The sequence below is a fragment of the Paraburkholderia sp. BR10872 genome (genome assembly GCF_040965835.1).
Classification (GTDB): domain Bacteria; phylum Pseudomonadota; class Gammaproteobacteria; order Burkholderiales; family Burkholderiaceae; genus Paraburkholderia; species Paraburkholderia nodosa_A.
Window position 1 is genome coordinate 1 of the sequence record NZ_JBFRCN010000015.1, and the last position, 57671, is coordinate 57671.

46 protein-coding genes and 6 pseudogenes (1 of these 52 running past the window's edge) are annotated in these 57671 nt (G+C 59.0%); 22 read left to right on the forward strand and 30 right to left on the reverse strand.

The features are described 5' to 3' along the window. Positions 1-127: pseudogene (locus tag AB4Y43_RS14155) on the forward strand (IS630 family transposase); the annotation flags it as partial. 185 nt (positions 128-312) lie between these two features. Here AB4Y43_RS14155 and AB4Y43_RS14160 read toward each other — a convergent pair. After that, positions 313-1181, reverse strand: a pseudogene (locus tag AB4Y43_RS14160) (IS3 family transposase); the annotation flags it as partial. Between the two features lie 140 nt (positions 1182-1321). Here AB4Y43_RS14160 and AB4Y43_RS14165 point away from each other — a divergent pair. From AB4Y43_RS14165 to AB4Y43_RS14180, 4 genes and pseudogenes are all read left to right on the forward strand, one after another. After that, complete coding sequence (locus tag AB4Y43_RS14165) at positions 1322-2704, forward strand: saccharopine dehydrogenase C-terminal domain-containing protein (RefSeq protein WP_368618934.1); 1383 nt, start codon at positions 1322-1324, stop codon at positions 2702-2704. Positions 2705-2721: 17 nt separating this feature from the next. Further along, a complete protein-coding gene (locus tag AB4Y43_RS14170; protein ID WP_368618935.1) occupies positions 2722-3453 on the forward strand; it encodes a hypothetical protein in 732 nt (243 codons plus the stop codon). Next, entirely contained in the window at positions 3450-4361 is a 912-nt protein-coding gene (locus AB4Y43_RS14175) for an EamA family transporter (RefSeq protein WP_368618936.1), read from the forward strand. The genes AB4Y43_RS14170 and AB4Y43_RS14175 overlap by 4 nt, the downstream gene beginning before the upstream one ends. Positions 4362-4396: 35 nt before the next feature. Then, a pseudogene (locus AB4Y43_RS14180) lies at positions 4397-4669 on the forward strand (diguanylate cyclase); the annotation flags it as partial. 61 nt (positions 4670-4730) lie between these two features. Here AB4Y43_RS14180 and AB4Y43_RS14185 read toward each other — a convergent pair. From AB4Y43_RS14185 to AB4Y43_RS14210, 6 genes and pseudogenes are all read right to left on the reverse strand, one after another. Continuing rightward, entirely contained in the window at positions 4731-5261 is a 531-nt protein-coding gene (locus AB4Y43_RS14185; protein ID WP_368728049.1) for a TniQ family protein, read from the reverse strand. Continuing rightward, complete coding sequence (locus AB4Y43_RS14190) at positions 5239-6108, reverse strand: TniB family NTP-binding protein (protein WP_368728050.1); 870 nt, start codon at positions 6106-6108, stop codon at positions 5239-5241. The genes AB4Y43_RS14185 and AB4Y43_RS14190 overlap by 23 nt, the downstream gene beginning before the upstream one ends. A gap of 8 nt (positions 6109-6116) precedes the next feature. Next, a pseudogene (locus AB4Y43_RS14195) lies at positions 6117-6581 on the reverse strand (Mu transposase C-terminal domain-containing protein); the annotation flags it as partial. A 33-nt stretch (positions 6582-6614) separates the two neighbouring features. Further along, the gene (istB, locus tag AB4Y43_RS14200) at positions 6615-7400 is read right to left on the reverse strand and encodes an IS21-like element helper ATPase IstB (protein ID WP_368728051.1); all 786 of its coding nucleotides are present in this window, start codon (positions 7398-7400) and stop codon (positions 6615-6617) included. Next, a pseudogene (gene istA, locus AB4Y43_RS14205) lies at positions 7397-8413 on the reverse strand (IS21 family transposase). Before istA ends, istB begins: the two are co-directional and overlap by 4 nt. Before the next feature lie 63 nt (positions 8414-8476). Next, positions 8477-9745, reverse strand: coding sequence for a DDE-type integrase/transposase/recombinase (locus AB4Y43_RS14210; RefSeq protein WP_368728084.1), 1269 nt, complete (start codon positions 9743-9745; stop codon positions 8477-8479). A 143-nt stretch (positions 9746-9888) separates the two neighbouring features. On the opposite strand from AB4Y43_RS14210, the gene AB4Y43_RS14215 reads away from it, so the two are divergent. The 4 genes from AB4Y43_RS14215 (at position 9889) to AB4Y43_RS14230 (ending at position 11557) form a co-directional block, all read left to right on the forward strand. Further along, positions 9889-10326 (forward strand): hypothetical protein, encoded by a 438-nt coding sequence (locus AB4Y43_RS14215; protein WP_368728052.1) that lies wholly within the window; start codon positions 9889-9891, stop codon positions 10324-10326. 11 nt (positions 10327-10337) lie between these two features. Further along, positions 10338-10763 (forward strand): hypothetical protein, encoded by a 426-nt coding sequence (locus AB4Y43_RS14220; RefSeq protein ID WP_368619427.1) that lies wholly within the window; start codon positions 10338-10340, stop codon positions 10761-10763. Continuing rightward, positions 10760-10975 carry a hypothetical protein gene (locus AB4Y43_RS14225; RefSeq protein WP_368619426.1) on the forward strand — a complete coding sequence of 72 codons (216 nt, stop codon included), beginning with the start codon at positions 10760-10762 and terminating at the stop codon, positions 10973-10975. The genes AB4Y43_RS14220 and AB4Y43_RS14225 overlap by 4 nt, the downstream gene beginning before the upstream one ends. Before the next feature lie 102 nt (positions 10976-11077). After that, entirely contained in the window at positions 11078-11557 is a 480-nt protein-coding gene (locus AB4Y43_RS14230; RefSeq protein ID WP_368619425.1) for an ASCH domain-containing protein, read from the forward strand. Positions 11558-11734: 177 nt separating this feature from the next. Here the strand turns inward: AB4Y43_RS14230 and AB4Y43_RS14235 are convergent, their stop codons facing one another. Further along, positions 11735-12031, reverse strand: a complete 297-nt coding sequence (locus AB4Y43_RS14235) for an H-NS family nucleoid-associated regulatory protein (protein ID WP_368619424.1) — start codon at positions 12029-12031, stop codon at positions 11735-11737. Between the two features lie 552 nt (positions 12032-12583). Here AB4Y43_RS14235 and AB4Y43_RS14240 point away from each other — a divergent pair. The 3 genes from AB4Y43_RS14240 to AB4Y43_RS14250 are packed head-to-tail and all read left to right on the forward strand — an operon-like array spanning position 12584 to position 16421. After that, on the forward strand, positions 12584-13786 hold the full coding sequence (locus tag AB4Y43_RS14240) for a hypothetical protein (RefSeq protein WP_368618937.1): 1203 nt from the start codon (positions 12584-12586) through the stop codon (positions 13784-13786). Continuing rightward, complete coding sequence (locus AB4Y43_RS14245) at positions 13783-14916, forward strand: hypothetical protein (RefSeq protein ID WP_368618938.1); 1134 nt, start codon at positions 13783-13785, stop codon at positions 14914-14916. The genes AB4Y43_RS14240 and AB4Y43_RS14245 overlap by 4 nt, the downstream gene beginning before the upstream one ends. Then, a complete protein-coding gene (locus tag AB4Y43_RS14250) occupies positions 14913-16421 on the forward strand; it encodes a hypothetical protein (protein ID WP_368728053.1) in 1509 nt (502 codons plus the stop codon). Before AB4Y43_RS14245 ends, AB4Y43_RS14250 begins: the two co-directional genes overlap by 4 nt. Positions 16422-16431: 10 nt before the next feature. Here the strand turns inward: AB4Y43_RS14250 and AB4Y43_RS14255 are convergent, their stop codons facing one another. From AB4Y43_RS14255 to AB4Y43_RS14285, 7 genes are all read right to left on the reverse strand, one after another. Continuing rightward, positions 16432-17337 carry a hypothetical protein gene (locus AB4Y43_RS14255; protein WP_368728054.1) on the reverse strand — a complete coding sequence of 302 codons (906 nt, stop codon included), beginning with the start codon at positions 17335-17337 and terminating at the stop codon, positions 16432-16434. An 87-nt stretch (positions 17338-17424) separates the two neighbouring features. Then, on the reverse strand, positions 17425-20220 hold the full coding sequence (locus tag AB4Y43_RS14260; protein WP_368728055.1) for a CHAT domain-containing protein: 2796 nt from the start codon (positions 20218-20220) through the stop codon (positions 17425-17427). A 91-nt stretch (positions 20221-20311) separates the two neighbouring features. Then, positions 20312-20494 carry a DUF3820 family protein gene (locus tag AB4Y43_RS14265; protein ID WP_368619012.1) on the reverse strand — a complete coding sequence of 61 codons (183 nt, stop codon included), beginning with the start codon at positions 20492-20494 and terminating at the stop codon, positions 20312-20314. 302 nt (positions 20495-20796) lie between these two features. Then, positions 20797-21033 carry a hypothetical protein gene (locus AB4Y43_RS14270; protein WP_368618942.1) on the reverse strand — a complete coding sequence of 79 codons (237 nt, stop codon included), beginning with the start codon at positions 21031-21033 and terminating at the stop codon, positions 20797-20799. A 511-nt stretch (positions 21034-21544) separates the two neighbouring features. After that, complete coding sequence (locus tag AB4Y43_RS14275; protein ID WP_368618943.1) at positions 21545-22675, reverse strand: uracil-DNA glycosylase family protein; 1131 nt, start codon at positions 22673-22675, stop codon at positions 21545-21547. Then, entirely contained in the window at positions 22672-23379 is a 708-nt protein-coding gene (locus AB4Y43_RS14280; protein ID WP_368728056.1) for a hypothetical protein, read from the reverse strand. The genes AB4Y43_RS14275 and AB4Y43_RS14280 overlap by 4 nt, the downstream gene beginning before the upstream one ends. After that, complete coding sequence (locus AB4Y43_RS14285) at positions 23376-24332, reverse strand: nucleoside triphosphate pyrophosphohydrolase family protein (protein ID WP_368618945.1); 957 nt, start codon at positions 24330-24332, stop codon at positions 23376-23378. Before AB4Y43_RS14285 ends, AB4Y43_RS14280 begins: the two co-directional genes overlap by 4 nt. 871 nt (positions 24333-25203) lie before the next feature. Between AB4Y43_RS14285 and AB4Y43_RS14290 the strand changes: the two genes are divergently transcribed. From AB4Y43_RS14290 to AB4Y43_RS14310, 5 genes are all read left to right on the forward strand, one after another. Then, the gene (locus AB4Y43_RS14290; RefSeq protein ID WP_368728057.1) at positions 25204-25344 is read left to right on the forward strand and encodes a hypothetical protein; all 141 of its coding nucleotides are present in this window, start codon (positions 25204-25206) and stop codon (positions 25342-25344) included. Between the two features lie 172 nt (positions 25345-25516). Beyond that, a complete protein-coding gene (locus tag AB4Y43_RS14295) occupies positions 25517-25819 on the forward strand; it encodes a DUF3761 domain-containing protein (protein WP_368618946.1) in 303 nt (100 codons plus the stop codon). Positions 25820-25839: 20 nt separating this feature from the next. Continuing rightward, on the forward strand, positions 25840-26136 hold the full coding sequence (locus AB4Y43_RS14300) for a hypothetical protein (RefSeq protein WP_368728058.1): 297 nt from the start codon (positions 25840-25842) through the stop codon (positions 26134-26136). 899 nt (positions 26137-27035) lie between these two features. Beyond that, the gene (locus AB4Y43_RS14305) at positions 27036-34055 is read left to right on the forward strand and encodes an amino acid adenylation domain-containing protein (RefSeq protein WP_368728059.1); all 7020 of its coding nucleotides are present in this window, start codon (positions 27036-27038) and stop codon (positions 34053-34055) included. Between the two features lie 47 nt (positions 34056-34102). Beyond that, positions 34103-35359: an MFS transporter gene (locus AB4Y43_RS14310; RefSeq protein ID WP_368618949.1), complete on the forward strand. Its 1257-nt coding sequence runs from the start codon at positions 34103-34105 to the stop codon at positions 35357-35359. A 130-nt stretch (positions 35360-35489) separates the two neighbouring features. Here AB4Y43_RS14310 and AB4Y43_RS14315 read toward each other — a convergent pair whose 3' ends face one another. Next, entirely contained in the window at positions 35490-36167 is a 678-nt protein-coding gene (locus AB4Y43_RS14315) for a hypothetical protein (protein ID WP_368728060.1), read from the reverse strand. Positions 36168-37705: 1538 nt separating this feature from the next. On the opposite strand from AB4Y43_RS14315, the gene galE reads away from it, so the two are divergent. Both galE and AB4Y43_RS14325 read left to right on the forward strand, forming a co-directional pair. Continuing rightward, the gene (galE, locus tag AB4Y43_RS14320) at positions 37706-38755 is read left to right on the forward strand and encodes a UDP-glucose 4-epimerase GalE (protein ID WP_368728061.1); all 1050 of its coding nucleotides are present in this window, start codon (positions 37706-37708) and stop codon (positions 38753-38755) included. A gap of 772 nt (positions 38756-39527) precedes the next feature. Further along, a complete protein-coding gene (locus AB4Y43_RS14325) occupies positions 39528-40115 on the forward strand; it encodes a hypothetical protein (RefSeq protein ID WP_368728062.1) in 588 nt (195 codons plus the stop codon). 166 nt (positions 40116-40281) lie between these two features. On the opposite strand, the pseudogene AB4Y43_RS14330 reads toward AB4Y43_RS14325, so the two are convergent. From AB4Y43_RS14330 to galU, 3 genes and pseudogenes are all read right to left on the reverse strand, one after another. After that, positions 40282-40536, reverse strand: a pseudogene (locus AB4Y43_RS14330) (H-NS family nucleoid-associated regulatory protein); the annotation flags it as partial. Between the two features lie 162 nt (positions 40537-40698). Then, the gene (locus tag AB4Y43_RS14335) at positions 40699-41037 is read right to left on the reverse strand and encodes an H-NS histone family protein (RefSeq protein WP_368728063.1); all 339 of its coding nucleotides are present in this window, start codon (positions 41035-41037) and stop codon (positions 40699-40701) included. Positions 41038-41143: 106 nt separating this feature from the next. Further along, positions 41144-42070 (reverse strand): UTP--glucose-1-phosphate uridylyltransferase GalU, encoded by a 927-nt coding sequence (gene galU / locus AB4Y43_RS14340; RefSeq protein WP_368618954.1) that lies wholly within the window; start codon positions 42068-42070, stop codon positions 41144-41146. A gap of 419 nt (positions 42071-42489) precedes the next feature. On the opposite strand from galU, the gene AB4Y43_RS14345 reads away from it, so the two are divergent. The 3 genes from AB4Y43_RS14345 to AB4Y43_RS14355 all read left to right on the forward strand — a co-directional run bounded on the left by AB4Y43_RS14345 (position 42490) and on the right by AB4Y43_RS14355 (position 45873). Beyond that, complete coding sequence (locus tag AB4Y43_RS14345) at positions 42490-43068, forward strand: phosphatase PAP2 family protein (protein WP_368618955.1); 579 nt, start codon at positions 42490-42492, stop codon at positions 43066-43068. Positions 43069-43425: 357 nt separating this feature from the next. Further along, positions 43426-44625, forward strand: coding sequence for a hypothetical protein (locus AB4Y43_RS14350; protein WP_368618956.1), 1200 nt, complete (start codon positions 43426-43428; stop codon positions 44623-44625). Between the two features lie 117 nt (positions 44626-44742). Continuing rightward, entirely contained in the window at positions 44743-45873 is a 1131-nt protein-coding gene (locus tag AB4Y43_RS14355) for a sialidase family protein (protein ID WP_368728064.1), read from the forward strand. A gap of 857 nt (positions 45874-46730) precedes the next feature. Here AB4Y43_RS14355 and AB4Y43_RS14360 read toward each other — a convergent pair. From AB4Y43_RS14360 to AB4Y43_RS14410, 11 genes are all read right to left on the reverse strand, one after another. After that, complete coding sequence (locus AB4Y43_RS14360; protein WP_368728065.1) at positions 46731-47867, reverse strand: acyltransferase family protein; 1137 nt, start codon at positions 47865-47867, stop codon at positions 46731-46733. Between the two features lie 79 nt (positions 47868-47946). Then, entirely contained in the window at positions 47947-48882 is a 936-nt protein-coding gene (locus AB4Y43_RS14365) for an SIS domain-containing protein (RefSeq protein ID WP_368728066.1), read from the reverse strand. Beyond that, positions 48860-49654, reverse strand: coding sequence for a 3-deoxy-manno-octulosonate cytidylyltransferase (gene kdsB, locus AB4Y43_RS14370; RefSeq protein ID WP_368728067.1), 795 nt, complete (start codon positions 49652-49654; stop codon positions 48860-48862). The genes AB4Y43_RS14365 and kdsB overlap by 23 nt, the downstream gene beginning before the upstream one ends. After that, a complete protein-coding gene (locus tag AB4Y43_RS14375; protein WP_368728068.1) occupies positions 49638-50189 on the reverse strand; it encodes a KdsC family phosphatase in 552 nt (183 codons plus the stop codon). Before AB4Y43_RS14375 ends, kdsB begins: the two co-directional genes overlap by 17 nt. Further along, positions 50186-51031 carry a 3-deoxy-8-phosphooctulonate synthase gene (gene kdsA / locus AB4Y43_RS14380; protein ID WP_069268926.1) on the reverse strand — a complete coding sequence of 282 codons (846 nt, stop codon included), beginning with the start codon at positions 51029-51031 and terminating at the stop codon, positions 50186-50188. The genes AB4Y43_RS14375 and kdsA overlap by 4 nt, the downstream gene beginning before the upstream one ends. Positions 51032-51050: 19 nt before the next feature. Further along, positions 51051-52187 (reverse strand): glycosyltransferase, encoded by a 1137-nt coding sequence (locus tag AB4Y43_RS14385; RefSeq protein WP_342922203.1) that lies wholly within the window; start codon positions 52185-52187, stop codon positions 51051-51053. After that, on the reverse strand, positions 52184-53170 hold the full coding sequence (locus tag AB4Y43_RS14390) for a glycosyltransferase (RefSeq protein WP_368618962.1): 987 nt from the start codon (positions 53168-53170) through the stop codon (positions 52184-52186). Before AB4Y43_RS14390 ends, AB4Y43_RS14385 begins: the two co-directional genes overlap by 4 nt. Further along, positions 53167-53697: a serine acetyltransferase gene (locus AB4Y43_RS14395; protein ID WP_368618963.1), complete on the reverse strand. Its 531-nt coding sequence runs from the start codon at positions 53695-53697 to the stop codon at positions 53167-53169. Before AB4Y43_RS14395 ends, AB4Y43_RS14390 begins: the two co-directional genes overlap by 4 nt. A 1-nt stretch (position 53698) precedes the next feature. Further along, a complete protein-coding gene (locus tag AB4Y43_RS14400; RefSeq protein WP_368728069.1) occupies positions 53699-54898 on the reverse strand; it encodes a capsular biosynthesis protein in 1200 nt (399 codons plus the stop codon). A 27-nt stretch (positions 54899-54925) separates the two neighbouring features. Next, on the reverse strand, positions 54926-56158 hold the full coding sequence (locus AB4Y43_RS14405; RefSeq protein WP_368607008.1) for an oligosaccharide flippase family protein: 1233 nt from the start codon (positions 56156-56158) through the stop codon (positions 54926-54928). A 76-nt stretch (positions 56159-56234) separates the two neighbouring features. Further along, positions 56235-57671 carry the 3' portion of a polysaccharide biosynthesis tyrosine autokinase gene (locus AB4Y43_RS14410; protein ID WP_368728070.1) on the reverse strand. The gene runs 798 nt beyond the window's last position, so only the last 1437 of its 2235 coding nucleotides appear in the window; its start codon lies off the right edge, out of view — the gene reads right to left on this strand; the stop codon is at positions 56235-56237.

Genomic DNA, 57671 nt, shown 5'->3' on the forward strand with positions numbered 1-57671 from the left:
CAGCATCGAGCGATATATCGAGCAGTACAACCAACACGGCCGGCCGTTCGTATGGACCGCGACCGCCGATTCAATTCTCCAGAAAGTGGCTCGGCTATGCAAAGTTATTTCTGGGACAGAACACTAGCGGATGACGCAACAACCGGGTTCTGGCAAACGTTCGTCATAAAATGTTGGCCGTTCGGAAGGGGCCATGGATCTCTCGAGAAGAGTTCACCGGGGTCTGGTTCGCGCACGATTTCGGATAGCCGCCCAGGAACGCGTTCTCGAAGAAATGCGGAATGATGGCCATGCTACCGACATGACCCGTCCGATGAAGCTGTTATCGGTGGGCTTGCCCGGACGGCTGAAGTCGATCTGTACCTTGTAGTGGTACGCCCACATATCCAGCAGAACGGCCGGAGAACTCGCTGCCGTTATCGGCGAGCAGGCATCGCGGCGCCCGACGTTGGGCCACCAACCGGTTCAGCACGGACACAACGTCCTCTGCACGCAGGCGCTGTCCGACTTCAATGGCAAGTGCCTCACGGCTGAAGACATCCACGATCGTCAAGGCTCGCAGGCAGATGCCATTGGCGAGTTGATCGGCCACGAAATCCAGACTCCAGACCTCGTTGGGGCGCGTCGGCGCGCAACGCTGACGGCGCGACACCACCATCTTGCGTCGTTTGGGCAACTTCGAGCGTAACTGCCGCTGTTCTTCAGCGTAGAGCCGGTAGATCCGGTTGCGGCTCACGCGCCAGCCTTCGGGTTTGAGCAGTCGTGAACGCGTCGGTAGCCATACCGCACGCGGGTCTGGGTCAATCTCACGCATGTGCTGCCGAAGCGCCCTCTGCGGATCCTTGACGCTGCGATAGTAGTGCGTGCTGCGCGCCTGCCGCACCAGACGGCACGCCCGCTGCGTCGGAAGACCGAAGTGATGCATGACGTAGGTCACGGCCTCTCTCTTCAGCGCGTGCAGGGCCACTTTTTTGTGGCGATATCCTGCAGGATCGCCTTGTCCAGACTGAGCTCCGCAGCCAGCTTCTTGAGCCGCGCATTCTCGTCCTGGAGCTGCTTCAGCTCACGCACCCTAGTTCGACTCCTGGCCCAGATCTAGCTTCTTCCAGCGGTAATACGTCTGCTCGGATCTCCCCTGCTGCGGCCACGTTCTGCTCCACCGAATACTGATTGCGTTTCATCGCCAACCTCCCGTGTCATGGGGAAAATTGCTCCGAAACACTAACACTCATTTCTGTCCAGGATTTCGACGGCAGATCAGCCTCCCTGCCGAGGTATATCTCCCTGTCCGCTCGCAAATTCCTGTCAAGGAAGAATGCTCATGAAGATTGTGTTGATTGGCTACGGAACCATTGCATCTGCACTTATGCCAAACTTGCTCAGTGAGTTCGGGGGCGAAATTGAAAGCCTTAAGGTAATAGATCCATATGGCGCCCAGAGGCTCAGCGCTGATTTCGATTTCCCTGTAACTTGGGTGGCGGCGAGCGTCGCTAAGGAAAATCTTGAAGACTTGCTGAGCGACCTAGATTCCGACTCCTTTGTAATCAACCTGTCCGTCAATGTCTCAAGTGTCGACCTGGTTTCATTTTGCCAGCAGAAAGAAACAAAATATATTGATACATGCATTGAACCATGGGCCGGACATTATGTAAATGCAGATGCAGAGCCTGCAGAGCGTACCAACTACGCCCTCAGGGAAGCCATGCTTACGTTGAAGGCTAAATGTCAAGATGGCCCTACAGCTATCGTAGCGCACGGCGCAAATCCGGGTTTGGTGTCTCATTTCGTAAAGCGGGCACTTCTGAATATTCGGGATGATATTTACGGAATAAGCCAGCCAATCCCGCAAACTCGTCAGCAGTGGGCGAAGCTGTCTGCTGATCTAGATGTGAAAATAATCCATATTGCGGAGCATGATACCCAGATTGCAAAACTGCCTAAGCGGCCTGGCGAGTTTGTAAATACCTGGTCAATTGATGGGTTTATTGGCGAAGGTTGCCAGCCTGCTGAGTTAGGCTGGGGGACTCATGAACTTCGCTTACCGCCAGAGGGGCAGCTGCATACTACAGGCTGCAATAGCGCGATCTATTTGAACCGCCCGGGCGCCTCGGTCAGATTGAAAACCTGGACTCCTGCTTTTGGCCCATGCTTAGGCTTTTTGATCACTCATAATGAAGTTGTTTCTCTGTCGGATTATCTAACGTACTTTGAAGGTGAGCGAGCCGCTTATCGGCCTACGGTCACTTATGCTTACCATCCTTGCAATGACGCTATACTTTCCATTCACGAGCTTAGTGGTTGTTCTTGGAATCCACAGGCACAAGGGAGAATTTTGCAAGGACCGGATATCGCCTCGGGAGGGGATTATCTTGGCGTGCTTCTGATGGGGCATAAGAAAAATGCATATTGGTTTGGGTTCTACATGGAGAACTCGGTTGCTCAAAAGCTCAACCCTGAAAGCTCTGCTACCTCTTTGCAAGTCGTGGCCGGTGTTATAGCAGGTATGAAATGGGCAATTGCTAATCCACGTTGCGGGATCATTGAGGCGGAAGAGATGGACTTTATCTTCGTGCTAGATAATGCAAAGCCCTACTTAGGCGAAATGCTGGGGGAATACACTGATTGGAGTCCTGTGGGAGAGGATAAAGGGCTATTTTCCACTGCTTCGTCTGATAAGTGGCAGTTTCAAAACTTCATGGAATAATTGCACGGAGCGCAATCATGAGCTATTTAAAATCGTCAATCGGCTTGAAAAGTTATGACTGGTCTTCAGTTGAGTTACTTAAATATCTGACTCCCGAACGCATCACCGGATCTAGGGATGCCATAAAATCACGGCAAGAACACTTTTGGCATGACATGAGCGCTGAGTTTGATTCCAAGCACTTCTTGATATATCTCATGAATCGAAGTGATTTACAGCTGAGCGATGATTTCTTAGAGTTCGCATGCCTCTGGCATTTGGATGAACAAAACCACTATAGAGGTCTTCGAAAGATCAATAGTGTGTTGTATGGTTTCCGAGAAGAAGATATCGACAAAGAAATCGAATCCAGACAGCCGGAATTTGAATCCATTTCATCCTTCATGGTTGATGAATTCACCATATTGGCGTCAATTGCATTCGATGAAGTTACTAGCACTCGGGCTTATAAGCAGGACTTCAAGCTTTTTGATAGTCTTGGGCCTGATTGTCTGTCCGCATGGATTCGTAATGCTACTAAAGATGAAGCGGCGCACTACGGCAACGCTATGAAGCTTTTGAAGAAAAACCACTCATCTCGGTTTGGCGAGCTTCCAGCAATCCTTGACAAAATAGTCGGCTTCGAAACTTCTGATGGTTTCGGATATAACAATACATTTATTTTTGATCATGTTACCGATGACTTCTCGAATGAGCTATTGAACGATAGCAAAAATACGATTCTCGAGGTTCTCGGGAGCGAGAAATGACCTGGTTATATTTTGCCCTTCTGGCACCGCTGCTTTGGAGTCTCTCATATATTGTTGACAAGTTTGCAATCACTAATATTGCATCCAATTGGATTTCGTTCATTTTCTTGCTGAGTATCGGGAATATTTTTTTTGCGATGGCAATTTATGCCTATTTCCGGCCCGCCGATCTGGACTTATATATGGTGGCGATAAATATATGCTCTGGTCTCGCAATATTTCTACAATATTTTGCATATAGCTACTCCTTGGGGGATATGGATGTATCGGTTGTGATTCCGATTCACCAATCTGAACCAATATTTGTATTGGCCGCATCAGTGCTGATTTTTCATGCCATTCCGACATCTAGGCAACAGACTGGCTTCGCTTTGATCGTCGTTGGTATTCTAATACTATGCATGTCTAGGCAGACGATTGGAGGATTGGGGCATCCGCGGCACGTAGTCGTGTTGCTAATTTCTGCTTTTTTGGGAGCTGTCTCGACTGTAATTTCAGATGAGATATTGAAAGTCACGAGCTTGCACTCGGTGCTGATTTTCAACTTTGCTGGCTATGCCCTTGGTGGGATGTTGCTTTTATTGGTTCCGAAATGGAGAAAGCTCATCATTGATGATCTAAAAGTTTTGAACTATAAGCAATTCGGAATTTTCGGGGCGACAAACATCTTTGATGTTGGGGGCTATGTATTCTTCATGGCCGCTCTGGCTGCGGGAGGCGGTGCAGCTTTGGTTTCGGTAGTCGTCAGTATCCACCCGCTGTTCGTTTTGGCTTTTGGGTTCCTGGCAACGAAGCTGTTTCCAAAATTTATCGCCGAGGATATTTCTCCCGGAGGCGTAGTTAGAAAATTTTTCTCAATCATCGTGATCGTGGTAGGAGTAGCAGTGATATCACTCCAGGACATGTGAGAGAGACTCGAAAAAACATCATCTGTTAAGAGTCGCTAACACAAGACATCCACAAAGCATGAACAGACACCTTCAGGCAATTCCTGACCGCTCCCGAGGGAAGCTTCTCCGACACGTCGACGATCGACGGTGTCCGTCGCCTGTACTTTTTCAGGAATTTCCCTCACCTGCCCCTGATCATCATGGTGGCTGAGGCGGAACCGGATGTCTATGCCGCCTGGCGGCGTCGCGCGATGACGATCGGCTCGCTGATGGGCGCGTTTGCGTCGGGGTTTGTCGCGCTGTCGTTCCTGCTGGGTTCGCAGCTGTTGCAGCTCGCAATTTCCGCTAGCGGTGTCCACAGAAGCGCTAGCCTGGCCATTAATTCAGCTAGCGTGCCTTGCCGGGGTAGCGATAGCTGCAGTCCTCGCGATAACGATTTATCGCCCTAAGTGCTGCGGCAAAATTGGCGGCATTGCGTAAAACGGACGCCGGTAACGTCTCAAGTGGCGCATGATGTACCCTGCAATAGTCCGCTGTCGGATCGAGCCATTCTCTCTTCCAACGCGGAGCGCATACATCAGCATCGTTGAGTACAAGGCAGCGGAAACAGTATGGGAGGCGTTGACGGTTCGTCATCCAACCAACCGGTGTCCCGATCGACTTCAGGCGGCCATCTTGTAAACGAGCCAGCCTCGAGAGCCGTTCGAGTGTAGACGCGTCGAGTGTCGGAAACAATATCCACCCCGCAGTGCCAAGCGTCGGCAACGCGCTCGGAACGCTCCTTTCCCAGAGCATTCGAACACTTATCTGATATCGGGCCGCAACCCGGCCCAGCCAGCCACCAAACGCCTCCTCAAAAAACGGTCTCGGGGCGACCGGCCACGGAAGCACAGAATCAGGCGGCGTCTCGCGCGACATGCTCGAGATGTGACATACCAATGAACTCGTCGCCGCTGCGAATCGAGAATTCGGCCGCGTCGTTCAGAAGGGTCGATATTTCGCCCGTTAGCCCGCCGCTCGCGCTCAACACGAACTGAACGATTTCGCGTCGCGTCAGATCGGATGGCCTGCGCAGCGGAAGTACACGCTCAAACGCCGCCAGAAGGCGCCTGAGGCTATCGCTTTCCCTCCAACGTGGGATTTCAAACGGTCGGTAGCGACTATACATCTGGGCATCTGTCTGGAGGGCCAGTACAGCGTCGCGAGTGCCGACCAGAACCATGCTGATCTGCAGGTCATTCGCGAGATATTTGAGCAGATTCAGGGATGCGCGTTGCTCCCGATAGGTACCGGCAAGCAGGTGATGTACCTCATCGACAATCAGGACCCGGGGTGCCACGCGTCGCAGAATGTCACGAGCGAGCCTCTCCAGCGAAGCCAGACCAGCTGCGGGATTGTGGGGAGCGCCGAGCTCGAACAGCAGGCCCGAGTAAAACCTGTGCTGATCAGGTGTCGGAGGCATCTGCATGGCGACGACTGAACATCTTTCGACGCCGCTCCGCTCATCGAACTCGCTGGGATGCGCGCGCTTGAATTTTGCAGTGATCTTCGTCTTGCCGATGTTTGAGTCGCCGTGGATGAGCAAGCATGGCATGCGGTCACGCCGCGGCGTCTCGTGGAGACGCTCCAGGAGTTGCAGCGCTTCGCTGGCGCGAGGATAGTCAATCCACCGGTCGCGAAGAAGGCTACGTATTCGTTCCTCGGTTCCCAACCGGGCCTGCTCTCTCGCGGTTGGGAGTAAATGTGACAACACGGCCTGCTTCATGTTGCACCTCACCATTGCTCGACGTCATAGGCTTTCACCGGAGAGTCGTAGTCGACCTGGTCTTTCTCATTCTCAGAATCCTGCTGTCTGAGAGAAAGATCGTTGAATGCCTCGATCGCCGGCAAGCGCCGCGGGCGCGGACGCCGATGTGCCCTTGTCCCGCGGGTGGCATCGGCAATTACACGACGCTGATCCTCTACTGCGCGAAAAATCATGCTCTCGGAGATCGAACGTTGCCCTTGCACCCGAATGGATTTCAGCGCGGTCCGTTGTTCGAATAGCGAGATAGACGGGCGCCGCAAGTCAGCATAACGAACCTCAAAATATTCCTTGCCTCCTCCACTCACAAAAATCCGTGAAAGATCTTCGGGATGGTACCGAACACTCACCGAGCGTCGAGTTTCTCGCCAGGCGGCGAACAACGGATGCCAGTTGTCAACGCCGACTGAATCCTGACCCACCTTTCGGCGAAACGCCGAAGTAAATCTGACCCACCCAGTTCCGTGTCACGCGGCGGCTTTCGCAATTGCCCGCGTGGTCTGTCCAGCTTTTCGTTTGTCCTTCAGTCGGTAGCTCTCGCCGGTAATCTGCACGATATGCGCGTGATGCAGCAGTCGGTCGAGCATCGCTGCCGTCAACGTCTGGTCATCGGCGAAGGCCGTGGCCCATTGCGTGAACGGCAGATTACTCGTCAGCACGATGGCCCCGCGCTCGTAGCGTTTGGCGACCACGTTAAAGAACAGATTCGCTTCTTCGCGACCGAACGGCAGATAGCCGATTTCGTCGATGACGAGCAGCCTCGGTCCGGCAACGGCGCGGCTAAAGAACTCTTTGAGCCGGTTCTGCTGCCGGGCCGTGGCCAGTTGCATCATCAGGTCGGCGGCCGTAATGAAGCGCGTCTTGATGCCAGCCTGCGTGGCCCGGTAAGCCAGTGCGCTCGCAATGTGCGTCTTGCCCACCCCCGACGGCCCCAGCAGCACGACGTTCTCGGCGCGCTCGATGAACGCGAGGCCGGCCAGTTCCTGGATTTGCGCACGCGGCGCACCGCTGGCGAAGCCGAAGTCGTATTGCTCCAGCGTCTTGATACCTGGCAACCCGGCCAGTCGGGTCAGCGTCTGGCGTTTGCGTTCCTCGCGGGCCTCAACTTCGTTCGTCAGCAGTTGCTCGAGGAAGTCAGCGTGACTGGCGTCAGCGTTGGCCGCGCTCTGGGCCTGTGCGCTCCAGTCACTGCTGATACGGTCGAGCTTCAACTGTGCACATAGTCCGGCGATGCGTTCATGCTGGAGATTCATGCGGCCACCTCCAGCAGCGCGTCGTAGACGGCCAGCGGATGCTGCAGGCTCTCGCTGGGCAGCACTCGCTTGAGCCTCGTCGTTGTCGGAGCGGCCGCCGATTTCGGCGCAGGTAACGGCAGGAGTGCAGACTGCTCCTGTGGTAACCGGACCGATGGCTTCTCTTTCGTGGTGGCATGCACCCGTGCATTCGCCACTTCGGCCAGCCAGCGACCGATATGGCTGTTTGCGGCGTCAACATCCAGCTTCAGGCCGGACTGCTTGAGCGTGGCCGCAAGCGGCACCACGAAGCTCTCCTTCAGGTAGCGATTGAAGCGTTCGACCTTGCCTTTGGTCTTCGCCCGATACGGTTTGCACACCTTCGGCGTGAAGCCATACGTTTCTGCCAGCGTCAGCAATTGCGGATTCCACCGGTGATGGCCATCGCCGAACGCATCGCGCTCAATGATGACCGATTTCGCGTTGTCGAACAGCACCTGTTCAGGCGTGCCGCTGAAGTAAATGAAGGCTTCGCGCAGGCACTCGCACAGCGTTTGGGCATCCTCGCCGCTCGTGAAGCGTACGTAGCTCGCACGGCTGTAGCCCAGCGTCGCAACCAGCGCCAGTAACGGCGAGCGGCCTCGGCGGATGGTCGTGAAGTCGGCCTGCATCTGTCGGCCCGGCGGTGTCTCGAAACGTACGACCGGCTCCGGCTCGGCATGCTTGTATTGCGCCACAAACACCTTGAGCTGGCTGATGCCACCGTCGTAGCCTGCGTCCTGCAACTCACGCAGCAACACCGTCGCCGGAATCCAGTGCGGCCTGGCTGCTGCAATTCGTTCGAGCAGATACGGCTTGAACGGGTCGAGCTTCGCCGGGCGCGGCTCTCGTTCCTTGTAGCGACGCGCATCGTCGTCGCGCAGTTACCTCCGCACGGTGTTCCGCGAGACGCCCACCTGCCGGGCTATCTCCCGCACCGGCGTGCCTCGCCTTGCCAATACTTTGATTTCCACTGCTTGCTCCTGAGTCAGCATCGGCGGCAAAAGCCGCCATCCTCTCCCAGGTGGGTCAGTTTTCGTTCGGCGGGTGGGTCAGTTTTACATCGGCGCTAACAGCCAGTAACGAATACGGAAGATCGTGAGGCCGTCCGCCTGTATTGTCCTTTGCGCGAAAGGCAGGAACCAGATCAGGAACCGCAACTCTGCATCGCCTGCCGCCGGCAACTGTTGCGTATCGGCCGAATGCGAGAGTGCTCGCCAGGTATCCGATGGCGTCGCGCCCAGAAGACCACGATGAGGACTCTGGTGATATCGTCTTCCTATCTCGATCGCGAGCCATCGCTCGAATTCCCCGAGCGTTAGCGCTGCGCCCTTCTCTGCCTGCCGTGCCTTACGTCCTTTCGTAGAAGAGCCAGTCGCACCGGGCAAACCGCGAACGCGCTCCATTATTGTCCGGTTGAAACGTTCGATATGACCGCCGAAGTGCGGCCGCCCAACCGGACGATACATCAGATCGATACCGTACTCGCGACAGCCGCTTCGAAGCGCCCGGCTCTTGAACTCGGCAGCATTGTCGAGATGCAAAACGCGGGGAATACCGCGCATGGGCCACACTGCCTCGGCCCGAATCTTTGCAAGCCATGGTGTCTTGGACAATGCAACTCTTGTAAGAAGCAACCCAACCGTAGCCGCCCCCGGTCTTTCCATGCCGACGTAAAAGCCAAGTACACATCTCGTGGCAACGTCCAACGCAACCGAAAGCCACGGGCGGCCGATCACCTTTCTGTCCAGCTCACCGACCAGCAGCACATCCGCTTGTGTATGGTCGACCTGCACAATGTCCAGGGGATGGTGAGCCCGAAAAGTTCCAGGCGCAATCTGCGATTCAGGAAGTGCGGCACGCCGCAGCGCGTCCTGCTCGCAATACTCTGACCATCGCCGGGACACAGTTGACCGGCTGGGAGGCTCCACCCCCGCGGCGACGCATCGACGTCGAATCTCAAGTACAAGATCGGTTGCAGGATGCGCTAACTGAGGCTGCGCCGGTAGCCAACTTTGCACAACCTCTTCGATTATGTTGTCGGCGGCCGGACTCAAACGGCGACCGCCCGGCGTCGGACCACGGTGCTGAGGGTCGAGAGCGCTAGTCACAGGGTTCGCCAAAAATCGCTGCCGCAGCCGGTAGACAGTTGTCCAGTGGACGTCGAGTAGCTGTCCGGCCCGCTTTGCCTGAACGCGCGTCAGCGGCCCCCGCCCGAGCGGCCGTAGCACTGCCGCTACCTTCTTGGCACGACTGCCTGTCCCGTCAGAGGATGCCATGGTGCCCTCGCCCGCGCGCTTGATCGCGCTAGCGGAATTAAAGGACATCGCAGGCGCGCTAGCAAAATTAGCGGGCGTCACCCGCCCGAATCGTTGCACAAATGCAACGGAGGCGTAATCGTCGGAATCGGGCTGTATTGCTTGTCCGGCGCCAAGCTCAGGACTTTCCGTTGCTAGCAAAATCCGTGGTCATGGCTAGCAGAAACTACGAGCGCCAACAACAGTCGGCCAGGAGCGGCCGGTCGACGGCGTTGCCTAGATTGTGGACAATTGCCGTACTGGCCTGTCGATGGCCGGGTGCGCAAATAAGGAAAGAGGCGATGGGGCGGAAATTGGCCGATACCGAGTTGGAGCTATACAGGCGAGTGGATGAGGTTCTGTACTATGTCTGGGACCCAATTGGCGTCGCAACCAGTCCGGCCGCACGCGACGAACATCAAGGGTATCTGCCCAAGGTTTTCACAATGTTGCAGGAGGGAATGGACGCGTCAGCCAATGCAGCATACCTCGACGACGTTGCGACTGATCGCATGGGCCTAGATGCGAATCTGGAACATTCCAAGCGCGTCGCCGAATTACTTCTCGACTGGAAGACCGAGATTTATACGATTCGGCGTCGGCAAACGTGATGCACTAAGAGATGAAGATTCCTCTTGGAGTCAGGAACGAAGCGCTTTGGCGCAAACACTGTCGAAAGATTCGCGCCAGAGCGCTGGACTTGCTTGAAGGTCGCTTTGGCGTGATTGAAACAGCTCGGGTCATGCTTCCATTGGCGTATTGGACCAAGGTTCAAAACGAGCCGGAGTTTCTACTGTTTCGTGCGATTGCATCGGAGACCGACGATCTTCCAGTCGGCAACGTCCGTGCGTACTGGGCTGCAGATGCGCTGGAACGCGAGGATGTTTGCATTGAGGCCGCCGAGAAACTATGGCGTGAACAGGCGCTCTCCGCTGCCGAAAAGCTGGTCGAACGGTATCAATGGGCGGTTCGTCAGAAACACAGCTCCAGCGGCGCCGATCCGTCGAGGGCCAGGCACAACTGCGAGCAGAGCAAGATCGCCAAATGACTACGAAGCGCACAAAATCTCGGCTGGCTGGTGAACTCGGTCTGTTCGTCCAGCAATACGCCCGCAAGGCTCAGGCATCATCAGATCCCAACGACCGGCAATACGATCGCAAGCTCGAAAAGAAAATGAAGCGGCTTTCCCCGCCGGAGCTATCTGATCTTCTCTCCCAGGGCGAGCAGGAGCCAGACGACTTGGAGCATGAGAAAGGTTGAGGACGGCCAGTTTGCGATATTCGACAACACCCCATCAATCGTCGACAATCAATGTGTGAAGTTCCGATACAGATGGATGCAATCGAAAGGACGTCGATATAGATGAACAAAAGTGTAGACGAGCTAGTCGCCGAATTGGCTGAGCAAGGCATACATCTACCTGAAGGGAACGTCCGAATCGGTGGCTTTGGAGATTCGGAGGCTCTTTCGGAGTCGCTGATCGCACTCATTCTTGCTGGCGTGAAGCGTGGTACCTGCAGTCTGCCTTGGTCGTGGGACTTCGACGGCGAGTCAATTCCCAAGGCTGGAGACGTTGAAATAGTGCTTGACTGGCACGATCGACCTGCGTTCGTTCGGCGAGTCACCGAAGTGCAAATCGTCCCGTTTGATTGCGTCAGTGCTGATTTCGCGGCGAGCGAAGGAGAAGGCGATCTTTCATTAACGCACTGGCGGGCGGAGCACTGGCGCTTCTTCACAGACGAGTGCGGCCGAATTGGTCGGGTGGCTGACAGTTCGATGCCTCTCGTATGCGAGAGATTTGAGGTCCTTTACACGCTAACGCCCGTTCTGCGGCGCGAATGACTGCTCCCGGGGGCACTGAATGTCGCTTCAGGGTCATCGAGGTGCAGGGATGCCAACCCCCTCCTCGGACGGATAGGTGTGCGGCCGAGCGGCGCGCGCTAAAGTTAGTTTTGACTGGCCTAGCGCCCCTCTGTCTCCAAACTTATGCCCGCCTGAGCGGGCTTTTTTCGCCCGACGTCAGTCACGAATCAGCGATCTGCTGCGGCTTTTCACATCCTTAATCCAGTTGGGCGCCCGCCCCCGTCCCGACCAGGTGGCCCCCGTCTTCCGATCACGATATCGGGCCGGCACGACGCCACGCGCGGCGGTTACACGGCCGCCCCGTTGCCGTCCGAAGATATGACGCTCGGTAAACCCATAATCGGCGACCTTGCCCCTGATGTCCGCAAGCACTTCCTCAAATTCTGCCGTCCGGGCCGCCGCCTGTCCCCCCAACGCGGCCATTTGTGCTTTCAGTTCCTTGAACGTAGCCATGATCCCCCCGACGGTCGAATATGGTCAGCGCGATCTTAGCCCGCTTCGGTTTTGCTCGATTGACAGCTGCCCCGAAGGAAAGCGTCTCCAGTCGTCGATCGTGCTTGCGGAATCTTCAAAATGCCGACATCTACGCGCCTATGAAGATAAGTCTTCTTATCATAAGGTGCCTGTTTGCGATTGAAACTCCGTAAGATCAAAACGCGCCCGTCCTCTTTGCCGGGCAAGCGCGATGGAATATGAGCACGGTTCGTGCGGAAGGCCACAGACGAACACAGTCCTTATCGGTTAAATCACCAGCAAAGATCACAAGAATCCGCTCACCACGTACCGGCATATCCCATGCCACCGCGTTCTCGAGGCCACATCCGCGCACTCGTATCGATGAGCATCGCCATCGTCGTTCACGACACCGGCACCCGCTGCGTTCGGGAGCCTTTCTATTTCGAGCCATGATTGACTAGACTGGGCTCAGGAGTTCAGTCCCGCTCCAACCGCTCGAAAACGTGCACTGCTTCCACTGTTCAACCGATCAGCAGGGGAATAGCGAAGATGAATCAACTGGTCTATGTGCATGGCGTCGATGGTCCGCGCTCGGACGCCGCGGGCGACGCGCAATACGTCGAGTATCAAACGGCGCTCGCAGCCCGCAACCAGATGTTCCAGAACGAGACGTTCGAAAAATCGGTGACGATCCGAAATCCGCTCTGGAGTGTCCATGCCGCCCACCCCGCGTGGAATCTCGCGTGCGTTCCGGGACACGTGCTGAAAGCCGAAGCAGGCAGCGCACCGCTCGCCATCGGCGGCATCCTGGGCGGGACGACGGGCGCGTCGCCGCTTCAGCCCCCCGGCGATACGCTCGCCAGGGCAGCGAAGAGCGATCTGGACGCCGTCGTCGGCTCGCTCTCTTCTATCGCAATCGAGCAAGCGCAAAGCTCCGACCCCGCCGCCGTGGAAAACGCCGTGCGTTTCTGGAGCGCGGCGGCAAGGGCGCTCGAAAATCCGGAAGCGCGCAAAAGCCTGACCGGCGCGACCGACGACAAGGATTTTCTCGACCGCTTGCAGGTTGCCGCGCGCCCCTTCCTGCAGGACCAGTCGCTCTCGCTCTTCGACAGCGTGCGCAGCGCCGCGACGCAGCTAAAGGGCGCGACCACCGACCTCGTGAACAGTCCGGCCGTGCTCGCGGTACGCGGCAAGCTCACTCCGCAGTTGGCCATCTTCATTGGCGACGTTTTTACGTATCTCAAGGCGGGCGCCGCGCGCGATGCCATCCGCGCGGAGATCCGCAAGTATTTGATTCCGGCCGCAAGCGCGGCGAACGCCGCGCACAGCCGGCTCATCGTGTGCGGGCACAGCATGGGGGGCGTCATTTTGTACGACCTTTTAACAGACGTGCCCTTCGTGCAAGGGCTCACCGACGAGCTGGGCGCACCCTTCAAGGCCGATCTCTTCCTCACCGTCGGTTCCCAGGTGGCATTGTTCGAAGAACTGAAGGTCTTCACGGCGTCGAGCGCCGGCTGTGGTGCAAACCAAGGCAACAAGGTGCCGAAGCCCGGCTGCGCGGAACGTTGGTGGAATGTCTATAACCGGCTCGACGTGTTGTCGTTCCTCGCAAAGCCGGTTTTCGAAGACGTCGAGGATCTCGAAGCGAGCACCACCGCCGGCATCACCGACGCCCATAGCGCCTACTTCACGAACCTCGTTTTCTATAGGCGGCTCAACGCACGCATGAAACAAGCGGGGTTTTTGCCATGACTCAGATCTTTCAGCGCGCGCCCGGGGCCGCGCCCGCGACGCATGCCTTCGTGATCGGCTGCGGCCGGTTCCCCGAGCTTGGCGAGGCCGCTACGCGGCAATCGACCGTGGCCGGCGCGCGTGCGATTGTCCGCTATCTGCTCGATCACCAGGACGAATTGACGGCGCCGCTCGCATCGATCGAATGTTTGCTGTCCGATCCGGACGCCGACGCCGGTGCCGATCAACTGGACATCGGCAAGTTCGCCAACGATCCACGCGCCGATGACGGCGTGAGTGCCGCGACGCGCGTCAACGTCGAAACCGCTGGCAACGCATGGCTCGCCCGTTGCCGCCCCAATGACAGCATGTTTTTCTACATGTCGTCGCACGGCGTTGCCGAGGCGGATCTCAGCGTGTCCGGGCTGCTGGAAGACGTGCTCACCAATCCGTTCAACCAGTGGGGCGCCTCGCTCAACATTGGCAACCTCGCGACCAATCTGCCGGTGATCGGCGCGAGCGCGTGCTGGGTCTTTCTCGACGCGTGCCAGGAACTGGTCGATAGCGTGCTGTCCGAGTACGACGGCCTTGACGGCGTCGTACTGGTCAAGGCGAAATTCGGGAAGATAGCGTCAACCCGGGTTAGGTCGCTCGCGCTTGCGGGTTCGCGTTTCGGCCAGCTCGCGTGGGGCCCGGACAGCCACGACCCGCCATACTTCACGCAGGCCTTGCTGCGCAGCTTCGAAGCGTGCGTTGACCGTGACAGCAACGGCGCATGGGTCGTCACCGGCGAACGGTTGCTCTGCAACGTGCCGAAAGTCGCGGACGCGGCCTTCGGCTATTCGACGCTGGACGTGGAGGCGCTCACTAAATTCGCGAACCAGGCGACGCTGGTCACCGTGCCGCATGCCCGCATTCCTGTGGTCGTGCGTACCGACAATCTCGCCGACATGGCGTACCTCACGCTGATCGAAGCCTCGGATGGCCTCACGTTCATCCAGTCCGCGCCACTGCAAACGAACTGCTTTCTCGAAGTCGCGCCAACCGGCACCGAGTTCGAGGCAAGACCCACCTTCAGCGGTGCGCAAGCCTATCGTCCGGCGAAGTTTCACGCCAATCCCTGTGCACAGATAGTCAGGTTACTGCCATGAACGATGAAACGGCGCGCACCGTCGTGATCCAGCCGCCGGGCCAGGGGGCCTATCGCATCACCGTCGTCGGCACGCAGTCGCAGACGGTAAACCGCGTTTTTTCCGCGGCGGGCGAGCCCGTAGAGATCGCGCTCGGACCGGACAGTTACAACGCGACCATCGAAAGCGCGAGCAGCGGCGGCATCACCTCTCAGGCATTCACAGTGGCACCGGCCGGCGAAGGCGATGCGTCCGCCTCGGTCCAGCTTGGCTCAGACCCGGATTTTGCGCCGAGCAGCGCGTTGACCTCGCTGCCAAGACCGCGCCGGAGCGGGCTGCTGAGCGTCCTGAGCGACCTGAGCGAAAGCGCATCGCAACGGGTGGTGTCGCCGCAGGATTGGTCCGGCCTCTCCAGCCCCTCGCCCGAGAATGCGCCCAGCCGGGGCTTGCCGGCCGGCAACTTGCCGCTCTCGTTGCCGGAACACGCCACGCGTTTTCAGGAGCCCGCGCCGTTCCCGCTCAACTTCCCGTTCCTGACCCAAGCGAACCAACAGCGCACCTTCACAGTCAGTCTGTCGAGCGCGGATCTCGCCGATACGGAGCAGCCCGACGTGGTCGAATGGCATGCGGCGCAAGCGCAGATCGAAGTCGCGCAGTCCTGCGACAGCGAAGTCATGTTCAAGCTGGTGCACGGCCAATGGCCGTGCCGCGCGGCGCTGCGGCTGACGATTGCCGTGGAAGGCCGCGCTCCCTGGCGTGTTGGCGTGCCGGTGATGGACGAAGGCGTCTGGCTGACGTTGCGGCCCGCTGTCGCTGCGTCGCGCCCCGATCTCGTCGTGACGATGCGCCCCGTGAACGAACTGACGGCCACGCTGATCGGCGCGGTGCAGCGCGCCCTGCCGAGCGAGGTCGATTCGCTGCTCGTCGCGTCCGCGAAGGCGATTGCCGATAACGATTGGCACAGCGGCGATAAAGACACGGCAGCCGCTCTCGAAGCGTTGATGACGCACGGCGCCGCACCGTGGGCAAGCGTCGCGGCAGCATTGCTCATGGCGCGCACCGGCCAGATCGCCGACGCAGCGCAGATCGCGCAAACGCTCGGTGCGGCGTACGACTGGGTCGCGGATGCCTCTGTTGCCGCGGCCTGGGCCTTCGCAGCGGTCGCCGACAACGACGCCGATAGCGGCAGCGACGATGCCGGCATCGCGGCGCACTGCCTCTCGCTGCTCGCGCATGCGCGCAGAATCGGACCACCCTGCCTTGCTGCCAGCAACACGCTGGCGCTTCAGATGCTCTCGTCGATGGCAATGAACGCCACACGGGAAACCGACGCCAAAGCATGGCGCGATGAACGGCGCCTCTGGAGCACCCGAAGCCGGCGCGCCGTGCCCATCGGCGCCTTTTTTGGCTGGGAAATCGAAGCCGCTTCGCCTCCGCTCGCACTCCAGGCGTCGAGCGATAACGTGATTGCGCAAGGCAGCGTCACCGGCAAAGATCTGCGGTGCACGGTGGCCGAGACGGCATAGGCGCGTGCGATCACGCGTCGAGCGCGGTCGCGATGATGGCTTTCATGAGTGCGCCCTCGCGCCCCGGCGCGAGGCGCGCCATCAACGCACGAAAAGTCACGCCGTCTATTGTCTCGACGATCGCGCACAGTGCGTCGAAATCGCTGGCCAGTACGGCGCTCGCCTGTCCACCGCCTTGGGCGAGGTGCGCTTTCAGCGTCGCCGCGTAGTACCCGGCACGATCGGGATCGTTGGCGGCCCGGATGAGTGCCGCGGCCAGGCGATGCGCCACGCCGATCTCGGACTCCGCGTCCGCGGGGAGATAGCGGTTGGCGAGATTGAAATGGCTGATGGCGACAAGCCGCGCGTCGCCGCCCTGGTATTTGTAGCGCAGCGCCCTGGCCTCGAATTCGCGCGCCTGCTTCATGTGCTTACGCTTCTGTTCGAGGGTGCCGAGCGCCGAATAAAGATTGCCGAGTTCGGCAACTGCATTTTCCGACTCGAACACGTTCTTGCATTCGAGAAGCATCGCGTACGCCTCGGCGTAGCGCCCCAGATCGATCAGCGGGCCATTATCGTTGAATCGGTTGCGCGCCAGTTCGAGCGGCAGGGCGCCACGCCGGCGATGGGCGGCGCGCGCCTTGCCGTTGTACTTCAGGGAAGCGCGCCACGCGGCGCGCGCGCGGGTCTCCCAGTCGAGCGCTTCCGTGCCCTCGTGGCTCATTGCCGCAGCGAGGCAAGCTCTGCCGTATTGAGACGCGGCGTCGCTCGCCGTATCGAAAATCACGTTGCGCACGTTCCAGTCCAGCATGGCTTCCAGCGGCCCCGGCTTGCCCGCCGCGATCATTCGCCGGCGCAATTCGGGCAGGTGCGTCAACACCTCGCCGTACTGTGCCTTTTGCGCGAGCAACTGAAGCTGCTGCCCGAGCGCGGACAACTCGCTCCACGTGCCGGCCCCGGCCAGGCTCGCATAGCGGTGATGCAGCTTCGCATAAGCCTGCGCTTTCTCGATGTCTACGGACTGCTAGGCATTCGCAAGATCTTTGCACACCGGCGCCGCCACCGCGAAGTTGTCCGCGCGCTCGGCCGCATCGAGCACGGCCTCCCAGCGCTCCACGGCTTCGCGCCAAAAGCCGGCCCGATCCAGCACGCTTGCCAGTAGAGTCTGGGTGATCAACGCCTTCGGTGTTTTCGCGGTGGCGGCCGCCATGCGCGTGACGACGGGAAGCAACATCGCGGTCGCGCGCGGCGAGTCGTCCACGCGCATCACCCGCTCGATCATCTGCGAGGCAAGATCCCATTCGCCGTTGCGCAGCAGATAGGGAAACGCGGACCAGCCTGCCAGCGCGACCGTGGCGCCGGCACTCGCCACCCGCGCCGCATTGTCCATGGTCACGCGCATGAGGTGATACCAGTAATTCACCATCACCTCGTCAACGCGCGTCTGGAATTGCACGCCCGCCTCGGCCCGCCCGGCGCGCGCCACCTCCGGGTGAATCGCGAAGGCGGCGTGGGCACGTTGCCCCGCGGCGGCGCGCAGCTCGACGAGCCCGCAGCTTTCGAGCCGTGCGATCGCCGCGCGCATGTCCACATGCTGTGCGCCGTGAGATGTTTCGCGCCATAGCGTCGGCCAATTGGCTTCGACGACCGCCCTGCGCCGGTCGTCCGGCTCCATTGCGCAAAGCAGATGGAACACCGTTCTCACGGACTTCGAGAGCGCGCGAGACAGCGCGCGCGTCCAGCTATCGAGCTGATCGAGGAACGCCTGAACGTCGCGGTGGGTTTCGCCGCGAACCAGGTAAGCGTCGGCTGCGTCCGCATCGGCCTGCCCGGGACCTCCGATGTCTCGCAACCGCCGTGCGAGGCGTTCCGGCTCGGCGGCGAGCCGCTCCGCGAACGCGATCAGCTTCGGGTGGCCCTGCACCGCCCGCAAGGTGTCGCGCAACAATTCGCGGCCGCGCGCGGCACGGACAGTGGGCGAACGGCCTTCGAGCAGCGCCCCCAGATTGGGTAGCTCGCGGATCAGCAGCAAGGTTTCGTCGAGCGGCAAGGCATGCACGGTCAGTAGAACGAAGGAAGCGGGCATGCCGGTGGGGACGATGCGGCTCGACATCGCCACGCGCGACGCACCTCCGTGATCGTGGAAGGCGCGCATCAGCATCGACCAACGCTGGTCACACCAGTGACCACTGGCCGTCAAAAGCGTTTCCACGTTGTCGATCACGATCAGAACGGTGCTCGTCTCCAGCGTTTGCCGAAACACCGGCAGCCATTGGGCCAGCGCGGCCTCGCTCGCCACGGCATGAAGCATGGCGATGCCGGGCAACTGCGTTTCCATCGCGAGCGCGAGCGCGCTCAAGGTCATCGAAGCGTCGGCGTTCAATTCGGGCGCCCTGTACCAGACGACCCGTTCGAAGCGAGCCGCCCGGAGATGATGCCAGGCAAGTTCCACCACGCAGGCGGTCTTTCCCGCTCCCGCCATGCCGTGAAACAGCACGCCCCGGCTGGTGGCATGCTCCGCGAGCGCTTCGCTCGCTTGCGTCATCGCCCGCACGCGGCCAACGAAGTGCCGGGGCTCCGCCGCAAACGGCGGCACCGCAGGCACCGCATCGCGAGCCTCCAGACTCGCGTGCGGGTGCACGGCAAACCTCAAGTCGGCAGCGTGCCTGCCGAGCAACATCGGCATGGTCATGGATAACGGAGGGTCCGGCGCAGAGCCGCTCCGGCCGAGCGCACGCAGCGCGTGTTCCGAAGCGATACTCGCGGCGCGCGGCAGCGCCTCGCCGCGTTCGAGGAGGCGCTGATAGAGCGCGTTGGTCAACAACGCGGCGTATTGATCGTCGACCGCGTAACGCGTGGCGAGCACGGCGCAGTCGAGGCCGCGCTCCAGCACCCACGCGGGCATTTGCGCGAGACCCTGCTCGACGCGGCCGGCGGCCTCTGCATCGGCGTCGGATTCGCCAGGTGTGTCGGGCGCGCCAAGCCAGCTCAGCGTCGCGCCCACGCTCGCCGAAGCGGAATGGCACGCAACGAGCACGACCAGCTTCAAACGCCCGGTGGTCACGCTGAGCATGCGCACGATCGCGTCGGGCGTCACGGGGTCCGGCGCCCCATCGGACCGCTCGAGGAGCAGCGCGCCGCTCGTTCCGTGGCCAGCGAAATGGACGATGTCCCAGCCGCCATCCTCGCCCAGCAGTTGCTCCAGCCGTTTGCGCGTGACGCCGTACTGTAGCGCCCGCAGTTCGACGCGCCGGCCTTGTGCTGCAAGCCGGCTCACGAGCGACTGCAGGTGTTGCCGCTCACCGCGCAGGTTGAGCGGGCTGCCCGCGGGCGGCACGCTGAACAGCGCGAGAATGCGCAGCGACCCGCCAGGCGCCGGCGTGCGCGCGAGCCCCTCTCGCGCGACCTCGAAAACGAAGCTCACGCCACGCTGGCCGAGGGGCCGCCCGCTCGCATGCGCCAACTCCAGCGGCAACGCAAGCAAGGGCGCGGCTACGAGCGGCAAGACGACCCGGACCAGCGCGTCCGGATTGCCATGCGCAACGATATGGCCTGCGATTGCCGGCCCGAGAACGATCTCGCCCAGCCATGCGCCGAACGCCTGGAGATGACGCTGCTCGTCTTCGTCAGCAGTGTCCGGCGCGCAATGGTAGCGAAGCCACGCGGGCAGGTTGAACAGCCCCTCGCGGCGCCAGTCGCTGTGCGCGAGGGTCACGGCGTGCGCAGCCAGCGTGGCGCCCCCGGCATCCTTGAGATGCCAGCTCCAGTGATCAGCGTCGGTGTAGCCGCTAACCTCGAGAACAAGAGGCGGACGGTGCATGGCAAGGGTCTCCGCGCAGAGTGCGGCGTGTGTCGTGCTGCCAGCATAGATCATGCGCGGCGAGAGGTTCGATTCCTCGCTCTGTCTGACGCTAACCGCGTTTGCGCAGCGGATCGAGCAAACCCTTCAGGTCGTTGTGGTCCATCTCCTGCATCAGTGCGAGCAGGCGGCCGATTTCCCCTTTGGGAAACCCTTCGCGGGCAAACCAGTTGAGGTAATGCCCGGGCAGGTCCGCAATGAGCGTGAGGATGGCGGAGGCGGTTAGTTGCGAAATCTACGATCCCTCGTCCTCGCGTCCACCTGGACACAGACGCCCGGTCGCGCACGGCTGCGCCTTTGCGCAACCAGAATCGTTGGCCGTTTCGCGGTGCCGGGTGCGGGTCAGAAAGAGCGGGGTGCGGAAATTGCTGGGTCTGAGGGGTAGCCGTAAGCCAACCAACTTCCCATGGAAATCGCCCTCATCACGCCTCGCCCTCTCGACACGCTCGCGATACCCGACGACCTGGACGGCCGCCAACGGCGCGAACCGCGCCACCGGACGCCGCCAGATCGGCGCCGATGACGATCTCGACGCCATCAGCGCCTGGCTTGCACGTGTAATACGAGGCGGGTTTTGTGGGGATGACGGTGGACGAGGTCGGTCTCGCCCAGCTCGAGGCAGTCCAGGCGCAAATTCATCATGTTCTGCCACGCGCACTGAGCCAGGCTCACCGCGAATTTCTGCTCTCCCTTGTGTGCCTTGATCCGGACTGGGCGCTGATGCCCAAGACCATTTGCAGGACACGCCCGCGATTCGCGGAAGATGGAAAACATGCGCAAACTCCACACACGCGACAAACAGCGCCTTACCGACCAGGAAGCGCTGTTGTGTGAAGCATTTTCTGCACTCGATCGGGAGAATAAACGCGGATAAGATCGCGTGCGTCGCCGTTTCGTCCGGTAAGGCGCGAACCGGCCCAATTGCTGGCGATCACCTGTGTCGTCCGGCGGTCGCTCGAACGGCCGGATCACTCGGAAAGCCGCTCACCATTAAATGCGCGCATATCGGCCTTTGCGGATGGTCTGGGAACCGGTTCGTGCGACTGCTGCACATACCTTTGCGGACGCTCGCAAACCGGCGTCGACGAATGGCAACTCTCATCACCGTCGAATGGGTCTTAACGACCACCCTTTTCGGCCACTTGCCCGCTTCTCGGGCGCGCATAGTCGATAAGTACTGCTCAAAGGTGGTCATTCGAGGGCGCGAACTATAGACCCTCGAAATTGGCACCTTTGACAAAATTCAAAGAGTTACACAATTCCGAACCGAGGCAGCTGTTGTGGACTAACGTGAGTCTTTCGTCACGAATGGCAGCACGGCGGCGTTATAAAGATTTGCGCCATTCGATTTCTCCTTTCGGAGTAGCGCGCGCATGTATTTGCTCAGGTAGACGACCCTCTTAAGTTCTTCGTCACGCATCTCACCATACTTCACTACGACGGCCTTTACCGCTGCTTCATCATGGGCAGACAGAGCCTGAATGGGCTCGTTCGTAAGAAAATCAACCTGCCTGGCAAGCCCAAGCATGACCTTGCTGCCGACGGGCCGAATCATGACTCCGGGGACCAACTGCGGCAGCTTTGCCAAGTGCAAGTCTACAAAATATGGACCGTCCTTTTGCCGGACGACATACGCATTCGTAAGACGTTCCCCGGTTGCTTCAAGTGATGCGAGCTCAGCTAGGAAACACAACTTATGAAGCGCGAAGTAACTAAGCCCTTCCGGCTTACCCTGCAATATCCTGCGAGCAACGTGACCGAGCTTTGCTGCATCAGCCCTAGGCTTGCCACTGACCGATCTCTTACGCTGCCGCTTTCGCCTCTTCAGAGTCTCAGCGACGAACTGGTAGTCACTTAGCTGATTTGCGAAACTGCGGTGAACCATGGCTCTTTGCCCCGGGTGATACACAGGTATCAGCGTCCGGCGCAACCACGCGTTGTTCGTTCTAACGTGCTCGCGGAGCGAAAGTGCGTGCGCTTGAAGCAGGCCGCACGCCTTGAGCGCCACAGCGCCAAGTGTAACTACAAGTGAAGGATCGACTATTTCGATCGTTTCCCTCAGGAAAGGCGCGCAGTTTGCGATCTCGACAGGCGTAGGCGTCGCATTGTTGCCACGTTCATCTTTAGGGTTGCACAACACTGCATTAGTCACAAACGTTTCATATCGACTGATTCCTACCTGTTCGATGAGGCTCTCAAAGTTGTGACCGGATTTATCCCCGTGAAAGGGCAAGTGCGACCCATCGGCCCCGAGCCGCCCGGGCGCCTCTCCAACAAACATAAGCGGCGCGTCAAGAGAACCGCAACCGGGTCCGAGAACGCGCGCGCTCCCCGTCATCCGCGGGCATTTCTCGCACGCGGTTACACGTTTAACCAAGTCGAGGAACTTGGTCTCCTTTTCATCGGCGGACGTCATTGAATCAGTGAACGAAGCTGCTGCTGAGAGCAGTCAAAGTAAGCATGAACCGAATGGCAGACAAGCTTTCCGGGCCGCTTGTTCGAGGCCACGCATATGAACCGAAGCAGCCGGCCTAATCCGATGAAATTTCCCAGCACTTTGTTGAAGAAGTCATGGTTCCGGTATACCACGACAAGGTCCAGGGAATCGTCGGCGTTCCAAAGAATTTCTCCAAACTGCCAGCAAGGCCCCCCTCTTGTACGGGGTGCATCTACCGCTGGAGATGAGAGATGAAATACTAGACCGGTGGTGTTGCGCTGTGGCCATGTGCTCAGCTTGTCGATTGCACGCTCTAGCTGATTGACGCCATCCGGCGGAAACCGAACGAGCCGCTCAAAGTACGTGCCCCATGCGTGGCGCCCACGTTGCCATCTACGAGCGCGGTCATGAACTTGCAGGTAGCGGGTATAGAACTCCGATCGCGTTGCTGCTCGGTCGCAGGTCCGCTGCGGAAACAACGTATTGGCGACGTCGCAGGCGTCATCTGCCCCGGCCTTTATGCGAGCCGGCGAATGTTGCTTCAACCAATCGCCCTCTGCTTCGCACGGTTGATCCACCATAGTAATCAGATTGCTGACTTCGCCCCGTGCGTCAAGTAGGAGAGAACAGCCCGCGCGCCAAGCTTCCAGTGCCGTAGGACCTTCAACGACGGGAATCGTCATACTCGTCGTCCCTTTGCGATCGAAGATACCCATTTTGTAGGGGGTGACACACGATATGTAATGCGTTGCTTGTCCAAATCAACAGTCACATCGCCACCGCCATTTCTCTTTAGTTCACGGAACACGGCGTAGCCTTGGCAAATCGCTAGCTGCCACTGCTTTGCTGTACAAGTGCGCACTTCCAAGCCAGTTACCATCCTGCGAATGGTCTTGAGCAGTCCGATGTCGATAGAACTGCGGTCTACATACCATCCTCGCTCTTCTGCCTGATTGAAAACAAGAATTGAGACAGCTTCCTCAATTACAGCGGCGCGCGCACCATCTTCCACTTCGTCAATCTTGGCGTTCGACTTGCGTTTGCACTTGAGCAACGATCGGCAGACGGGAGACCACCCGAGTACGGCCGCATACGCGAGATGAAATACATCGTGATAGCGATAGCCATCGTCCTCGTGTGAATTGTCGGTTAGTGCATCACCGATGACGACATCATTGACGGAGACCTTGACGTATAGGCTTCGCTCCAGTGGTTTCTCGTAGAAGTTGACAACGAAGCGCCGAGGCAGCCTCTCATCTGGCGCAAAGCCGCTATCGAAAACGTTGACACTTCCTTCCGAATACAGCGATTCAGCCTTCTCGGCATTTGCTTTGGCGATCTCCGCCAACGGGATTTCATACAGAGAAGCCAGACTGGTCAGATACCAGAGCAAATCGCCGAACTCTTCTCGCAGCTCTGTTCGAAACAGGGGATTGTCCTTTTGCAGGAGGAGCTTCTTCATCATGCTGTGAAGATCACCAACTTCACCGACGAGACCCATTAGTGAGACTGCGCGGGAGGGACGTTCATTGGTGCGCTCGACCATCGCTTGGTATTCGCTAAACGTTGTCATCGTCGCGCTAGCGCCACTTGTCGAACTTTCCTCGGTTTTCTCAACTGGCGCGCTTCGCGGCATACGCCCTCCCCGAACATGAATTTAAAGCATGCTCCAAATAATTCGTGAACCGTGCGTTTCGGCGCAGCATAGTCGATGTGCCACTACTGCCCGCCCACACTTTCTAATCCGACATAAAGGACGGCTTTCCGGATATTCTCGACGTGGCCGACTATGTTGGCGGTAAGAATGACAGCGATCTGCCAGCGCGCAAAGTAAAATTCAGCTTTTTCCCGCGGTTTATGCGAAATGCATCGAATCGGCTCGATTGATTTTTCGAATTCGCAACAGTCGACAAATGGTCACCGTCCTGTGATGTTGCCGCCGGAGCAATTCAGGGCACCGTCTGCGACCGGCCGCTCAAGTTGACAAGCAGCCAACGACTGTAGCGCCGGATGTCTCCCGGAACTCAATCGCCGTCTTAGCCGCTGCAGTGGCCCAGATGACGGGCTGTAGATCGCGAGTACTCATTCCCAGCACCTGGCATGCGAGGCTACGACGGCGCGAACGGCGGCAAAGCGCCTCTCAACTGCCTAACAGCTCGTGTCGCTCCAACGTCCGCAAAGGCCGAACTGCGATCCACGAGAAATCGAAGTGGGTGAGCGGATGGCCCCGTTAGCTGCCGTGGATGTCTGCCGCCGTCCGGCCGCAACGATTCCGCCCTCTGCCCACGGAAGCAGTTCGAATATGTTCTTGATCTTGTGGGCGATCTCAGTATTGTTTCGCCCATCGATTGAGCCTACGGAGGCGCGATTGAGCGCTTCAAACTGCAACCGCCCGACGTTCCTGGTGCAACTTACCCGGCAGGCACGGGTAAACGCTATTCGCACATTCGGTTAAATTATTCCTACATTAGCTCAGCAGTACAATCACAACCAGTTGAGAGGTGTTTATGGCTACGGGAAAGAAAGACGCCAAGCTCGCTAGCAAGCAGCTTTCGAACAAGAAGAGCACACCCAACCAGAAGTCGGTCGCGGGTTCGGATTTGAGCCAGGCAAGGAAGCAACCGGCACCCCCGCCCAAGAAGAAGTAGCGGCAACCAACGCTTTGCCCACTTACACCCGTCTGCATGACGGGTTTTTAATACCACCCCGCAACTCCAATGATGGACATTGAAATGGCCACTGCCCCCCGTGCCTCGTATGCCGACGAGGGTCCGCTTGCGACGGGCACCCAAAATTAGAACGAGGACGACAGGGATCCGCATGAGTCGCAATCGTGCCGCCGTGCGCGTGCTGATCACAGCTCGATGCGGCAGTCTCGTTGCACTGCTGGCGCTCGCAGGCATCGCCCATGCCTACCAGCCATCGTCGCCTGACGAGTCCCAACTACAGGAGCACGGCCACTACGTGAACCACGAAGGGCATATCGTGCATTCGCCTGCGCACTCCCGAAACGGCGCCGTGCCGGTCGGTGCCACGGCAAGATGTGGCGACGGGACATACAGTTTCAGCCAGCACCACTCGGGCACGTGTTCGCGTCATCACGGTGTCGCCGAGTGGGAATAACGAAAAGCCGGGAGCGGACAATGAAACGTGGACTGACGGGTGTCGTCGCGATGCTAACGCTTGGTGCATGCGCCACGGTTCACGAAAGTTTTGCCCCAAATCGGCGACCTGCCTACACGCTGAACTGCAGCGGCTTCGTCGGCGGCTGGGACAAGTGCTTCGAGGCAGCTGGGGAGATCTGCAAGACGGCTGGTTTCGACGTGATCGACCGAAGCGACGAAGACGCGGATGCGGTGGGCGCGAGCCGAAGTGGCCTATTCGGCACGAAGACGAACGAGCGATCGATGGTCATCGCCTGCAAAAAGCCAGCGGCCTGATCCTCGGCGAAGGAATGGCGTTCTGGCTGGCAATGCTCCGCCCTCGCGCGAACTCTCAGGAAGTCCGGCAAGTGCTACCCCTCCAGCACACGATTCGAATGCGCGATTGCCGCGGCGCCGGTCAGATCTATCGCATGTCCGTCGCGAACCTGGTCAACTGACAGGTTAATTGATCGCGCCGATGCGGACGTTGCAGTACCTGACGCGTGTCCGGTGGTCGACCAGTGATGCTTGAAAATGGAGCGCCTAGCATTCGAGCGCGATGCTTCGATTTGCTTGGCGAATTTAAGCGTTCGCTGATTACCTCACCCTTTAGCTTACCAAATACCTTCATAAATGCCTTAACCGAGATCGCTTGATCGAATCCGCGGACCGCTGGCAGCAACCGCCCGCAATAGACATTCAGGTTTGGCGATAGCTGTCGTTAACCAGCGGCAGGCGCAATCGAACCGAGCCATTTTCCCTTCTGCACACCGAGCATCATTTCGTCCGATTGAGCGAATCACGTAGAAAGCCGGGCGAAAGCCATCGTTAGAGTTCGCCATCAGAAGTTTTTCATTCGGGCCGAACGACGACCCGTTGGGATGGGCACGACATTCATCGCGTCGACCCTTTTGCGTGAACCGATGGTTCGATCGTGCAACGTCGGCCGTCATCAAATATGCGTTTCCGTTCGGTATAAATCGTCCGCCGGTTTTGTCCTGTCGATCGCTGACGCGGATTCCGCAGCCACGTCCGGCAACATTTCTTCGGCCAGCCGCTCCGATCCTCGTCGTGGACGTGAAACGACTCAATAAGACCAGACAAGTAATAACTACCGCATGCAACCGCAGAACCGCTACACAATCCAAGCCGTCACTTCCTCCGACCACGCTGCCCCGTCTTCGCCCTCCCCCGCAATGGCGAAACTCTCGCGCGGACAACGCGCCATGTGGTTTCTGTGGTGCCTGAATCCGAATGGTGCGGAGTACAGCCTGCCCATGGCGTGGTCCATTCACGCTGCGCTCAACGTGGAGGCATTTCGCGGTGCATTGCAGGATCTGGTTGAGCGGCATCCGGTCTTGCGTACGACGTACGCGGCACCCGAAGGCGAACCTGTCCAGTTGATCCATGCGCCCGGTCAACCGGATTTCCAGCACGACGATGCGTCGCAATGGGACGCTGCCGCCTTGCATGCGCGCCTGACCCAAGAGGCTGACACAGGATTCGACCTGAAAAACGGCCCGGTTTTCCGCGCACGCCTTTTTTCACGCGCTGCCGACACGCACGTGCTGTTTCTGAACTGCCACCACATTGCCGCCGACACGTGGTCGCTCATCGTGATGATGGAAGAACTGGGGCTGCTGTACCGGGCGCGCGTTGACGGAAAGACGGCGGAATTGCCGTCCACCGGGCTGTCTTACGTCGACTACGTCGAGTGGCAGCAAAACCTGCTCGCGTCCCCCGCGGGTGAATCGCATGCCGCCTACTGGAAAAAGCAGCTGAGCCAGCTTCCCGTGCTCGACCTGCCCACCGACCGGCCGCGTCCGCGCGTTCAGACTCACGTTGGCGCGGGTCATTCATTCGAGCTGGGTAAAACGCTCACGCAGCAGATCCGCGCCCTCGCGCGCGCGCAGGACGTCACGTTTTACACGGTGCTGCTCGCCACCTTTTACGTGCTGCTCTACCGCTATACGGGGCAAGACGATATCGTGGTCGGCTCGCCGCGCTTCGGGCGGCCGCCGCAAGGCTACGCGCGCACGGTCGGCTACTTCGCGAGCCCCTGCGCGCTGCGCGCGCGTGTGGACGGCGAAAACACGTTCAATGCGTTTCTGCAGCACGTGCGGGAGGTGCTGGTCGGCGCGAAGGAACACCAAGACTATCCGTTCCCGTTGCTCGTGGAGCAACTGGGCGTGGTGCGCGATGCGAGCCGCAGCCCCATTTTTCAGGTGTCCTTTACGTACCAGAAAGCCCATCTCGACCATATGCGCGGAGTGGCGGCTGCACGAATGGGGTTGGGTGGCTCGGAACTCGATCTGGCCGGCCTGCCGCTCGCGTCTTATCCGCTCGAGCAGCATGGCGTCAAGTTCGATCTCGACTTCGTGGTCGAAGAGGTGGACGGCTGCCTGCGCGCGGTGTGCTGGTACAACACGGCCCTATGGGACGCGCCGAGCATTCGCTATCTGGTCGATCAATTCCAGACGTTGATCGCGAGCGCCGTCGAAGCGCCGCACACGGAGCTTAGGCATTTGTCGATGCTGAGCGCGCGCGAGCGCGCCGCTTACGCCGTCTGGAATGCAACCGAAAGCCGTTTCCCGCAGACGCCCGCGCACCGGCTCGTCGAAGACTGGGCGCAACGCCGGCCGCAGGCCGCGGCGCTGCTTCACGAAACGCAGACGGTGTCGTATGCCGAACTCAACGCACGCGCCAATCAGCTTGCACATCATCTGCGCCGCGGCGGCTTGAAACCGGGCGAGCTGGTCGGCGTAAGCATGGAGCGCGGCCCCGCGCTGGTGGTCGCGATTCTCGCGGTGCTGAAGGCAGGCGGCGCGTATTTGCCGCTGGACCCGAGCTACCCGCAGGAGCGTCTTGCCTACATGCAGGACGATTCGGGGCTGAGCTTGCTGCTCACGGGCCAGGGCGCCGGCGCGGAGGTGTCGTCCGCAAAGGTACGGCGCGTGTGCGTCGATACGCAAGCCGCTGCCATTGCCGGCGAATCCGTGCACAACCTCGAGATCGCCTCGAAGCCGAACGATCTCGCGTACGTCATCTACACCTCCGGTTCCACCGGACGCCCGAAGGGTGTGATGCTGGAGCACTACGGCCTGTCCAACATGGTCCATACCATGGCCGCGTTGTTCGAAATCGGCCCAGACAGCCGCCTCCTGCAGTTCGCGTCGGCGAGTTTCGACTCGTCGGTCGCGGAAATTTTCAGCACCTTGTGCGCCGGCGCCGCGCTGTGCCTCGCGTCGAAAGCGGACATGATGCCGGGCTCGGCGCTGATTGACACCATCGCGCGCCACGCCGTGACGGTGATCACGCTGCCGCCTTCCGTTCTTGCTTTGCTGCAGCCCGAAGATGTGCCGACACTGCGCACTGTTGCCGCTGCCGGCGAGGCATGCAGCCTCGACATCGTCAAGCGCTGGGCGCCTGGACGCCGCTTTCTCAACGCGTATGGGCCGACCGAAGCGACGGTGTGCGCGACCATTGCGCCCCTGCAGCCGGACGCCGAACGCGTGTCGCTCGGGCGGCCGATCGCGAACACGCGCGTGTACGTGCTCGACGCGCAATTGCAGCAGGTGCCGGTGGGAATTGCGGGCGAGATCCATATTACTGGCTCCGGTCTTGCACGCGGTTACCTGAACCGCCCCGACCTCACGGCCGAGCGATTCATCGCCAATCCGTTCGGAGGCCCGCACGCGCGCATGTATAAAACGGGCGACCTCGCCCGCTTTCTGCCCGACGGGAGCCTCGAATACCTCGGGCGCCTCGACCATCAGGTGAAGATTCGCGGCTTTCGCATCGAGCTGGGCGAAGTGGAGTCGGTGATCGCCGGATGCGCCGGCGTGCGCGAAGCGCTGGTGATCGCGCGGGCGACGAACGGCGGCGCGCCATCGCTGCTGGCTTACGCCATTGCTCACGAAGCGGGCGCCATCACCGCTGCTGACATTCGCGCCCATGCGCAAGGCAAGCTGCCCGACTTCATGCTGCCCTCGGCGATCATGCTGCTCGACGCATGGCCGCTCACCCCAAACGGCAAAATCGATCGCGCGGCATTGCCCGACGCCGAGCGCGTGACCCCGCACAGCGTGCTCGCCCCGCGCGACGCGCTCGAGCAGCAGATTGCCGACGTGTGGAAAGCGGTGTTGAAGCTGGACGCCGTGGGGATTGACGACAATTTCTTCGAAGTCGGCGGTCATTCGCTCGATCTCGTTCGCGTGGAGATCGAACTCGAACAGACACTCAGGCAACACGTGCCGACGATGGACCTGTTCCGCTTTCCGAACATCCGGTCGCTGGCAGATCACCTGCGCGGCGCGTCCGGACCGGCAGCCGTTGCCGCGCCGTCCAACCCTGCGCAATACATCGCGCGAAAAGCGGCGCGCGTGCCGCATGGCGTCGATCATGCAGACACCGACATCGCCATCATCGGCATGGCGGGTCGCTTCCCCGGTGCGCAGAGCGTTGCGGAGTTGTGGCGCAATCTCGTGGCCGGTGTCGAATCGGTCAGGCCACTGAGCGATAGCGAGCTGCTCGCGGCCGGCGTCGATCCCGCCCTGCTTGCCGACCCTCGCTACGTGAAGCGCAAGGGCGTGCTGGACGACGTGGATCGATTCGACGCCGCGTTTTTCGGCTACCCGCCGCGCGAAGCGCTCTTGATGGACCCGCAGCAGCGCCTCTTCCTCGAAACGGGCTGGCAGGCACTGGAACACGCGGGCTATGCGAACGCGGGCTACACCGGCAGGATCGGCGTGGTCGGCGGCACGGGCCGCTCGGGGTATCTGCTCCATTATCTCGACGCGCATCCGGAAAGCGCTGCCGAACTGTTCCAGACCACCATCCTCAACGAGAAGGACTTTCTCTCCACGCGGCTCGCGTACAAGCTCAATTTGCGCGGCCCGGCGCTGACCGTGCAAACGGCGTGCTCGACCTCGCTCGTCGCCGTTCATGTGGCCTGCCAGCAATTGCTGCTCGGCGAATGCGATATCGCGCTGGCAGGCGGCGTGTCGCTCGAAATGCCGCACGGCACCGGTTACCTGCATCAGGAAGGGCACATTCTTTCGGCCGATGGGCGCTGCCGTCCGTTCGACAGCCGCGCGCAAGGCACGGTGCGCGGCAGCGGCGGCGCGATCGTCGTGCTCAAGCGTTTGTCCGCCGCGCTCGCAGACGGCGACCATGTGTGGGCGGTCATCAAGGGCTCCGCGATCAACAACGACGGCAACGCGAAGGTGGGCTTCACCGCCCCGGCCACCGACGGCCAGGCCGACGTGATCGAGCATGCGCTCGCGCGTGCGGACGTCGATCCGGCAAGCATCGGCTTCGTCGAGGCACATGGCACCGCAACGCCGCTGGGCGACCCGATCGAAGTTCATGCGCTCACGCGCGCGTGGCGCCGCCATACGGATGCGCGGCAGTTCTGCGCGCTCGGCTCGGTGAAGTCGAATGTCGGCCACCTCGACGCAGCGGCGGGCGTCACCGGCCTCATCAAGGCTGCGCTATCCGTGCATCACGGCAAGATTCCGGCGACGCTGCATTTCGAGTCGGCCAATCCGAAGCTCGAACTCGAAAAGAGCCCGTTCTGGGTGAACAACACGCTGACCGACTGGCCGCGCACCGCCACGCCGCGGCGCGCCGCCGTGAGTTCGTTCGGCATTGGCGGCACGAATGCGCACGTGATTCTGCAGGAAGCGCCGTCGCAGGCCGCGCGCGAGCGCGAAGGCGATGCGGCGTTTCACGTGCTGGCGTTGTCGGCGAAATCGGAGCGTGCGCTGCAGGCGATGACCGACAACCTGGCCAGCCACCTGCGGGACGATCCTGCCGCCGATCTGGGCGATATCGCCTACACGCTTCAACTGGGACGCACGCACTTCCCGCACCGGCGCGTCGTCGTGTGCGACAGTGCGTCCGCCGCGCTCGAAGCGCTCACTGCACTGCCCGCAACGCGCAGCGGCACGGGCGTGACCGCGCCGTCCGCGCGCGTCACCTACCTGTTCCCCGGACAAGGTCTGCAGCAGGTCAACATGGGCCGCGATCTCTACGCGTCCGAAGTCGTGTTCCGCGATTGTGTCGACCACTGTGCGCAGTTGCTTCAGCCGCTCATGGACCTCGACATCCGCACGGTCCTGTATCCGCCAGTCGATGTACCCGGCGCAACCGATGCCGCACGCGAGCGGCTCATGCAGACGTCCATCACGCAGCCCGCGCTCTTCGTGGTCGAATATGCGCTCGTGCGACAACTGGAACATTGGGGCGTGCGCCCGCACGCGATGATGGGGCACAGCCTCGGCGAATACGTGGCCGCGTGCGTGGCCGGCGTCATGTCGTTGGCCGGTGCGCTGAAGCTCGTCGTCCTGCGCGGCCAGCTAATCCAGGCCTTGCCCGCCGGTTCGATGCTCGCAGTCGAAGCGTCGGCGCAGGAACTGGCGCCCTACGTCGCGAACGGCGTGGATCTCGCTGTGGTCAACGCGGCGCGCTCTAGCGTGCTCGCGGGTCCGGCCGAACAGATCGACGCCGTGCAGGTGCGCCTCGACGACGCCGGCTTGCGCTGCAAGCGCGTGGCAACGTCGCACGCGTTTCATTCCGCGCTGCTCGATCCGGCGCTCGAGTCATTCATGGCGCTCGTCAGCCAGGTCGAGTTGCGTGCTCCGCAGATTCCGTACATCACCAACGTGACCGGAACGTGGGTCACGAACGAGCAGGCCACCGATCCTGCACATTGGGTGCGCCATATGCGCCAGACGGTGCGGTTCGCCGAGGGGCTCGACACGTTGCTTCAGTCACCGGACGGGCTCTTTGTCGAAGTGGGCCCGGGGCACGCGTTCACCTCGATCGTCCGGCGGCATGCGGACAGTGCGAATGCGCGAGTCGCAACGGCCACGCTCTCCGGCGCGCCGGGATGGTCCGATTGCGGCGCGCTGGCGCTGAGCGTGGGGCGCTTGTGGGTGGCTGGCGTCGCGCCGTGCTGGGATAAGCTGCACGAAGGCGCCAAGCGGCGGCGTGCCGCGTTGCCGGGCTATCCGTTCGAGCGTCAACGTTTCTGGCCGCAGGCACGAAGCACGAGCCCGGCGCGTGCTGTGGCTTTGCAGCCTCGCCAATCCGCGACCGAACCGGACGCAGCCGCATCCCACGATGCGTCGACCGCGGCTTCTTCGCACGACACCGTGGAGTCGCAGCTGACCCGCATCTTCGCGGAGGTGCTCGGCATGCCGTCGGTTGCCGTGACCGACAACTTCTTCGAACTCGGCGGCACCTCGCTTTCGGCGCTAAGCGTCATTCTGCAGATTGAGCAGTTGATCGGCCATCAACTGCCGGCGGCGGCGTTGCTCGAAAGCCCCACGGTGCAAGCGCTCGCCGCTTCGTTGCAAACGATGCGCGACCCGCGCCGCCAGCAACTGGTAGGCATGCGCACCACGGGCGCGTTGCCGCCACTCATCTGCATTCACCCGTATGGCGGCCATACGACCAACTACGTCGAACTCACGCGCAGCCTGGGCGGCGACCAGCCCGTGTACGGCATCCAGGCGGGCGGCCTGCTAGGCGAATCGACCCCGCTGCGCAGCATCGAAGCGATGGCTTCGGATTACATCGACCTGATGAAATCGGTGCAGCCCGAGGGCCCATACCGGCTGATCGGGCATTCGATGGGCGGATGCATTGCGTACGAGATGGCGCAGCAGCTTGAGCGACGCGGCGAAAGCGTGGCGCTGCTGGCCCTGCTGGACTCGCGCGCGCAAAACACCAGCGTGCAACCGCTGTACCGCAACGGTACCTACGGCAAGATGGCGGCCCGGCAATGGCTCAGCGACGACGCCGTGATGCTCGGTATTCTCATGCCGAAGCTGTCATTCGATTGGGAGAACTTGCGCGATGTGCCCGCTGACGTGCACTGGCGCCATGTGCTCGAAGCCGCAACGCAACAAGGCTTGCTGCCGGCCGGCACAGGCGAGCGGCAGATCAGGCAGGTGCTGTCGGTGATCGCCGCGAATGACGAAGCGCTTCGCACGTATCGTCCGGCGCCCTTTAGCGGACGCGTGCTGCTGTGCTGTGGCGAGGAAGGTTTCGCGCGGCAGTTCGGCGAACCCGACCTCGGCTGGGGCGCGCTCGCCGAAGCGCTGGACGTCGTGCACGTGCCGGGCGATCACCACAGCATCATGAGTCGCGAAAGCGCGCAGATCATCGCGCGTCATCTGCAAAGGCACGAGCAGGAGTGCCTCGCCTGATGCCCCAGCCCACCTCGCTCGAGCCCGAAACATTGCAAGGACGGTCTGTGTCCCCATCGAAAAAAGTGCGCTTTAGCCGCGATGAAATGAAGGTCGTCGTGGTGGTCACGGCGTTGCTCCTCATTGGTCTGCTCGGCACGGACATTCATCTTTCGTCGCTGCCGGAAATCATGAACGTCATGCACGCCTCGCAGCAATATGTGCAGGCGTCGATCTCCGTCTTTCTCTTCGGGACGGGCGTGGGAGCGCTCGTGTATGGACCGATGAGCGACAAGCATGGCCGCAAGCCCGTCATTCTGATCGGCCTCGCGGTTGCGATCATGGGTAATCTCTGGACCGTGTTCGCTGCGAAGATCACGGGCTTTTTGCTCGCGCGCTTCGTTCAGGGGCTGGGCAGCGGCGTGTGCCTCGCCCTGTCGCGCATCGTGCTGGCCGATATCGTGCAAGGCGATCGTTACGCGATTGCCAGTTCGTACATCACCTTGTTCACGGGGCTTTCGTTCGTGCTCGGCCCGCTGGTGGGCAGCTTCGTGCAAACGTGGTTCGGGTGGCGCGCCAACTTTGTCGTCATGGCGTTGCTGCTCTGCGCGATGTTCGCGGTTTATCTGCGCTGCCGTGAAACGAACGCGCACAAGAATCGCTCGATCACGGCACGCGATGTCTTCGCGGCCTACCGCGTGGTGTTGTCGGATGCGACGTTCGTTTCGTCGACCATTGTGGCCGGTGTCGGCATGACCTGCTTTGTCATGTACACGAGCTCGAGCCCATTCGTGCTGCAGCAGCAGTTCAGCTATTCCGCCACGCAGTACGGATGGGTCAGCGCGCTGGTCGGTAGCGGCCTGGTCGTCAGCCGTTTGCTGTTGCCCAGGTTGATCGGCCGATTCGGGATGCTCCCGACAATGATCGCCGGGCTTTTCATCGCCATCTTCTGCGGCGTTGCGTTGCTGACGCTTTCGACGCTGGGTGGCTTGTCCGCGCGCGGCTTTCTGCTGAGCGTCGCGGGCGTGTCGTTCAGCTACTCGTTTATCGTGCTTTGCGCGTCGGCCATTTGCATGAGCCGCTTTACGGCCCATCGCGGCGGCGCAGGCGCCATTTATTGCTGCTCGCAGATGGGACTGGCGTTCGGTGTGAATAGCCTCGTGTCGTCCGTGTCGAGCGACGTGATTACGCTGCTGGGCGTGAGCTATATCGCGCTTCCCATGTTGGGTCTGCTGCTTTGCGCCAGGCAATCAGCAGCGATAGGCTACCAGGAAAAGCGCGCAGGTTACGACGACCGGCAACCGGGCGCTCCTGCTACAGATTAGGAGGGAACACGCCACCTTACAAGATCTCAGCTCTACGTAGGCTACAGAGCCGAACGACTGCTTTACGCTGAATAACCAGTCAGGGCGCAAAGCGGCTCGCGGACTGATGCCGCTTTGCGTCGTCGAGCCCTCACACGCTTAACTGGCGTTTGAGTGGTTGTACGTCAGCTTCCCAGCCAACTCCGACTGTTGGCCCCGTCCGACATTCGAGCAATTGCTTGCGCTTTTCTTCGGCGATTGCGATGAAGTCGGACAGTTCACGCTCCATGGCCGAATCTCTGGCGCCCGGCTTCCACGTCGCGGCTCCGTGCCGCCGGCGCGTGGTACGAGCCAACGCTAACGTTCCTCTCGCAGCTTTTGCACATTCGATTTCAACCTGACCGCAAAAGTCGAGCGGCTCACCGAATTCGCGGAATGCCTCGACATACTCCCGAGCGGCGTGCGCCGTTGCCGGGTACTCGCGCAACTCCGAGACGAGTCCACGGCTCAGAACGTCCCATCGCAACTTGTCCGGATAGGCAAAGGCGGGAACGGACACGCCCTTGCTGGGCTCACGGATCGCGGGACCGACTGGCTCCGACGCCGCCCAGGCTGCCTTATGCATCACCGTACGACAGGTCCGAGCGTAGCTTTCCAGCGCTAACGCCAGCTCCAAAGAAGTGTCACGTCGGTGGCGCCTGCGTTCTCGGCCATCTCGCGCCGCGATCCAAACTAGCGTTACGACACTGCCGACCATCGCCGACGTTAGCGCCAAAGTAATAGGAGTATTCCAGCCAAGTCGCGGGAAAAAAAGCCATTCCTGCAGCATACGAAGCGCCTCGGAAAAAGAGGTGCACAGAGTATAAGCAATCGCAAGCCAGCGTATTCAGGAGAGAAATTGTGCTGTGCATTTTCGCCACAAGCGCTCCGATCGTGCGCCGCCAATCTTGACAGATCGGCGCAATAGCCTCACTACCTTTTGACACTACCGGGACTACAAATCCCGACTCGCCATAGCGATCAACATAGATTTGCCTTGGGCGAGCGCGACGCGGATATTGCTGATTCTGAGTGGTTAACGAGGCAGGCTTGGTTCCATGCAGAACTGGGCGGCTTCCGGATCCAGTGAAGAAGACCAAGGACACCGTGCTGCTATTAGTTGTCGGGACAGCGGAAGACTATGCTCAGTCGCTATTCGATCTCTTGCGAAAAGGTCGACGGTATTGTCCGATCAGTACTAGTAGAAGCGCGTCACCGATTGTTGCCGAAACCACTTCGTGAGCGAGTCGAAACCCGCTTGCTGCGATGCTACCTGTGCGTGATATTCGCTAACTATTGTTCCTATTTCGCCGGCGGTTTCGGGGGGCGGGATTGGCACTGCGAACACACTTCAGATTCTGTGTCACACGCCCTCGGAACAACGATCAGCGTGAAGGCGACTTCCTCGGCGAGACATAATCAATGGAGCGAAGTTTGCTGTCTCGTGCGACACAACTGACCGCGGGCTCATCGTGCAGAGCTGGATATCTTCCGTTTTCCGGCTCATTAGCCTCACCTACAAATCTTCCGACGAAGGACACCAAATAAAACACGATTCTCCAGCCATTCACAGATCACGGATATTCATCGATCGCAAAGTAAAGATGCCGTCAAATTCTCAGGACCCGGACCAGTCGGCCAAAATCTGGTATGTGAACGCCATTGAAATCGATACGACAAACCTGTCTGTTAAATTCCCGTCACGTTTGGCTCGTGCTGCCCAGAGCCTAATGTGGTCCACCGGGTCCGGTTCCCCCCGAACTAGATCGAACCCGGATTCGCACCGCCAGGCTGGAAATGCCTGGCGGTTTTTTTCGCTCACCAATCGTTCTGACGGCGTTGCTTCAATGCCGAGATGTAGCTCTCTTTGCGCCGAAACTCGACACCGCGTGCTCGGTCCGAAGAACTTTCCGCTTGAACGTTTGATGGACGGTAACCAGCTAGCCGAGACCAATCGAGGATCGACGTTTGTACGTCGGTAGCAGAGGGAATCTCTTGCCGTTTATCGTGTATTTGAGAACTCACTCGTGCCCCCGCTTCTCAGGCCGACGAAAACGCCAATCCGGCGGCTTACCTTCACGCTTAACCGAACAAACCTCTTCCAATATGGTCACGTAGACCAAACTCGCCAAAACATTCCACTTTGCGGCAATCACCCCGACTTACCTTGCAGCACGTGGTAGGTTAGAAGCCTGTCAATCTGCAAGTGAGCGGCCAGTTGGTTGCTTTTCAGCGGCTCCTTGCCACCGTACAGGCGCTGCGACACAGATCCGTGAATCTGCCAGAACAGATCCGCGATCCCCCGGTATGAAGCTCTGAAAATATCTGATGACTCCAGCAAACTCCTTCTCGACGACGAACACCAAAAGCACAATCCTCATCACAGGCGGCGCCGGCTACATCGGCTCACACACCTGCGTGACGCTACTGGAGGCAGGCATCGACGTTGTCGTCGTAGATAATCTCGTCAATAGCCACCTGGCATCGCTCGCGCGCGTCCAGAAGATCACAGGAAAACAACTCACCTTCTACGAAGAAGATGTGCGCGACGCACGGGCGCTTACGCGCATCTTCGAGACACATAAAATCACTGGCGTGATCCACTTTGCGGCACTCAAAGCCGTCGGCGAATCTGCGGCCAAACCGATCGAATACTATCGCAACAACCTGGAATGTCTGCTCACGGTCCTGGACGTGATGCGCAGATACGGCTGCAAGCAGTTTGTGTTCAGTTCTTCGGCGACGGTGTATGGCGCGCCGGAGCGCTCGCCCATCGACGAAACCTACCTGCTCACCGCAACCAACCCATACGGACAATCAAAGCTCATCGCCGAGCAGATCCTGCGTGACGTCGCGATCTCAGATCCGTCATGGCGTATCGCGGTGTTGCGCTATTTCAATCCGGTGGGCGCGCACGAGAGCGGCCTGATTGGCGAAGACCCCGCCGGTATCCCGAACAACCTTATGCCGTTTGTCGCGCAGGTGGCTGTCGGCAAGCTGCCAAAACTGCGCGTGTTCGGCGGCGACTATCCGACGCCAGACGGTACAGGCGTGCGGGACTACATTCACGTTGTGGATCTGGCAAACGGACATCTAAAAGCGCTCGATGCGCTGGCTGCGCGTGACCAGGGTTTCATCGTGAACCTGGGCACCGGACGCGGCTACACCGTCCTCGAAGTCGTGAAGGCCTTCGAGCAGGCGTGCGAACGTACTGTGCCATATGAAATCGTAGACCGCCGTCCCGGCGACATCGCCGAATGTTATGCCAATCCCGCGAGGGCACAATCACTCATCGGTTGGAAGGCAGAATACGGCATCGAGCGCATGTGCATCGATCACTGGCGCTGGCAGGAAAAAAATCCGTACGGGTATGTATAGCATTTCAATGCATGCGTTCACTGTTGCGTCACTGGCACCACACGAATCAATCGGCTTGCGAAAGGCAATGCCGGCGAGAGTTGCATGTGTGCTCCGTGCGCCGCCCTCTCTCGCCTTCGCGCCGACCTCCCCTATGCCAGGTACGCGAAACTGACCGGGAAACTCGCCCCACATGGACGACCCCGCGCTAGCGCGTTGCCCCGCCCCGCCCCGGCGCCGGCGCCGGCGCCGGGGCCGGGGCCGGGGCCGCGAACCGTGATACCACTCGTGATGATCAAGGTTGCGCATCAGTTCGTCGCGTCGCCGTTGGCGGCGCCGGCGGGCTGCAACCCTGAATGTAGCGATGAACAGCACAACCGTGCCAACAAGCAAACTGGCCAGAATTGGGCGCACGTTAAGATCCTCCCGCTTGCTCAGTCAGTGTCCTATTCTGTCATCCGGACGTTCAATAAATACTCGCGATCTCCTTCAATCGAACCGCACGGAATCCACTTTAACAGGCGCCGTCGAATCCACTTACGCACTTGGTCAACCGCCGGTATTAGAGACCAGAACCGCGAAGTTGCAGTCGCGTTCCAACTAACAGCTCACGAACAAAACACCGAAATGTTCGCTCGACTTTGAGGCACACCAATCTTCACAGCAATACGTTGATGGTATCGATCAGCCAGCCCGTCGGCAACGTGACCGAGATCCGGGCGAAATGTCGCAATCGATCAACAGCCAGATCAGTCATTTATAAAACAGCAAAATTCTAACACTATCACGCTAGATGAATAACGATCAACATGATTCACTTGTCGATAGCATCCGTAATCTGGAGAAAGAAGTCCATCAGCTGTTAGATCAGAATGCGGCGCTTGAGCTTAGACTCCACATACACATACTCGCACTTTACGACATCGTGCAGATAGTTACCAACCGCACAAATCGGAGCGCCTCTGCCAAAACGTTTCGGCGCTCCACGGAGGCGATATTCGCGTCCTCAAAGGGTAGCGATTCGTCCGGGGCGTACTGGATAGCCGCCCAGTCCGAGATGGAAGCACTTGTGTCTGAATTCGATCAGATCAACTGCACAGAAGCACTCGACGAAGATGAAAATCTATCTTCAAAGCATGGCACACACTCGATCGACGAAGAATCCCGTGGAATTCTGCTGTGTACAATAATTGCAGCCTTCAAATGCCTCTTCGCGCAACATCCAGAGCCTGGAGAGCTCAACGACTTTTGGACCGCACATATTGCTGCATTGGAAACGGTTGTTAGACACGCACCCAATCTGTCTGCATCTTCGATCAAATGGGCAAAAAACCTCCTGAACGAACACTCCGTCATCGATAAACCGACGCTGCTACACTGAGTATTTCTACCGCTCGATACTGATAGCATGATCGAGACGCACCTCAATTGCAGAGCAATCCCGTCAATGCTACCGGTTCGGATCGCCAAATTGGCGTCTCCGGATATTGACCTCCATGAATTGCGTTAACGTTCAAGTCCAGTCGGAGCGCTCACCTCATCCCGAGCTATCGTGAATACCATCGCTTTGCCAGGAAGCGCGCGCGATTCTTCGCCTCCGTGATCCAGGCCGGATCCCCGTCTCTCCCCGACCATGTCGCTCCTGCCTTTGGATAAAGGGACTTCGCTGGTGGCTTACCTTTCGACATCCTGCTCGTGGACACACTATGAGATCCAAAGATGTCGCGCCAGGAATGCCCACATTCATTGACCTTTGCGCCGATGTCCGCGAGAACGACTTGAGATTCAGCGCGCCACGCTTCCGCTGGCTGCTCCCTTCAAGCACAGCCAATTGAGCCTTCGAACAGTCGAAAGTTACCACCCTGCCCGTTGCCACAAGAACCTCTCGCGTATCCGCGCCAGATGTGAGCCCCCTACTCACGTCGTCTCACGAGAGCTCTGTCTGCCCAGGAGCGGCCCGAATGTCAGAACGTGGACTCTTGCCGCGTAGGGGGTAAGTTTTCCTCAATGCGCGCAGCGTCAACCCATGAAGGCTTTCGACCGCGTCCGGACCACACGCGACCCGTCTTTGGGTCACGAATTTTCGCAATCAACTGGCGGGATCTACCTCGGATATCATCGACCGTAAGCTGATGTAACTCCAACTTTCTCCGAATTTCCTGAATCACAATCTCTCGCTCATGCTTGAATACCTCGGCGATCTTGAGATCAAGCATTGCGAGCTGTTCACGCAATTCTTTATAGGTGGACATATATCGAAGACTGATCCAGGTTGGGAAAAAAGCCTGCCATGTCCAGAACATGGCAGGCGAAACCAGGACAGCGGGGGACTATCCCAGGGTACCGATTGGCGCAAAGCTGAATGCACTCGAACAAGCAGTTAGCCGATAGCATCGGCCGCTGACGTCCTCAGACAGCGTCCACGCTCTCGCGCGCATCCTCCGCTTCATTTTCGCGCTGATCAACGCGTCGCAATTGCAGGTTCAGGTACTCAGCAAACTCAGCGCCTACCTCGCTGTGCTGGAGCGCAAACTCAACCGTGGCCTTCAGATAGCCGAGCTTGCTACCACAATCGTACCGCGTCCCCCGGTACTTGTAGGCGAGGACCTGTTCGTCGCTGAGCAAGGACTCAATTGCATCTGTGAGTTGCAGTTCGCCGCCCGCACCTGGCTTCAGTGCGCGCAAATGCTTGAAGATCCGCGGCTTGAGTATGTAGCGACCGACAACCCCGAGGTTCGATGGCGCCACGTCGGGGGCGGGTTTTTCGACAATCGCTGAGAGCTTGACGATGTTCTCCTCCCACGTCTTTCCGTCGACAACTCCGTATGAACGCGTGTCTGCTCGCGGGATCTCCTCCACTCCGAGTACTGAACTGTGGTAGTGGTTGAACAGATCCACCATCTGCGATGTCACGGGCGGCTCACCATGAAGCAGGTCATCTGCGAGAATAACCGCAAACGGGTTATCGCCCACGAGTTTCTCAGCGCACAATACAGCATGGCCGAGCCCGAGCGCTTCCGGTTGGCGAACGTAAAAGCAATCGACATGGCTGGGCTTGATACCACGGACCAGTTCCAGCAGTTGCTTCTTTCCACGCGCTTCCAGTTCCGCCTCAATCTCGTACGATTTGTCGAAATGGTCTTCAATCGCCCGTTTGCTACGCCCGGTCACGAAAATCATTTCAGTGATGCCCGCTGCAATAGCTTCTTCCACTGCGTACTGGATCAACGGCTTGTCCACAACAGGCAGCATTTCCTTCGGACTTGCCTTCGTGGCGGGGAGGAAGCGTGTACCGAGACCAGCTACCGGAAAAACGGCCTTCGTGACCTTAAGCATACGAACTCCATGATGAATGCGCTGATATCGGGCGAAAGCATAACGTCGTCCTTCAGCCAGGTGGTGCAAGTGGCCGAATACGTTCCGATTTTGACGGATAGGGATGACATAATCTGGAGGCCTGAGTGTTTAATTCGCCACAACTCGCTCAAAACGAACGTCGGAGACACAAAATAGGTGGGAATTCCGCGCGCTTCCAACACTTCGGCTCTCTTTCGCAAACACCCAAACGCCGTGCGACATCGAAAGGGATCACACGTTCCACCTCAGCTCCGACCGACCCGGCTTCCGAACTCTTTTATGTGAGAGTCGACGGCCAATCGCCTCTCCCATCGATTCGATGGCTCGATACGTTGCGAACTGGGAGCAAGCCAACATCGCCTGATATAGTGGGCACCTTTCTTCTTTCGGAATACAGCATGTGGTCCGCTATCAGTAATCTGGGCGACGCAGCGTTGACGATCCCGCTTGCCATTGTCTGCTTCGTGTGGCTAACGCGTTCGCCGACCGGCGCGCGCGTTGCCATATCATGGGCCGCGCTTCTTTCGGCAGCAATGCTGCTCGTTGGCGTGACAAAGATCTTGTACGCAGGATGCGGAATACAGATTCGCTCGCTGGATTTTCGCATGATCAGCGGACACACAATGCTCGCTTCTGCAATTTGGCCGATGTCATGGCTGATCGTCCTGAACGACGGCTCGCGCATCAAACCTGGCGCTGCCATCTGGCCAGGCATCGGGTTCGCGACGGCTATCGGTATCTCGCGCGTTTTCGACGAGGCTCATACAGTTTCAGAAGTGGTCTCCGGATGGACGCTTGGCATGCTCGTGACGATACTTCTGATTCGATGGAGCGGCGCTCCTGTCGTTCCGCGACGCCTGCGTCCGATTGCTGCTGCCTCGCTGTTTGCCGTCTCGGCAGTCGCGTACGGACATCATGCACCAATTCAGGGGGCGATCGATATGTATTCACCGTGGCTTTGCGAACACTGGGCCTAGTCGGTCGAGTGTAACTCGTACCCGCGCGATGAACCTTCCTTCGATGGGGAAGGGTGAATACTGGACCGGATGCGTGGCGTCTCCCATCACTTCAAAAAAGCTACAAATCCCCTCGGCAGCTTGCCGACTGCCAGTCGTTAGCCGACATAAGCTTGACTGGATCGGACGAGGGCAGCGCGACGCGCCAGCGTCCATTTATCCTCTGCGGGCGCCCACGGAATAAATCTCCTGAAACCACCAGGACACCGATCCATGGACTGCGATTAAAACGTCGGCGCCGGACGGATTGGCGACCTGCGTGGCGTGCCTGAACGTCAACTGCTATGCAAGGTACAGCTTCCGATCCGAAATTCCCTTATGTCGACCTTTCTGTTCACCGCAAGTGTATTCTTTTTCTCCCTGAACGCATTCAGCGTTCGAGCAACCTTTGCAGCGTATTTCTTCGCGTGCGCCCTGTTATTCCTGCGGACCCCCTCCCTTCTTGAGAAAGGAGCCAATGCCCACGGGATGCTGACATACTGGCTTGGGTGTATCACCATCTCGTTTATTTTTTCTGCATTCGGTGATTTTTATCTCAACTTTTTCATCAAATTTGTACTGATCCAGACTTACATCGTGCTGCTCTACTGGATGTTCAGCAGCGGCGTCCTTTCGCTCAAGTCGATCGAGTCAGCATGCACGGCGTTGATCTATATTCATGGTGCATTTTTTCTTTTCCAGCTCCTGTACTATCTGGCCACTGGTGTATTCGTTGACTTTGATAGCTATATTCGCGAGTCCGACGCCGACGCCCTCTATGCAACGAAAGCACTGAGTGACAGCCTGATCTCCATCCGCGCGCTTGGCCTCTACTCTGAACCGTCCTTCTACGCAATGACGGTGATTCCGTGCGGCGTTCTCTTACTTCTGGTGAAACGTCGGATTACGCTCGCCTCGGTCATTGCATTCGGCACCGCGCTGATCAGTTTCTCGGTAGCGTCGATGGTAGTTTGTGCAGTGCTTGGATTCGTCCATGTGATGTTCGAACGCGGGAACCTGCGTCTCAAGCTGTTCGTCATTCTGGCCGCGTTATTGTGCGCGCCCGCGATGTACAACGTCTACGACCAACGTGTAAACCAGTCGGTCGACTATGACGCCGTGGGCAGCCGGACACTAATTCTGACCGAACTCCAGGATCGTGATCTCACTGCGGGTGCCTTCGGAAGCGGTCTATTCTGGGACGACCGGAATAACGTCGGCAAAACACACATGCGTGGATATCAGGCACGAGACAGTTCCTTCTACGTCTACGTTCTATTCAGTGTAGGCGTTGTCGGGTCCGCTGTGTTCTTTGGTACGATTGGGGTGATGTTCCGCAATCGCAACAAGTGGCGATATCTCGCTTACCTGTTGCCAATCATGCTCTTCAAGTATCACGTGCTCTATGGGATGCTTTGGATGACGCTGCTGCTCTTCGTCGTCCTCGCCGAGCAAAACACCGCACCTTCGCCCCCCAACCGCCGCCTCTCGACCCAGCGTCCTGGCACTCGTGCCATCGCGGCGAATTCCCGTATCTAAATGTCAATCATGCCAATGACGCCCACTCGAGCTATGTGCACGCGTAAATCGAGCCTGCCAGATCGGAGTCGCCAGGCCGGCAGGCACCTTGCCCGCCTCAGTTGCAGGCTTTCGCTCATGCTTGTCAGCGTCCTTTGCGCCTGCGGGGTGGCCGCCTCCGCAAAAGGGCGAACGAATGTCGGTCCCCCAGGTCGCGTAATCGCCCATAGTGCTGCATCCACGCACGTATTCCTTGGATCCCCGGCATTGGCGGTGCTACCCGATGGCACCTATGTCGCTTCCTACGACACGTTTGGGCCCGGTTCGTCGGAAGACTACGTGACCGTCATGGCGTCGCGTGACAAAGGTCAGAGCTGGACTAGACAGAGCACGGTCTCCGGCCAGTACTGGTCATCGCTGTTCGTCCTGGACAACGCGTTATATTTGATGGGAACTGATCGGGCAATGGGCACACCCACCATTCGCAGATCCGTTGACGGCGGCGCTACGTGGACTGATGCAACCGACGCGTCTACGGGACGATTCAATCTGCCGGGGCGTTACATCACGGGTGCAGTTCCTGTCGTGGTGAGCCAAGGTCGCGTCTGGCGCGCCTACGACGTGGTCGAAGGCGGAGATTTGCGCTCACTCGTCATGTCCGCCCCGCAACACTCGAACCTCCTGGATACGCAGAACTGGACCGTATCAAAACATCAAGCCTCGAACCCTGCATGGCTGCGTGGAAAGTTCATTTCCTGGGAGGAAGGCAGCGTAGTTCTTTTCAAGAACGGACCGCCAGGAATCCTGCTTCGCGTCAATACCCGGAACGGGGTTGAGAAAGCAGCGATCGTCCACGTCGGGTCCGATGAGACGACGCTGAGTTTCGATCCGACGCGCGACTTCGTCGACATGCCTGGTGGAGGCAAGAAGTTCACCGTTCGGTTTGACCCAACCTCACAACGGTACTGGTCTTTGACAAACGCTGTACTTGCGAACGACGGACATGAAAGCCTCGAACGCGTTCGCAATACCCTTGCATTGATTTCGTCCCCCGACCTGCACAACTGGTCTGTTTCCTCTGTCGTCATGCGGCATCCTGACGTGAAGCGACACGGCTTTCAATACGTGGATTGGGAATTTAGCGGTGACGATATCATTGCGGTGATACGCACGTCCTTCGACGATCCCGAAGGCGGTGCGCAAAGTCAACATAATTCCAACTACATCACGTTTGCGAGGTTCCCCGATTTTCGCCGGGACGCACATTAACGGCAAATCTTTGTCGCTATAAACGCGGACGACGCCAGTCGTCGCACTTGATCGCCGCACCTTGCGGTCCCATATCAACACTATCACCTATGATTTTGAAGCCCACGGCCGGCGCTTCCGGTCGTCGCTGACTGGACCACACCTCGATATCAGATGGTCTTGCGCCGCGGTTCGCTCCGGAGTCTCACAGAAGGCGGCCTGCTGCGGACGTCCTGCCGGCGATCGCAGGGCGCACCGTCTTCTTCCATGCGGGGGGGAAAGCACCAGTCTTCATCAGGTGATACCACTGACTGCGTCGCAGAGGCATGTGCGACATGAACCACATAGACCTCGTGCGTGCCGATGACTCACATTTCGGCGCGAGCCTGGCTAACGCCGTACCGCCGCTGCCGCGCATGCCATCTAACCTGCACGGTATCCCTACCGAAGGGCGCTCCGGAATTCACATCAAAGAACGCCTTCCCTCAAGCCTGGTCGCCTGCCCCATTACTTAGGGACCGCCACCACGTGCCCCGCTCACGAAGAATGTGAACTGCTGCGTCTCTGGAACATCGTCGATATGACGCACCGCACCCGCCCCATCGGAACGGAAAGCCGCCAGTCGCCTGCTGAGGCACCCTTAGTGGGTCGCTGCCAATCGATGGATCTGCCTCGAGGTCGCTGACCGTCGAAAACGATGACCCGAACTTCGGAAACCGCTACGGGACAGGGGGCTGAGGTTCGCGCCCACCTCAGTCGCCTCCTGACAATCGGTTGCTTACTTCCCTGCTGATGATCCGACCGATTTGCCTGATCGCAGATTGCCTCGTCAGATCTCTCATCCAGTGCAGTGCAAACTGGCTGCCGTCCTGCAGCCTTCACCTCAGCGCGAATCCACGAGACAGAAGCTGCTTCAATCTCGCCTTGTTCTCAACCAGAGTCGACGCAACGCGTGCGATGCAGACCACCAACGCGAACGTCCCGATCCCAATCAGAATCCGGCTTGTCGGTGACCCTCTAAGCACCGCTTGGGTCACGCCAAACACAAAAAGCAGGATTGGAAAATGAATGATATAAAGCGTGTAAGAATATTCTGCACTCTTCGAAAGGAGCGCGTTGGATGGCGATCGCCGATCCAGGACCAACGCTATCACGCAAGTAAATAGTAAGCCTATGAAGAAGTTGAAAGCTACGATGTAGTGCCAGTTTGCTCCCGCCTGCCCTCCAGCTGCGTTAAAGCTGTGAACAAAGCAGCCTGCGAACTCGATCGATGCCCCACCGAACAGGACTACGCCGGCACAAACGAGCCATCGTAGTTTTCGCGATCTGGTGCCGGAATTGTGGTGCACGCAAAGCAGGAATCCGGCAGCCCAAACCGCACCATACGCAACGAACTTCATGTCCCGAAAGCCAAGCAGGGCAATGAACGCAAGCACTACCGGCCAATATCTGGGCGCCTGTCTGAAGGCCACCGCTGCACCTGCGATCGCATACAGCCACACCTCAAACGACAAGCTCCATAGCGGCCCGTTCACACGTGGCGTATGGGTGACAAAACCGTTCAGAAACAAGGCTGCTCCCAATAGTTCTTCTGGGACGAGCTGAAAGCCATCGGCAACGAGGTATCTTTCCGGCGAGAAATGGCTTGACCCGGAACTGAATACCGCCGGACTCAGAAGGCTAAGGGCCAGTATCAGGAGAAGCGAAAGCACCAGAGGCGGAACGATGCGCCAGGCACGGGCAGCGGCATAGTCGAGAACGCGATAATCGCCCTCAGATATCCTGGATGTTATTGATTTGCAGATCAGGAATCCGCTCAATACAAAGAACAACATGACAGAGCCCTGGCCGAGGATGAGCGAATACGCGTGAATCCCGGACCAGTACGGTGCGACAAACACCTGCTCGATATGCGTTGCCACCACCATGAGTGCTGCCAGACCACGGCACGAGTGGATAAATCCGGAATTCTCTTCCGATAGCCGGGAGAAGCCACTCAATGACAAACCGCTCATACATCCTCCGACAAACGAATCATGTCTCGCGTGGCGTTCCCGTCTGAAAAGGGCAACGCCGCGCGCTCGCGCCTCTCTCTCACTTCTTGAACACCCCGACGACATCGGCTCCATCGAACACAAGCAGCGCGTTGATCTTCTTCTGCTCCATCACCAGCAGCGCATCCTCAATCCGCGTCTCTGGAGAGACCATTGCTGGCTCAACAGACATCATGTTCGCCGCAGTGGTTCGTAAAACCTCGTTGCCGTGCCGCTCGATGGCACGACGCACGTCTCCGTCGGTCACGACGCCCCAGCCGATATCGAGCCGCACAATCGCGAGCCCAAGACGTCCACGTGTCATAGCTTGCAGTACGTCGATCGCAGGCGTGTCGTGGCTGACGAAAGGCAGATCCCTATGCGCCATCTCGTCACTTACTGTGCGGAGCAACCGCCGACCGAGCGATCCACCCGGATGAAAGCGCGCAAAGTTTTCCGGTTGAAACCCCCGGACTCTCATCAGCGTGATCGCCAACGCGTCGCCCATGGCGAGCGTTGCAGTTGTCGATGCCGTGGGGGCGAGCTGGAAGGGACAGGCCTCTGCATCTACGCCGATGTCAAGGTGAATGTGTGCCGCGCCCGCAAGCGTTGACGCTCGATTACCGGTCAGTGCAATCAGCCGGTTTCCATTGTTTCGCAAGAATGGAATCAGCTTGATCACCTCGTCAGTTTCGCCCGAGTTCGAGATCGCAAAAAACGTATCTGCCGGCACGACCATTCCCAGATCGCCGTGATAGGCCTCTCCTGGGTGCATGTAGAAGCTCGGCGTGCCGGTGCTGGCGAATGTCGCCGCTATCTTCCGACCAATGATCCCCGATTTGCCCATCCCACAAACCACGACGCGCCCACTGGATGCCAGGATGGTCTCGACCGCGCGCGAGAAGCCTTCGTCAAGTCGACCTGCCAGTGCTGAAAGCGCACGCGCCTCGATGCCCAGCACTTCACGGGCGGACTCAATATAGTTCAATTGATTCATGACCTTGCCGTTTCAACATAGTAAGAATGCGCTCAACGTCTTCGGGCGTATCTACGCCGTGAGGCGGCGTCTCAGGCCAATGCATGACGTGAATCTGCAGTCCAAGCCACAATGCACGTAGCTGCTCAAGCTTTTCGAGCGATTCGAGTTCACACGGCTCATTAGTCGCCAGCCGTTGCAGCGCAGCGTTCTGATATCCGTATATTCCGACGTGACGGCGGAAGACGCCCTCCACCGCCGCGGGCCGACCGTCCCGGCAAAGCGGAATCGGTGCCCGGGAAAAGTACAGAGCGCGCCCCTCCCTGTCGACGACCAGCTTCACGATATTTGGGTCATCAATCTGGATAGCGTCCTTGACAGGGCAAGCGACCGTCGCCATCTCAAAGCGGGGAACGCTTTCACAGAACACAGCAAACTCCTGCAGCAGAGCGACTGGCACCAGCGGCTCATCACCCTGCACATTGATGACCATGTCGTCCGGTCGCCATCCGGAGGCCCTGGCGACTTCCGCTACGCGGTCGGTACCAGACTGATGTCCGGAGTCAGTCATCGCAAACGCTATCTGTCGTCTCCTCAACACGTCAGCGATACGCTCATCATCGATCGCTACCACAACCTCCGTTTCCGGAAGAGCACGGCGAACCCGCGAGTACACACGCACGATCATCGGCTCACCGGCCAGATCGATGAGAGGTTTTCCCGGCAAACGCGTAGACCCGAAGCGCGAGGGGATCACGATCCGCAGGGCTCGGCGTTCACTGGGTGACATCATGACGACTCCAGAGTTGAAAGAGCGGCCGATACGCGTCCTCCAGCGACAGCCCTCCACACGTAAGAATATGATCGGCCACCTCGCGAGCGACTCCTTCACCGCCCGCACGTGACGTCACGTGGCTGACACGCGAGCGAACCAGTGCATGCGCGTCTGCAGGCGCATACGACACACCCACGCGCTCGAGCACGCAGAGATCGTTCACATCGTCTCCGACATACGCAGTCTGCATGTCGTCGACGCGGAGTTGCTGCTTGATCGATTCGAATCCTGTACGCTTGTCGTGACACCCGGTGACCACAGCGTCCACACGCAGTTGCGTCACGCGCCAGGTGAGCGCCTCGCTGTGCTTACCAGACAGGATCGCGGAACGGATCCCATGCGCACGCAACAACGCGATCGCGACCCCGTCGTGTGCGTGAAAGCTCTTTACGCGTTCGCCGTCAGCGCTTACATGGAGACGACCGTCAGTCAGGACACCATCGACGTCGAACACGACGACTGATATTCCACCGGAGTAGACAACGGCACTCATCGGATGTCGAGCGGCTCAAACCGCTTTACAAGATCATCGATGGCCTTCACCTGTGCAAGAAACGGCTCGAGCAGGTTCAATGGCAACGCGCTCGGCCCGTCACAGCGCGCACGATCGGGATCAGGATGGGCTTCGAGGAACAGGCCGGCAATGCCAAGTGCGATGCCGGCGCGCGCCAGGTCGAGCACCTGGCTGCGCCGCCCGCCAGACGCCTCGCCGTGCGGATCGCGGCATTGGAGGCTATGGGTAACGTCAAATATTACCGGGCAGTCTCCCGACGCCTCCCGCATCTGGCGAAAGCCCAGCATGTCCACGACCAGATTGTCGTAGCCAAACGCCACGCCACGTTCACACAGGATGACTTTGTCGTTACCAGCCTCGCGGCACTTCGCCACCACGTGCTTGACCTGAGCGGGGCTCATGAACTGCGGCTTCTTGACGTTGATGACGCGCCCAGTTTTTGCGATCGAGACCACGAGATCGGTCTGACGAGCGAGAAACGCCGGTACCTGAAGCACATCAACGACGTCAGCAACCGCTTCAGCCTGCGCCACTTCGTGTACGTCGGTTATGACGGGCACCCCGAAGCGGTCTTTGACGATCGCCAGAATGGAAAGTCCTTCTTCCATTCCGACGCCGCGGTATGAGTGGATTGACGAACGGTTTGCCTTGTCGAAAGAAGCCTTGAAGACGAGGGGAACTCCAAGCTTCCTGGTGACATCGACGAAAACTTCGCAAGCTTCAAGTGTGAACTCAAGACTCTCCAGAACATTCAGGCCGCCAAATAACACAAACGGCAACTGATTTCCGACTTCAACGTTGGCGCTGATCGATACGCTCATTTACATTTCCCCCGAGGAATTACGATGTGTGCTGCCGCAAAATTGTGCGGTCGACGTTGTGGTGCCTTGATCGCTGCCGGCGCTTCAACTCGTCCTCATATACGGGCGCGAGCTGTTGAAAGAATCGCTTCTCCGTGAACCGGTCTTTTGCCTCGATGCGCGCGCGCGACGCGAGGCCCGCACGGAACTCCGGATCATCAATAACCCGTCCAAGCAATTCCGCTCCTTCCGCGGCGCTCGAGAAAATGGCGCCCGTTTCGAGATGCCTAACGACATCGACATTCCCTGCGCAATCAGACACAATCGCGGCGCTTCCCGCCATCATTGCCTCGACGACTGAAACCGGCATGCCTTCCCATGACGAGGTCGACAGATACGCATCGGCACGTTCAAGCCACGACCGTACGTCACGGCGGGAGAGCCACCCCGTTATGATCACCCCGGCAGCACGTAGCTCCTGCTTCAGGGCGTCGTCCCCGTCTCCAATCCACACGAAGCGGGCGTGAGGACGGTCAAGCCGCCGGGCAATCTCCGCGAACAGGCCCGGATTCTTCTGGGGCCGCACGCCGCCGACCGTCACGACACAAAAACCAACGCTATCTTTCTGCTCTTCGTTCTCACCTGGTTTCGCCGCATGCGCCTTTACCGCATTCTCGACAAGCCTCACGGGCTGCCGCAACCAACGACGCACAACTTGCTGCTCGCTCTCCGAACAAGCGACGTATACGCAACGTCGCAGTGCGGCGACGCGCTCGAGACCCACAAATAGCAACCGCTTCGGAGTTGAGATGTCGCGCCGCATGAACGAGATGCAGTGAGGACTATAGAAGAACGCCGTCCGACGCAGTGCGAGGAGTGTGGAGATACGCCCAAGAAATCCGGCAAAGGACGAATGCAGATGCACGATGTCCGGATTCAGGCCGATCAACTTCGAGCGCAGCGCCGGGACAGAGCGCATAAGCGAGACATCCTTCATCTGCACATGGTGCAATCTGACATTCCTGGCGAACAAGCCAGGTAACGCTGCGGGGGTATCGGGACGGATTGAATAAATCACATCGACCTTGTGGCCCTCGCGCGCAAGCCCGTTCGCGATCAAACAAACCATCGACAATGTGCCGGTTGCAGTCGACTCCAGAATATGTACGATCCTCATCGCGTTTGCCCTCCCTCGTTGACCCTCTCCCGTTGATGCGTCATCAGGGGCGCTTGTCCTGTAGCCGCGCCGATGCGTTCAAGCACCCCAGAGCGCTCAATAACCCGACTCCATTCGAGCGATACGATTTTTCTCGGGTCGTTCCGCTGCAGAGCTATCGGAGCGCGTGAAAACAGTTCATCGAATATCCGCGGTCCGGTTACATGGCACCGAATATCGAGTTCGCGCGCAGCGAGCACATTCGACGGAGCGTCGTTGCAGATGATTGATTTTCCGAGCGCGGCGTACTCGAGAAGCTTCGTCGGCGTCTGGAAACAATGCGGCCGGTGATAGGGGAAATAGCAGATCGCGTGGTCGGAGCGTCGGACGATACGCAGTGCATCCTGCTGCGGCACGCGACCCGTGAACACGATCCCCGGGACGGCCCGAAACTCATCAAGAATCGATGGCTCCGGTCGCCCGACCAGAATCAATGCTTCAGATGGATCGCGACGAGCGTCGCGGAATGCCCCCAGCACCTTATGAAATCCGCGTTCGCGGCTCATTTCGCCTATGTAGCAAAACTTTCCAGCCGGCATTGATGTCGCATCGTCGTCGGTGACATCAAAGATCCAGTCCGGAACACCCATAGGGAGCAGCAAGGATGGAACACCGTCGCTGAAGCCCATAGCATCCCGCATCCGCACATTCTGAAAAATGCGGAGATTCGGCCTGGCGTTCAGTGCGCGTTTGATCCAGTCTTTGACGAACGCCATCCGGCCGACAGAAAGAGACCGATAGTCGTGAACCACAAATTTAGCGGGCGGCAGCGCACGATAGAGCCCCATGATGCACCAAAGGACTGCTCGACGATCCTCCGCTACGCGATTGAGCGCGCCCAGATCCCCGTGCTCGACTGGGATGCCTCGTTGCGTCAGGCAATCGCTATATGCCTCGATCTCGGGATAGTTCGCTTTACCTGGATGAAGGATAAATACGCTCACTGGATGCAATCCCCCGTATTGAGTATCCGCGCCGGCACGCCAACGGCGACAGCGCGCGCCGGCACGTCAGTAAGCACCACTGCCCCTGCACCTATGCGCGCATGATCCCCAACCAACACATCTCCAACCACGACACAGTGGGCGCCGAACTCCACGTGGTCGCCAATCTTCGGCACGCCGCTAATCGAGCCATCGCGCTGGATAGTGTTTCCGAGTGTGACGCCGTGGCGCAGCGTGCAGTATTCACCGATGACGACGTATCCGTTGATCACCATTCCAGTTCCGTGAAACAAGGCGAGCCCTTTTCCAATCCTCGTTTTAACTGGTATCTCGATTCCCATTAGCCAATCGCAAATGAAGATGTACAGAACGATGAGGGGAGCCCCGCATATGAGCGTCACGATACTTCTGCAGGCGAGATAATTGACAATCCGGAAGAAGATCATCACAAATCGCGTCTTGAAATACGGATTCCTTTTGTAGTCCAATACGACTGCATCAAGTGTTTTTCTGAGCGTAACTGTCATTTCAATGCTCAATAGAAAATACCTTGCGGGCGGCCTCCGGAGAAATCCCGCCCGAAGAGAAGTAGTCAACTCCGTCGATCAGGAACGAATGTATGTATTTCAGCAGCCGCGTCCGGTCGAAGTTCTTGTAGAAGCATTGCCCCAGTGAAATCACGCGCTTTCCGTACAGCAATCCCTCGAGTCCTACCGTCGAGTTGATCGTGACGACTGCCTGCGCATGCTTGATAAGATCAGTCGTCGGCGACGACACCAGAGTAAACTGACACCTATCCCGCATAGCCTCTATTGCACTGATCGCAGACTCGTCATTTTCGGCCGGATGAAGTTTTACCAGCAATGCAGCATCCTGCGTAACGGCGAACTCCAACGCATGCCGGATCGCCCCCAGGTTATCGATCTCTGAGTGCAGCTTGATCTGTGTATCGCCCGATACCTGAAGAGGCAGAAACACGTAGCGCTGCGTCGACAGCTCGGAGGCGACGTAGTTCTTGATGTCAACTGGTCTCCGACCGCCATTTCGTGCACGTACGGTTGCAAGACGCTTACGCCCAACACCCGAGCTCGCGAACTTCAGAACGTAATTCACTCCCGAGACGATCTTTCGCTTCAGCGAAGTTCGAGCCTGGGGCAACGGCCTAGACTTGGCGCTTTCGTAATGCATCAGCCAACGCCGGTGCGTCTCCTCGTCCGGCAACGAGAGCCGATCAATCACAGCCGGATCCCGACAGATGATGGAAAGTGCATTGACACCCGACGAATCCACGAAGAGCTTGCCGGGGAGATTGGATATCTCAAGGAACCTCTGTGGAACCCCATGTACCAGGCACGCGTGAGAAACAGCCCTGCAGACCAGTTGCTGACCGTTCCACATAAAACACTGGGTCACGCTAAACCGTGTCAGGAGCGACGACACACGACGCACCACCGCGCAGGATTCTACGCGTGCGCGTTCCCGGCTCACCTGCCCGTTTAGCACCTCAATCGAGCGATCGTAAGGATATTCTGTGCAGGATTCGTCCACTTCCAGTGTGGGGTTTCTGACCTTGCGTAGGTAGTATGAACGGTACCCCGCACACTTCAGGCGAAGATGCGCAACTGGCTCACTCGTCAGGAACAGGAAGTCATACTCACCTCTAACGGCATGCACGAGCCTCGCGGCGAAGTAGTATCTCTCGAGAGAGTCAACGACTATCAGAATCATCGGTAAATCTCCGTTTCCCTTTCTCGATTAGGCAGCGGGGCTCAACCGCACCAGATTCGCGTTGAGCACGCGATACGTAATTCCTATTCCGCCTGCCATTAGTGCTGCACCTGCAAGCGAAAATGTGAATACGCTTGCTTCTGCTGACAGGTCGAACCATCTCGCAATACATAGAGCAGTCAACAGGGAGATGCCAGACAGGAGCTGAAACATGAAGTCGGTCCGCTGCGCACGGGTCGCGAGGAAGATCTGGGAAAGCGGGACGTAGACGAGTTGCAGCGCGAATAGCGGTACGAGGCTATTGAAAAATCGAACGGCACCGTACCACTTCGATCCAAAGACCCATGTCACGACCGGGTCGAATAGCACAAGGCCGCCAATTGCGTAGAGGGCTGCTATTCCAACCAGCGAGCGCGCGTAGATGCGGTAGACGTTAAGCAACGCACTTCGTGCATCTTCGCGAGCGATCGCACCGATAGCATCACGCCTAAAGACCCCTCCGATACTCTGGCCAATCAGCGAGACGGGGAAGAATCCCAGCCGGTACGCGAGGGCGAAATACCCAGCAACGTGCGCGCCATACCAATGCGGTATCACAATTGCCAACGCGTAAGTCAACACGGACGCACAGATCGTCGACGGCAGGATGTACGCAGCAAATCGCCTGTTGTCCGCAAAGAATCCGGGCGACAGCTTGAAAGCGTATCCGCTTCGGCTGCCGATCACTGCGATCCCCGCTACCATCACAATCGCGACGCTGGCCGTCGAAACCATGTACGCGTCAAAGAGACCAACCTTTGCACAAGCCGTACAGACTTGACCGAGTAGCAGGTACGCGAGAAAGCCGCAATTTGTGACCACCCTCGAGACTGTGATCCAGCCGTACCACCGCATGCTGTTCAGGAATGCGCCAGCGGCGATCTGCGCGAACGCGGCGAATGCGTAGCCCACGAGCGCATAGTATTCTGCGCGCCCAGCGACAGCGACGACCCCTGCGAGCAGCGTTGCCAATACAAGCGCAAGACCCATTACGTTGACAAGTGCGCCAAAGGACTCGCGCGGACTGTCGCTGACGCACGCGAGCTCGTACCTTAGCCCTAGCAGCGTCCCGCCGAACGTCGCAAGTGCAAGCTGGTAGTTGAACTCCCCCAGAGCGCCAGGGCCGTCCCAGCGGCCAATCAGGAAGATGCATGCGAACAATGCCGCTTGCCCGGACACGACACCCAGGAGCGATATGAGCGAGTCCCTCGGGTTGACCATTAAATTACCTCCGGGGTGAGAACCGGCAAAGTCGACCCGACAGGCCGGACTCGATGCGCGTTGAGGCGTGCACGCGTCACTCTTCCGCAGCCGTACCGTACTGGTACGCCACATAACGATAGCCGCCATACTTGTAGCCATACTGGCCGAGACGGGGGTTGACGCCGTTGAATATCACGCCACTGACCTTGACGCCGTTCTGCGAGAAGCGCTTGGTCGACTCCGCGATCTCCCCGAGACGCGTCAGCCCCGCGCGTGCCACAACAAAGGTGATACCAGCGAAACCGCCGAGAATACCCGCTTCAGGCGCCGCCAGAATCGGTGCAGTATCCATGATCACGATGTCATACTGCTTCGACAGATCGTCGAGCACAGTCGACAACCGGCGCTTAAGTAGCAGTTCCGCCGGGTTCTTCGGAATCGTCCCGGTTGTAATGAAATCAAGCCCGTCTACGACATTACGGTGGACAACATCGTCGAGCCCCGCTTGACCGGCGATCAGATCGGTCAACCCACCGGCACGCGCAACGCCGAAGTAATCGTGCACGCGACCGCGTCGAATGTCGCCGTCAATAAGCAGGACGCGCTTGCCACCGCTCGCAATGACCGCCGCGAGATTTGTCGAAATAAAGGTCTTCCCTACACCTGGCGTTGGGCCTGCAATCAGCACGATATTGTTCTTCGCCTCGAGCATTGCAAACTGCACTGCGGTTCTCAGGCTGCGCACGCACTCGACAGCGGGTTCACCAGGAAAGTCAACTGACAACAGTGTCGCCTTGCCCCGCCTCTGCATTCTCTTTCCGTCGCCAGGATCGTTCTGGTGCTCGCTATACGGCAACGTCGCGTACACACTGAGGCCGAGACGGCGCTCTATCTCGTTATGGTCGGTGATTCCGTGAAACAACATCGAACGTGCGATCGCCGTTCCGCACCCCACGAGCAGTCCCAACAGGAGCGATGCGATTACGACGAGGGGCGTCTTCGGCTTGACAGGGAGCTCCGGAATTGCAGCGACGTCAACGAGGCGGACATTGCCGACCTTGCCTGCCTGCACAAGTTGCAGTTGCTGGACATTGTTCAGCAATGCCGTGTAAAGGTCCGTATTGACCTTTACGTCGAGCATGAGCCGGACAAAATCCTGCTGAAGATCGGGAAGTCGACGCATCTCCTGCTCAGTCGAGCTCGCATATCCGTCGAGCGCTGCGATCTCCCTGTTGATGGCAATCACGCTCGGATGGGTCGCGGTATAGTGCGTCAAAAGTTCAGCGCGCTTTTGCTCGAGCTCCAGCAAACGAGTCTTCGCATCCGAAGACTGCGCGAGCGCGACTTTGGCTTCCTCGGTAAGGTCAACCGTACCGCGCTCATTCCGGAATTTGGTCAGCCTCGCCTCAGAATCAGCAAGCTGCTGCTTCAAGGCAGGAAGTTGACCCGTCAGGAAGTCAAGTGACTGCGCGGCCTCGGCAGACTTCCGCTCGATATTCTGGCGGATGTACTGGTGGCCGATCTCGTTCAT

Coding starts and splice junctions, on each gene's coding strand:
- AB4Y43_RS14315 (WP_368728060.1), bottom strand. CDS start 36,167: ATGCTGCAGGAATGGCTTTTTTTCCCGCGACTTGGCTGGAATACTCCT.
- AB4Y43_RS14210 (WP_368728084.1), bottom strand. CDS start 9,745: ATGTCCTTTAATTCCGCTAGCGCGATCAAGCGCGCGGGCGAGGGCACC.
- AB4Y43_RS14350 (WP_368618956.1), top strand. CDS start 43,426: ATGTCGACCTTTCTGTTCACCGCAAGTGTATTCTTTTTCTCCCTGAAC.
- AB4Y43_RS14270 (WP_368618942.1), bottom strand. CDS start 21,033: ATGTTTTCCATCTTCCGCGAATCGCGGGCGTGTCCTGCAAATGGTCTT.
- AB4Y43_RS14285 (WP_368618945.1), bottom strand. CDS start 24,332: ATGCCGCGAAGCGCGCCAGTTGAGAAAACCGAGGAAAGTTCGACAAGT.
- AB4Y43_RS14295 (WP_368618946.1), top strand. CDS start 25,517: ATGAGTCGCAATCGTGCCGCCGTGCGCGTGCTGATCACAGCTCGATGC.
- AB4Y43_RS14280 (WP_368728056.1), bottom strand. CDS start 23,379: ATGACGATTCCCGTCGTTGAAGGTCCTACGGCACTGGAAGCTTGGCGC.
- kdsB (WP_368728067.1), bottom strand. CDS start 49,654: ATGATGTCACCCAGTGAACGCCGAGCCCTGCGGATCGTGATCCCCTCG.
- AB4Y43_RS14215 (WP_368728052.1), top strand. CDS start 9,889: ATGGCTAGCAGAAACTACGAGCGCCAACAACAGTCGGCCAGGAGCGGC.
- AB4Y43_RS14170 (WP_368618935.1), top strand. CDS start 2,722: ATGAGCTATTTAAAATCGTCAATCGGCTTGAAAAGTTATGACTGGTCT.
- AB4Y43_RS14400 (WP_368728069.1), bottom strand. CDS start 54,898: ATGATTCTGATAGTCGTTGACTCTCTCGAGAGATACTACTTCGCCGCG.
- AB4Y43_RS14240 (WP_368618937.1), top strand. CDS start 12,584: ATGAATCAACTGGTCTATGTGCATGGCGTCGATGGTCCGCGCTCGGAC.
- AB4Y43_RS14375 (WP_368728068.1), bottom strand. CDS start 50,189: ATGAGTGCCGTTGTCTACTCCGGTGGAATATCAGTCGTCGTGTTCGAC.
- AB4Y43_RS14225 (WP_368619426.1), top strand. CDS start 10,760: ATGACTACGAAGCGCACAAAATCTCGGCTGGCTGGTGAACTCGGTCTG.
- AB4Y43_RS14325 (WP_368728062.1), top strand. CDS start 39,528: ATGAATAACGATCAACATGATTCACTTGTCGATAGCATCCGTAATCTG.
- AB4Y43_RS14245 (WP_368618938.1), top strand. CDS start 13,783: ATGACTCAGATCTTTCAGCGCGCGCCCGGGGCCGCGCCCGCGACGCAT.
- AB4Y43_RS14235 (WP_368619424.1), bottom strand. CDS start 12,031: ATGGCTACGTTCAAGGAACTGAAAGCACAAATGGCCGCGTTGGGGGGA.
- AB4Y43_RS14165 (WP_368618934.1), top strand. CDS start 1,322: ATGAAGATTGTGTTGATTGGCTACGGAACCATTGCATCTGCACTTATG.
- AB4Y43_RS14260 (WP_368728055.1), bottom strand. CDS start 20,220: ATGCACCGTCCGCCTCTTGTTCTCGAGGTTAGCGGCTACACCGACGCT.
- AB4Y43_RS14305 (WP_368728059.1), top strand. CDS start 27,036: ATGGCGAAACTCTCGCGCGGACAACGCGCCATGTGGTTTCTGTGGTGC.
- istB (WP_368728051.1), bottom strand. CDS start 7,400: ATGAATCTCCAGCATGAACGCATCGCCGGACTATGTGCACAGTTGAAG.
- AB4Y43_RS14185 (WP_368728049.1), bottom strand. CDS start 5,261: ATGTCGCGCGAGACGCCGCCTGATTCTGTGCTTCCGTGGCCGGTCGCC.
- AB4Y43_RS14365 (WP_368728066.1), bottom strand. CDS start 48,882: ATGAATCAATTGAACTATATTGAGTCCGCCCGTGAAGTGCTGGGCATC.
- AB4Y43_RS14300 (WP_368728058.1), top strand. CDS start 25,840: ATGAAACGTGGACTGACGGGTGTCGTCGCGATGCTAACGCTTGGTGCA.
- AB4Y43_RS14190 (WP_368728050.1), bottom strand. CDS start 6,108: ATGAAGCAGGCCGTGTTGTCACATTTACTCCCAACCGCGAGAGAGCAG.
- AB4Y43_RS14405 (WP_368607008.1), bottom strand. CDS start 56,158: ATGGTCAACCCGAGGGACTCGCTCATATCGCTCCTGGGTGTCGTGTCC.
- AB4Y43_RS14345 (WP_368618955.1), top strand. CDS start 42,490: ATGTGGTCCGCTATCAGTAATCTGGGCGACGCAGCGTTGACGATCCCG.
- AB4Y43_RS14290 (WP_368728057.1), top strand. CDS start 25,204: ATGGCTACGGGAAAGAAAGACGCCAAGCTCGCTAGCAAGCAGCTTTCG.
- AB4Y43_RS14360 (WP_368728065.1), bottom strand. CDS start 47,867: ATGAGCGGTTTGTCATTGAGTGGCTTCTCCCGGCTATCGGAAGAGAAT.
- AB4Y43_RS14175 (WP_368618936.1), top strand. CDS start 3,450: ATGACCTGGTTATATTTTGCCCTTCTGGCACCGCTGCTTTGGAGTCTC.
- AB4Y43_RS14355 (WP_368728064.1), top strand. CDS start 44,743: ATGCTTGTCAGCGTCCTTTGCGCCTGCGGGGTGGCCGCCTCCGCAAAA.
- AB4Y43_RS14395 (WP_368618963.1), bottom strand. CDS start 53,697: ATGACAGTTACGCTCAGAAAAACACTTGATGCAGTCGTATTGGACTAC.
- AB4Y43_RS14335 (WP_368728063.1), bottom strand. CDS start 41,037: ATGTTCTGGACATGGCAGGCTTTTTTCCCAACCTGGATCAGTCTTCGA.
- AB4Y43_RS14250 (WP_368728053.1), top strand. CDS start 14,913: ATGAACGATGAAACGGCGCGCACCGTCGTGATCCAGCCGCCGGGCCAG.
- galE (WP_368728061.1), top strand. CDS start 37,706: ATGACTCCAGCAAACTCCTTCTCGACGACGAACACCAAAAGCACAATC.
- AB4Y43_RS14275 (WP_368618943.1), bottom strand. CDS start 22,675: ATGACGTCCGCCGATGAAAAGGAGACCAAGTTCCTCGACTTGGTTAAA.
- AB4Y43_RS14230 (WP_368619425.1), top strand. CDS start 11,078: ATGAACAAAAGTGTAGACGAGCTAGTCGCCGAATTGGCTGAGCAAGGC.
- galU (WP_368618954.1), bottom strand. CDS start 42,070: ATGCTTAAGGTCACGAAGGCCGTTTTTCCGGTAGCTGGTCTCGGTACA.
- AB4Y43_RS14220 (WP_368619427.1), top strand. CDS start 10,338: ATGAAGATTCCTCTTGGAGTCAGGAACGAAGCGCTTTGGCGCAAACAC.
- kdsA (WP_069268926.1), bottom strand. CDS start 51,031: ATGAGCGTATCGATCAGCGCCAACGTTGAAGTCGGAAATCAGTTGCCG.
- AB4Y43_RS14385 (WP_342922203.1), bottom strand. CDS start 52,187: ATGAGGATCGTACATATTCTGGAGTCGACTGCAACCGGCACATTGTCG.